Annotated in this window: 54 protein-coding genes (1 of these 54 cut by a window edge); 39 read left to right on the forward strand and 15 right to left on the reverse strand. The window is 68.3% G+C overall.

Features of this window, described 5'->3' with window-relative positions; all coding sequences use genetic code 11:
- The 11 genes from VBO01S_RS33050 to VBO01S_RS11520 form a co-directional block, all read left to right on the forward strand.
- On the forward strand, nucleotides 1–4,178 hold a 4,178-nt coding region (locus tag VBO01S_RS33050), incomplete at its 5' end, for a filamentous hemagglutinin family protein (RefSeq protein WP_255221100.1).
- A gap of 258 nt (nucleotides 4,179–4,436) precedes the next feature.
- Complete coding sequence (locus VBO01S_RS11475) at nucleotides 4,437–6,095, forward strand: ShlB/FhaC/HecB family hemolysin secretion/activation protein (RefSeq protein ID WP_306301669.1); 1,659 nt, start codon at nucleotides 4,437–4,439, stop codon at nucleotides 6,093–6,095.
- Between the two features lie 79 nt (nucleotides 6,096–6,174).
- Nucleotides 6,175–7,983: a DUF2341 domain-containing protein gene (locus VBO01S_RS11480; protein ID WP_062474098.1), complete on the forward strand. Its 1,809-nt coding sequence runs from the start codon at nucleotides 6,175–6,177 to the stop codon at nucleotides 7,981–7,983.
- A 12-nt stretch (nucleotides 7,984–7,995) separates the two neighbouring features.
- Nucleotides 7,996–8,409: an ExbD/TolR family protein gene (locus tag VBO01S_RS11485; protein WP_062474100.1), complete on the forward strand. Its 414-nt coding sequence runs from the start codon at nucleotides 7,996–7,998 to the stop codon at nucleotides 8,407–8,409.
- 10 nt (nucleotides 8,410–8,419) lie between these two features.
- Nucleotides 8,420–9,163: an energy transducer TonB gene (locus VBO01S_RS11490; protein ID WP_255221101.1), complete on the forward strand. Its 744-nt coding sequence runs from the start codon at nucleotides 8,420–8,422 to the stop codon at nucleotides 9,161–9,163.
- Entirely contained in the window at nucleotides 9,160–11,019 is a 1,860-nt protein-coding gene (locus tag VBO01S_RS11495) for a putative porin (protein WP_255221102.1), read from the forward strand. Before VBO01S_RS11490 ends, VBO01S_RS11495 begins: the two co-directional genes overlap by 4 nt.
- A 13-nt stretch (nucleotides 11,020–11,032) precedes the next feature.
- Complete coding sequence (locus VBO01S_RS11500) at nucleotides 11,033–11,758, forward strand: hypothetical protein (protein ID WP_253252343.1); 726 nt, start codon at nucleotides 11,033–11,035, stop codon at nucleotides 11,756–11,758.
- Nucleotides 11,755–12,702, forward strand: coding sequence for a peptidylprolyl isomerase (locus VBO01S_RS11505; RefSeq protein WP_062474104.1), 948 nt, complete (start codon nucleotides 11,755–11,757; stop codon nucleotides 12,700–12,702). The genes VBO01S_RS11500 and VBO01S_RS11505 overlap by 4 nt, the downstream gene beginning before the upstream one ends.
- Nucleotides 12,703–12,737: 35 nt before the next feature.
- The gene (locus VBO01S_RS11510; protein ID WP_082818097.1) at nucleotides 12,738–13,286 is read left to right on the forward strand and encodes a YbjN domain-containing protein; all 549 of its coding nucleotides are present in this window, start codon (nucleotides 12,738–12,740) and stop codon (nucleotides 13,284–13,286) included.
- 11 nt (nucleotides 13,287–13,297) lie between these two features.
- On the forward strand, nucleotides 13,298–13,582 hold the full coding sequence (locus VBO01S_RS11515) for a hypothetical protein (RefSeq protein ID WP_062474106.1): 285 nt from the start codon (nucleotides 13,298–13,300) through the stop codon (nucleotides 13,580–13,582).
- 67 nt (nucleotides 13,583–13,649) lie between these two features.
- The gene (locus VBO01S_RS11520) at nucleotides 13,650–14,666 is read left to right on the forward strand and encodes a phosphotransferase enzyme family protein (RefSeq protein WP_062474108.1); all 1,017 of its coding nucleotides are present in this window, start codon (nucleotides 13,650–13,652) and stop codon (nucleotides 14,664–14,666) included.
- Between the two features lie 9 nt (nucleotides 14,667–14,675).
- Here the strand turns inward: VBO01S_RS11520 and VBO01S_RS11525 are convergent, their stop codons facing one another.
- Nucleotides 14,676–15,359 (reverse strand): class I SAM-dependent methyltransferase, encoded by a 684-nt coding sequence (locus VBO01S_RS11525; RefSeq protein WP_062474109.1) that lies wholly within the window; start codon nucleotides 15,357–15,359, stop codon nucleotides 14,676–14,678.
- Between the two features lie 75 nt (nucleotides 15,360–15,434).
- Complete coding sequence (locus VBO01S_RS11530; protein WP_062474110.1) at nucleotides 15,435–16,634, reverse strand: MFS transporter; 1,200 nt, start codon at nucleotides 16,632–16,634, stop codon at nucleotides 15,435–15,437.
- A gap of 410 nt (nucleotides 16,635–17,044) precedes the next feature.
- On the opposite strand from VBO01S_RS11530, the gene VBO01S_RS11535 reads away from it, so the two are divergent.
- Complete coding sequence (locus tag VBO01S_RS11535) at nucleotides 17,045–18,454, forward strand: DUF2130 domain-containing protein (protein WP_062474111.1); 1,410 nt, start codon at nucleotides 17,045–17,047, stop codon at nucleotides 18,452–18,454.
- A 25-nt stretch (nucleotides 18,455–18,479) separates the two neighbouring features.
- Entirely contained in the window at nucleotides 18,480–18,887 is a 408-nt protein-coding gene (locus tag VBO01S_RS11540) for a GNAT family N-acetyltransferase (protein ID WP_062474113.1), read from the forward strand.
- An 18-nt stretch (nucleotides 18,888–18,905) separates the two neighbouring features.
- Here VBO01S_RS11540 and VBO01S_RS11545 read toward each other — a convergent pair whose 3' ends face one another.
- Nucleotides 18,906–19,430 carry an Lrp/AsnC family transcriptional regulator gene (locus tag VBO01S_RS11545; protein ID WP_062474115.1) on the reverse strand — a complete coding sequence of 175 codons (525 nt, stop codon included), beginning with the start codon at nucleotides 19,428–19,430 and terminating at the stop codon, nucleotides 18,906–18,908.
- A gap of 92 nt (nucleotides 19,431–19,522) precedes the next feature.
- On the opposite strand from VBO01S_RS11545, the gene VBO01S_RS11550 reads away from it, so the two are divergent.
- Together VBO01S_RS11550 and VBO01S_RS11555 are read left to right on the forward strand one after the other, a co-directional pair.
- Nucleotides 19,523–23,131 (forward strand): indolepyruvate ferredoxin oxidoreductase family protein, encoded by a 3,609-nt coding sequence (locus tag VBO01S_RS11550; protein WP_062474117.1) that lies wholly within the window; start codon nucleotides 19,523–19,525, stop codon nucleotides 23,129–23,131.
- An 86-nt stretch (nucleotides 23,132–23,217) separates the two neighbouring features.
- Nucleotides 23,218–23,574 carry a hypothetical protein gene (locus VBO01S_RS11555; protein WP_062474119.1) on the forward strand — a complete coding sequence of 119 codons (357 nt, stop codon included), beginning with the start codon at nucleotides 23,218–23,220 and terminating at the stop codon, nucleotides 23,572–23,574.
- A 337-nt stretch (nucleotides 23,575–23,911) separates the two neighbouring features.
- Here VBO01S_RS11555 and VBO01S_RS11560 read toward each other — a convergent pair whose 3' ends face one another.
- The 3 genes from VBO01S_RS11560 to VBO01S_RS11570 all read right to left on the reverse strand — a co-directional run bounded on the left by VBO01S_RS11560 (nucleotide 23,912) and on the right by VBO01S_RS11570 (nucleotide 25,884).
- Nucleotides 23,912–24,331, reverse strand: coding sequence for a DUF2846 domain-containing protein (locus VBO01S_RS11560; RefSeq protein ID WP_062474121.1), 420 nt, complete (start codon nucleotides 24,329–24,331; stop codon nucleotides 23,912–23,914).
- A gap of 103 nt (nucleotides 24,332–24,434) precedes the next feature.
- Nucleotides 24,435–24,980, reverse strand: coding sequence for a hypothetical protein (locus VBO01S_RS11565; protein ID WP_062474123.1), 546 nt, complete (start codon nucleotides 24,978–24,980; stop codon nucleotides 24,435–24,437).
- A gap of 85 nt (nucleotides 24,981–25,065) precedes the next feature.
- Entirely contained in the window at nucleotides 25,066–25,884 is an 819-nt protein-coding gene (locus VBO01S_RS11570) for a pilin (protein ID WP_062474128.1), read from the reverse strand.
- 751 nt (nucleotides 25,885–26,635) lie between these two features.
- On the opposite strand from VBO01S_RS11570, the gene VBO01S_RS11575 reads away from it, so the two are divergent.
- Nucleotides 26,636–27,688: a DUF1566 domain-containing protein gene (locus VBO01S_RS11575; RefSeq protein ID WP_062474130.1), complete on the forward strand. Its 1,053-nt coding sequence runs from the start codon at nucleotides 26,636–26,638 to the stop codon at nucleotides 27,686–27,688.
- Nucleotides 27,689–27,913: 225 nt separating this feature from the next.
- A complete protein-coding gene (locus tag VBO01S_RS11580; RefSeq protein WP_062474132.1) occupies nucleotides 27,914–28,474 on the forward strand; it encodes a dihydrofolate reductase family protein in 561 nt (186 codons plus the stop codon).
- Between the two features lie 218 nt (nucleotides 28,475–28,692).
- Here the strand turns inward: VBO01S_RS11580 and VBO01S_RS11590 are convergent, their stop codons facing one another.
- The gene (locus tag VBO01S_RS11590; protein ID WP_235944061.1) at nucleotides 28,693–29,490 is read right to left on the reverse strand and encodes an IclR family transcriptional regulator; all 798 of its coding nucleotides are present in this window, start codon (nucleotides 29,488–29,490) and stop codon (nucleotides 28,693–28,695) included.
- Nucleotides 29,491–29,599: 109 nt separating this feature from the next.
- Between VBO01S_RS11590 and VBO01S_RS11595 the strand changes: the two genes are divergently transcribed.
- The 18 genes from VBO01S_RS11595 to VBO01S_RS11675 all read left to right on the forward strand — a co-directional run bounded on the left by VBO01S_RS11595 (nucleotide 29,600) and on the right by VBO01S_RS11675 (nucleotide 45,133).
- Nucleotides 29,600–30,757 (forward strand): acyl-CoA dehydrogenase family protein, encoded by a 1,158-nt coding sequence (locus VBO01S_RS11595; RefSeq protein ID WP_062474138.1) that lies wholly within the window; start codon nucleotides 29,600–29,602, stop codon nucleotides 30,755–30,757.
- The gene (locus VBO01S_RS11600; protein ID WP_062474140.1) at nucleotides 30,754–31,893 is read left to right on the forward strand and encodes an acyl-CoA dehydrogenase family protein; all 1,140 of its coding nucleotides are present in this window, start codon (nucleotides 30,754–30,756) and stop codon (nucleotides 31,891–31,893) included. Before VBO01S_RS11595 ends, VBO01S_RS11600 begins: the two co-directional genes overlap by 4 nt.
- A 34-nt stretch (nucleotides 31,894–31,927) precedes the next feature.
- Nucleotides 31,928–32,896 (forward strand): Bug family tripartite tricarboxylate transporter substrate binding protein, encoded by a 969-nt coding sequence (locus VBO01S_RS11605; protein WP_062474142.1) that lies wholly within the window; start codon nucleotides 31,928–31,930, stop codon nucleotides 32,894–32,896.
- Nucleotides 32,896–34,113: a CaiB/BaiF CoA transferase family protein gene (locus tag VBO01S_RS11610; protein ID WP_062474144.1), complete on the forward strand. Its 1,218-nt coding sequence runs from the start codon at nucleotides 32,896–32,898 to the stop codon at nucleotides 34,111–34,113. The genes VBO01S_RS11605 and VBO01S_RS11610 overlap by 1 nt, the downstream gene beginning before the upstream one ends.
- 210 nt (nucleotides 34,114–34,323) lie before the next feature.
- Nucleotides 34,324–34,470 carry a hypothetical protein gene (locus VBO01S_RS32650; RefSeq protein ID WP_167395048.1) on the forward strand — a complete coding sequence of 49 codons (147 nt, stop codon included), beginning with the start codon at nucleotides 34,324–34,326 and terminating at the stop codon, nucleotides 34,468–34,470.
- A gap of 16 nt (nucleotides 34,471–34,486) precedes the next feature.
- Nucleotides 34,487–35,071 carry an A24 family peptidase gene (locus VBO01S_RS11615; protein ID WP_062474146.1) on the forward strand — a complete coding sequence of 195 codons (585 nt, stop codon included), beginning with the start codon at nucleotides 34,487–34,489 and terminating at the stop codon, nucleotides 35,069–35,071.
- Between the two features lie 33 nt (nucleotides 35,072–35,104).
- Nucleotides 35,105–35,944, forward strand: a complete 840-nt coding sequence (cpaB, locus tag VBO01S_RS11620; RefSeq protein ID WP_062474148.1) for a Flp pilus assembly protein CpaB — start codon at nucleotides 35,105–35,107, stop codon at nucleotides 35,942–35,944.
- Between the two features lie 89 nt (nucleotides 35,945–36,033).
- A complete protein-coding gene (locus tag VBO01S_RS11625; RefSeq protein WP_370680859.1) occupies nucleotides 36,034–37,503 on the forward strand; it encodes a type II and III secretion system protein family protein in 1,470 nt (489 codons plus the stop codon).
- An 11-nt stretch (nucleotides 37,504–37,514) separates the two neighbouring features.
- Nucleotides 37,515–37,811, forward strand: coding sequence for a hypothetical protein (locus VBO01S_RS11630; RefSeq protein ID WP_062474152.1), 297 nt, complete (start codon nucleotides 37,515–37,517; stop codon nucleotides 37,809–37,811).
- A 124-nt stretch (nucleotides 37,812–37,935) separates the two neighbouring features.
- Nucleotides 37,936–38,151, forward strand: coding sequence for a Flp family type IVb pilin (locus VBO01S_RS11635; protein WP_062474154.1), 216 nt, complete (start codon nucleotides 37,936–37,938; stop codon nucleotides 38,149–38,151).
- Nucleotides 38,152–38,248: 97 nt separating this feature from the next.
- A complete protein-coding gene (locus VBO01S_RS11640) occupies nucleotides 38,249–38,425 on the forward strand; it encodes a Flp family type IVb pilin (protein ID WP_062474156.1) in 177 nt (58 codons plus the stop codon).
- A gap of 46 nt (nucleotides 38,426–38,471) precedes the next feature.
- Nucleotides 38,472–39,701: a pilus assembly protein TadG-related protein gene (locus tag VBO01S_RS11645; RefSeq protein ID WP_062474157.1), complete on the forward strand. Its 1,230-nt coding sequence runs from the start codon at nucleotides 38,472–38,474 to the stop codon at nucleotides 39,699–39,701.
- Nucleotides 39,702–39,709: 8 nt separating this feature from the next.
- A complete protein-coding gene (locus VBO01S_RS11650) occupies nucleotides 39,710–40,168 on the forward strand; it encodes a TadE/TadG family type IV pilus assembly protein (protein WP_062474159.1) in 459 nt (152 codons plus the stop codon).
- Nucleotides 40,165–40,614, forward strand: a complete 450-nt coding sequence (locus tag VBO01S_RS11655) for a TadE/TadG family type IV pilus assembly protein (RefSeq protein ID WP_062474161.1) — start codon at nucleotides 40,165–40,167, stop codon at nucleotides 40,612–40,614. Before VBO01S_RS11650 ends, VBO01S_RS11655 begins: the two co-directional genes overlap by 4 nt.
- 19 nt (nucleotides 40,615–40,633) lie before the next feature.
- Nucleotides 40,634–41,791, forward strand: a complete 1,158-nt coding sequence (locus VBO01S_RS11660) for a CpaE/TadZ family protein (protein WP_255221103.1) — start codon at nucleotides 40,634–40,636, stop codon at nucleotides 41,789–41,791.
- 45 nt (nucleotides 41,792–41,836) lie between these two features.
- Nucleotides 41,837–43,207 carry a TadA family conjugal transfer-associated ATPase gene (locus tag VBO01S_RS11665; RefSeq protein ID WP_062474163.1) on the forward strand — a complete coding sequence of 457 codons (1,371 nt, stop codon included), beginning with the start codon at nucleotides 41,837–41,839 and terminating at the stop codon, nucleotides 43,205–43,207.
- Between the two features lie 9 nt (nucleotides 43,208–43,216).
- On the forward strand, nucleotides 43,217–44,206 hold the full coding sequence (locus VBO01S_RS11670; protein WP_062474165.1) for a type II secretion system F family protein: 990 nt from the start codon (nucleotides 43,217–43,219) through the stop codon (nucleotides 44,204–44,206).
- Nucleotides 44,207–44,218: 12 nt separating this feature from the next.
- Nucleotides 44,219–45,133, forward strand: coding sequence for a type II secretion system F family protein (locus VBO01S_RS11675; protein WP_062474167.1), 915 nt, complete (start codon nucleotides 44,219–44,221; stop codon nucleotides 45,131–45,133).
- Nucleotides 45,134–45,175: 42 nt separating this feature from the next.
- Here the strand turns inward: VBO01S_RS11675 and VBO01S_RS11680 are convergent, their stop codons facing one another.
- The 6 genes from VBO01S_RS11680 to VBO01S_RS32385 all read right to left on the reverse strand — a co-directional run bounded on the left by VBO01S_RS11680 (nucleotide 45,176) and on the right by VBO01S_RS32385 (nucleotide 49,772).
- A complete protein-coding gene (locus VBO01S_RS11680; RefSeq protein ID WP_062474169.1) occupies nucleotides 45,176–45,871 on the reverse strand; it encodes a response regulator in 696 nt (231 codons plus the stop codon).
- 32 nt (nucleotides 45,872–45,903) lie between these two features.
- On the reverse strand, nucleotides 45,904–47,592 hold the full coding sequence (locus VBO01S_RS11685) for a sensor histidine kinase (protein WP_062474171.1): 1,689 nt from the start codon (nucleotides 47,590–47,592) through the stop codon (nucleotides 45,904–45,906).
- Nucleotides 47,593–47,939: 347 nt separating this feature from the next.
- Nucleotides 47,940–49,091, reverse strand: a complete 1,152-nt coding sequence (locus VBO01S_RS11690) for a calcium:cation antiporter (RefSeq protein WP_062474173.1) — start codon at nucleotides 49,089–49,091, stop codon at nucleotides 47,940–47,942.
- 7 nt (nucleotides 49,092–49,098) lie between these two features.
- Complete coding sequence (locus VBO01S_RS11695; RefSeq protein WP_157627348.1) at nucleotides 49,099–49,281, reverse strand: hypothetical protein; 183 nt, start codon at nucleotides 49,279–49,281, stop codon at nucleotides 49,099–49,101.
- Nucleotides 49,278–49,481 (reverse strand): hypothetical protein, encoded by a 204-nt coding sequence (locus VBO01S_RS32380; RefSeq protein WP_157627349.1) that lies wholly within the window; start codon nucleotides 49,479–49,481, stop codon nucleotides 49,278–49,280. The genes VBO01S_RS11695 and VBO01S_RS32380 overlap by 4 nt, the downstream gene beginning before the upstream one ends.
- A gap of 135 nt (nucleotides 49,482–49,616) precedes the next feature.
- On the reverse strand, nucleotides 49,617–49,772 hold the full coding sequence (locus VBO01S_RS32385) for a hypothetical protein (RefSeq protein ID WP_157627350.1): 156 nt from the start codon (nucleotides 49,770–49,772) through the stop codon (nucleotides 49,617–49,619).
- 305 nt (nucleotides 49,773–50,077) lie between these two features.
- On the opposite strand from VBO01S_RS32385, the gene VBO01S_RS11700 reads away from it, so the two are divergent.
- From VBO01S_RS11700 to VBO01S_RS11715, 4 genes are read left to right on the forward strand one after another with little or no spacing between them, the layout of a single operon-like run.
- Nucleotides 50,078–50,782, forward strand: coding sequence for a DUF3348 domain-containing protein (locus VBO01S_RS11700; protein ID WP_062474177.1), 705 nt, complete (start codon nucleotides 50,078–50,080; stop codon nucleotides 50,780–50,782).
- Nucleotides 50,783–50,813: 31 nt separating this feature from the next.
- Nucleotides 50,814–53,636, forward strand: coding sequence for a DUF802 domain-containing protein (locus VBO01S_RS11705; RefSeq protein WP_062474179.1), 2,823 nt, complete (start codon nucleotides 50,814–50,816; stop codon nucleotides 53,634–53,636).
- A 1-nt stretch (nucleotide 53,637) separates the two neighbouring features.
- On the forward strand, nucleotides 53,638–54,300 hold the full coding sequence (locus VBO01S_RS11710) for an OmpA family protein (RefSeq protein ID WP_062474181.1): 663 nt from the start codon (nucleotides 53,638–53,640) through the stop codon (nucleotides 54,298–54,300).
- The gene (locus VBO01S_RS11715) at nucleotides 54,293–54,949 is read left to right on the forward strand and encodes a DUF2894 domain-containing protein (protein WP_255221104.1); all 657 of its coding nucleotides are present in this window, start codon (nucleotides 54,293–54,295) and stop codon (nucleotides 54,947–54,949) included. The genes VBO01S_RS11710 and VBO01S_RS11715 overlap by 8 nt, the downstream gene beginning before the upstream one ends.
- Nucleotides 54,950–54,953: 4 nt before the next feature.
- Here VBO01S_RS11715 and VBO01S_RS11720 read toward each other — a convergent pair whose 3' ends face one another.
- Both VBO01S_RS11720 and VBO01S_RS11725 read right to left on the reverse strand, forming a co-directional pair.
- On the reverse strand, nucleotides 54,954–55,349 hold the full coding sequence (locus VBO01S_RS11720; protein ID WP_062474184.1) for a VOC family protein: 396 nt from the start codon (nucleotides 55,347–55,349) through the stop codon (nucleotides 54,954–54,956).
- A gap of 42 nt (nucleotides 55,350–55,391) precedes the next feature.
- A protein-coding gene (locus VBO01S_RS11725; protein ID WP_062474186.1) for a YkvA family protein crosses the window boundary here: on the reverse strand, nucleotides 55,392–55,702 show its 3' portion. The gene runs 67 nt beyond the window's last position; 311 of the gene's 378 nt are visible here — the last part of the coding sequence; the start codon falls outside the window, past its right edge — the gene reads right to left on this strand; the stop codon is at nucleotides 55,392–55,394.

The raw sequence follows: 55,702 nt of genomic DNA on the forward strand, positions 1-55,702 counted from the left end.
TGCTGCCCGGCGGCGCGGCGTCGGTGCGGCTGCGCCTGGCCGACGGCGACGGCAACCAGGGCCGCAACTTCGCCATCGCGCCGATGCTGGCCGAGGGCTCGCAGTCGTGGTCGATGCGCCTGGTGGCCGGCGCCGACACGCAGGCCGCCGACAGCCGCGCGCTGCAGCCGCGCGGGCCGCAGCGCGACCTGCTGCTGGCCGACACGCACTACGGCAACGCCTTCACGAAGCAGCTGGTCTCCGGCGGCAAGGTGTGGTCCTGGAACCAGCAGGCGGCCGACGAAGGCTGGGGCAGCTTGGGCAGCATCCTCACGCCGGAGGAGGTGTCCTGGGGCATGTGCGACATCGGCTACTGCGACCTGGTCTCCGAGACCCCCGAGGTCTGGGACTTCAAGTCCTACCCCGTGCGCCAGCCGCTGTTCAGCGTGGTGCGCACCGGCACCGGCGACCTGGACCTGCTGGCCGGCAACGACTTCACGCAGCGCTCGCCCTACGGCATCTACACCGCCGGCACGCGCGCCGCGGCGCGCGCCGACGACGCCGACTTCCACCTGCCGCGCGCCAAGGGCCCGCAAGGCACGGTGCTCAACGGCGGCTACGACATCTTCGAGCAGTTCGTCGACAGCCAGAGCCTGTACCGCGCCTGGTACCCCGACCACGGCGGCAACCTGCGCATGCGCGTGCAGGGCGATGCGCGCGGCGACACCATCGGCGTGCGCGGCAACATGCGCCGCACCACCGACGAACTGGGCATCTTCCGCAAGCAGATGCCCAGCGCCATGCTCGGCAACTGGCTGTGGCGCCAGGGCACCGGCAGCGTGGTGCCGGGCGCCGAGGGCGTGCCCACCGCGTGGTGGATCAACTTCGGCAGCTACGTCGCGGGCCACGAAGGCACGACCTACGACCTCGGCGGCCTCTGGCCCTACCTGGTCGGCTTCACCGGCATCGGCACGCTGGGCGGCGGCAACCTGGTGTTCGAGACCGGCGGCAACGCCGGGATGATGGAGCAGATGGGCGACCACAGCGCCACCTACGTGGCGCGCAGCCAGGGCCTGCATCTCGCCGTGGGCAGCACCGGCCGCGTGACGCGCGCGGGCGAGCTGCTGCTGACCGGCGGCGGCGACCTGGACGTGCGCATCGGCGGCACGCTGAACCCGGCGCCCGAGGTGCGCGCGGTGCCCGCCAGCACCACCTGGCAGGCCGGCAGCCTCCAGCGCTACGACCGCATGCGGCTGGACCTGAACGGGGTCTTCGCCAACCTGCGCGGCGCGCTGCGGCTGGAAAGCGGCGCGGTGGGCGGCATCGCGCTGGACTTCGGCACGCCCGGCCCGAAGGACTCGCGCGCGCTCAGCCCCTACGTCGCGGGCTCGTCGATCGCCTCGGGCGGCCCGGTGCTGATCCCCGGCGATGCCGGCGTGCGGCTCGACGCGCGCGGCGACCTGGTGCTGGGCGGCGTGGCCGATCCGGGGCGCGTGCCCACGCTCACGCACGGCACGCCCTTCAGCGCCAACGGCACCGCGCACCCGGGCGAGGGCTGGACCTGGTTCTCGCTGTGGACGCCGTCGACCGCGATCGACCTGTTCAGCGCCGGTGGCAACCTCACGCCGACGCTGGGCTGGACCGACCTGGGCGATCGCACCAACCACCAGGCGACCGACGGCCGCTTCGTCTACCCGGCGGTGCTGCGCGCGCTGGCGGCCAGCGGCAGCCTGTACTACGGCAGCGCGAGCTCGGGCGTGCGCGACGAATCGAGCAACGGGCCGGTGCTGTCGCCCTGGAGCCTCACGCTGGCGCCGTCGCCGGTCGGCCCGCAGTACGCGGTGAAGCGCACCGCGCAGCTGGAGCTGCTGGCGCGCGACTCCATTCACGCGGCGGGCTACACCATCACGCCCTCGGGCGCCGATCCGTCGCGGCTGGTGGACCCGTTCCAGCCGGGCTTCGCCGCGCTGGGCGGCGAACTCTGGTACGGCCGCGAGTTGATCCACAACACGGCCGCCGACGCGCTGCTGCCCTCCATTGCACTGGACGGCCAGAATTCGTGGCTGCGCTTTCCGCTGTTCACGCTCACCTCGCCCAGCGTGGCCGACGTGGCGCCGGCGGGCCAGCCGCCGTCGCGCTTCTATGCGCTGGAGGGCGACATCGTGGGCCTGCGCACCGGCTCGATCGTCTACCGCGGCTCCAACACCGGCGTGGCGACGCCGAACGGGCTCTGGTACGAAGGGGCGGGCCCGGTGGCGATCCGCGCCGGGCGCGACATCGTCGGCGCCGGCACCGCGCTGGGCGAGGTCGATCTCGTGCCGTCGGAGGGCGCGGGCTGGCGCGGGCGCGACTTCCCCGGCCGGCCGGAACTGCCGCCGCAGCCGCAGACGCTGAACGCCGCCTCGGCGCGCGGCAACCTGATCGTGCACCGCCACGCCGACGACGTGTCGGTGGTGGAGGCCGGGCGCGACATCCGCAACAGCAGCTTCCACATCGCCGGCCCCGGCGAGCTGGTACTGAGCGCCGGGCGCGAGCTGTACATGGCCGACAAGGGCGAGCTCAAGAGCCTGGGCGCCATCGTCAACGTGAAGCCGGGCGACCGCAGCAGCGGCGCCGGCATTTCGGTGGCGGTGGGCGTGGGCCGCGACGGGCCGGACTGGGCCGGCTTCGCCGCGCGCTACCTCGACCCCAAGCGCCGCGCCGCCAGCGGCCAGCCCTTCGCCGACCAGCCCGGCACCGCGCTGTACAGCTACGGCGGCGAGCTCACGCTGGCCGGCTGGCTGTCGCAGCAGTTCGGCTACGGCGGCGACGAGGCCGGTGCCGACGCCTACCTGAAGCGCAAGCAGGCCGAGATCGACGGCCAGCGCAGCGAAGGCGGCGGCAGCACGCGCCGCGACCTGGTGCGCGAGTTCGGCCTGGCCGAAGGCCTGCACCTGGTGAACTGGCTGCGCGAGCGCTTCGGCGGGCGCAACAGCCAGGGCCGCCACTTCGACGCCGCCACCATGGACGCGCAGGCCTTCTTCGCCGCGCTGCCGCCCGAGCAGCAGCAGGTGTACCTGCGCAACGTGTACTTCGCCGAGCTGCGCGCCGGCGGGCGCGAGTACAACGAAGAGGGCGGTCCGCGCCGGGGCAGCTACCTGCGCGGGCGCGAGGCCATCGCCACGCTGTTCCCCGCGCAGGGCGCCGACGGCAGCGCGCGCCGCTACCAGGGCGACCTGACCATGTTCAGCAGCGCCAACTACTACGCGAGCAGCTCGGACCCGTTCACCAAGCGCCCGCAGGCCGGCAAGAGCTACCTGCGGCGCGACGCCTGGACGGCCGCCGGGCGGCCCAGCGACATCGGCGTGTACGACGCGCTCGACGCCGGCATCCACACCAACTTCGGCGGCAACGTGAACATCCTCGTGCCGGGCGGGCGCACGTTGGTGGGGGTGGACGGCGGCTTCGTGCCGGGCGAGGGCTCGGGCGTGCTGACGCAGGGCGCGGGCGAGGTGCAGATCTATTCGCTGGACAGCATCCTGCTGGGCCAGAGCCGCATCTTCACCACCTTCGGCGGCGGCATCCTGGCCTGGTCGGCGCAGGGCGACATCAACGCCGGGCGCGGTTCGAAGTCGACCGTGGTCTACACGCCGCAGCGGCGCCTGTACGACGACGCCGGCAACGTCAGCCTGTCGCCGACCACGCCCAACACCGGCGCCGGCATCGCCACGCTGAACCCGATCCCCGAGGTGCCGCCGGGCGACATCGACCTGATCGCGCCGCTGGGCACCATCGACGCGGGCGAGGCGGGCATCCGCGTGTCGGGCAACGTGAACCTGGCGGCGCTGCGCGTGGCCAACGCCGAGAACATCCAGGTGCAGGGCAAGTCCACCGGCGTCCCGGTGGTGGCAGCGGTGAACGTGGGCGCGCTCACCAACGCCAGCGCCGCCGCCTCGCAGGCCGCCACCGCGGCGCAGGATGCCGTGCAGCGCGACCGCGCGGCGCAGCGCCAGGCGCTGCCCTCGGTGTTCACCGTGCGCGTGCTCGGCTTCGGCAACGAGCCCGCGGGCGGCGAGGGCGGTGGCAACGGTGCCGGCCGCGAGCGCAGCGGCGCGGCCTACGACCCCAAGGGCGTGGTGCAGGTGCTCGGCGCGGGCGCGCTCACCACCGCTCAGATGCAGTCGCTCACGCCGGGCGAGCAGCGAGGGCTGAAACGCTGAGCGGCTGAACCTTTGCGCTACCCGCGCAGGCGGAAAAAACACAAGGGCCTCCCATGCGGAGGCCCTTCTTCTTATGTGCGCGAAACCCGCCGCGCCGGACCTCGTGCCGATTTCTTGATGAAGTTTTCGTGACAAACGACAGTCGCCGCGCACGCCGTGCGTCTAGGTATCGGTACGCAGCAGCGACATGAAGGCTCTCCACCATGAGCCGCTGCCACGCGAGCTTCATCCTTGAGAACCGAGCTGTAAATGCATGACATGAAGAAGAACGCCCCACCGACCTGCTGGAGAGCGGTGTGGCTGGCGGTGATGGCGATCGGTGCCCCGGTGGGCGCCTTCGCACAAGCACCTGCCGCTGTCTCCACGCCGGCGCCGACCTCGGCGCCCACACCGGCTGCGGGTGCGCCCGCAGCCACCGAACCGGCCCGCAAGGTCGACATCGCCGAATACATCGTGCGCGGCAACACCGTGCTCGACGCCCGCGCCATCGAGAAGGCGGTCACGCCCTTCCTCGGCCCCGAGCGCACGCTCAAGGACGTGGAGGGCGCGCGCGACGCGCTGCTCGCGGCCTACCAGGCGGCGGGCTACCAGTCGGTGTACGTCGACCTGCCCGAACAGCAGGTCACGCAGGGCGTGGTGTTCCTGCAGGTCAACGAGACCCGCGTGGGCCGCGTGCGCGTGGTGGGCGCCGAGTACAACTCGCCGCTCGACGTGCGCGACCAGGTGCCGGCGCTGAAGGAGGGCGGCGTGCCCGACTTCAACAAGGCCCAGGCCGAGCTCACCGCGCTCAACCGCAGCCCCAAGCGCCAGGTGATGCCGCTGGTGCGCCCCGGCACCATGCCGGGCACGATGGACGTCGACCTGAAGGTCGAGGACCAGAGCCCGTGGCGTGCCAGCGTGGGCCTGAACAACGACTACAGCGCCGACACGCGCAAGCTGCGCGCCAGCGCCTCGCTGGGCCACGACAACCTCTGGCAGATGGGCCACAGCGCCTCCATCAGCTTCTTCGGCGCGCCGCAGGACCTGAACCAGACGCAGGTGTTCTCGGCCTCGTACAACGCGCCGCTCAAGGGCACGAACTGGAGCCTCGAGGCCAACGCCTTCGTCTCCGACAGCAACGTCGCCACCGTCGGCGGCACCACCGTGCTGGGCAAGGGCCACTCGATCGGCCTGAAGGCCACCTACACCGTGCCCAACACCGGCAACTGGTGGCATGCCTTCAGCGTGGGCGTCGACTTCAAGAACAACAAGGAAGCGCTGACGCTCAAGGGCAGCGGCGACACCGTGCCGCTCAAGTACGCGCCGATCACGCTGTCGTACTCGGGCTTCCGCCAGACCGACAAGAGCCAGTACGGCGTGGGCGTGTCGCTGGTGGCGGGCACCAGCAGCTCGTTCAAGTACGGCAGCGACTGGGCGGCCTTCGACTACAAGCGCTACAAGGCCTCGCCCAGCTTCATGGTGCTGAAGACCGACCTCAACGGCGCGCACAGCTTCGAGGGCGGCACGCAGGTGGCCTTCCGCGTCAACGCGCAGATGACCGATTCGCCGCTCGTCTCGAGCGAGCAGATCGCCGCGGGCGGCATGAACTCGGTGCGCGGCTACCTCTCGGCGGAGGCCACCGGCGACTACGGCGTGGTCGGCTCGGTGGAGCTGCGCAGCAAGCCGCTCGCCTTCCTGGGCAGCACCGTCGAGAACTGGCGCGTGTACGCCTTCGCCGATGCCGCGCGGCTGCGCCTGAAGAGCCCGCTGCCCGAGCAGGCCGACCGCTTCTCGCTGTATTCGGTGGGCGTGGGCACGACCTTCAAGGTGGGCACGTATTTCTCGGGCCGCGTCGACATCGGCTATCCGCTGGTCGACGGGCCGCGCACCAAGAAGCACGACACGCAGGTGAATTTCAGCATCACCGCGAGCTACTGACCGACCGAACGACGGCGACGTCCTTTCTTCCTTCTTTCGATTTTTTTCTCATTCCACGAGCTTTCCGGAGAACCCTGTCATGCGACGACTTCTTTTCATCGCGCTCACGCTGCTGAGCACGCTCCTGCCGGGCCTGGCCCATGCCTGGTGGCAGGCCGAATGGGCCTACCGCAAACCCGTCACCATCGACGGCGGCCCGCAGGCCGGCGCCATCGGCAGCGATGCCGGCCGCGTGCCGGTGCTGGTGCGCCTGCACACGGGCAACTTCAAGTTCGAGGGCGTGAGCGAGACCGGCGCCGACCTGCGCTTTGTCGCGGGCGACGACAAGACCGTGCTCAACCACCAGATCGAGCAGTTCGATCCGCTGCTGGGTATCGCGCTGATCTGGGTCGACGTGCCCAACGTCTCGGCCGGCACGCCGCAAAAGCTCTGGATGTACTACGGCAACCCCAAGGCCCCGGCCTCGGGCAACGGCCAGCGCAGCTTCGACCCCGACTACACGCTGGTCTACCACTTCGCCGAAGGCGCGGTGCCGCCGCGCGACACCACCGCCTACGGCAACAACGGCCAGACCGCCGCGGTGCCCGTCGAAGGCACGGTCATCGGCAAGGGCGCGCAGCTCGGCAACGGCGCGTTGATGCTGCCCGCCACGCCCTCGCTGGCCGTGACGGCCGGCGGCACGCTGACCTTCTCGGCCTGGATCAAGCCCGATTCGCTCGGTGCACGCCAGGCGATCTATGCGCGCCGCGACGGCGCCGGCGAACTCGTGGTCGGCATCGACCAGGGCGTGCCCTTCGTGCAGGTCAACGGCCAGCGCAGCACGCCGGGCCAGCCGGTGCAGGCCGGCCAGTGGGCGCACCTCGCGGTGAAGGCCGAGGGTGACAGCGTCGCGCTGTATGTGGGCGGCCGTCCGGCCGTGTCGCTGGCGGCGAAGCTGCCCGCGCTGAACACCGCTGCCGCGCTCGGCGCGGATGCACCGGCTGCCGCACCCGCTGCACCGGGTGCAGCACCCGTCGCCGGCTTTGCCCCGTTCACCGGCGCGATCGACGAAGTGCGCCTGTCGAAGGTCGCACGCCCCGACGCGCTGCTGCTGGCCGATGCCGTGTCGCAAGGCGCCGAGTCGCGCCTGGCCGCTTTCGGTCCCGACGAGCAGCAGGCTGGCAAGAGCCACTTCGGCTTCATCCTGGCCGCGATGCCGCTGGACGCGTGGATCGTGGTCGGCCTGCTGGGCCTGATGATGGCGCTGTCGTGGGCCATCATGATCGGCAAGGGCCGCAACTTCGGCGCCACCTCGCGCGCCAACGCCACCTTCATCGAGCACTTCCGCGAAGCCGCCGGTGCGCCGCTGGACCGCCTGGCCACCAACAACACGGTGCCGCAGGAAGTGCGTGCCGATTCCTCGCTGTGGCGCCTGTACGAAGTGGCCATCGAGGAAATGCGCCGCCGCCATGACCGCGGCTACGACCTGAACGCCGTGTCGGCCTCCACCATCGGCGCCATCCGCGCCGCGATGGACGGCGTGATGGTGCGCGAGACCGAGCGCATGTCCAAGCGCATGAACTGGCTGTCGACCACCATCGAAGGCGCGCCGTACGTGGGCCTCTTTGGCACCGTGATCGGCATCATGCTGGTGTTCGTGGTGGCGGCCATGGCCGGCGCCGTGGACATCAACTCGGTGGCGCCCGGCATGGCCGCCGCGTTGCTGTGTACCGCCGCCGGCCTGGGCGTCGCGATCCCCGCGCTCTTTGGCTACAACTGGCTGGCCTCGCGCTCGGACGCCATCGGCGCCGACATGGCCGTGTTCGTCGACGAGTTCGTCACGCGCCTGGCCGAAGAGCAGGGCGAGGGCCGCTCGCTGCCGGTGGCCGTGCAGGCGCGCCGCGCCTGAGGACCGCGCACCATGGCAAACACAGCCGCGAAGTTCGCCGTGCGCAAGCGCACGGGCGGCATCAACATCACGCCCTTCGTCGACGTGCTGCTGGTGGTGCTGGTGATCTTCATCCTCACCAGCAACGCCAGCATCCCGGGCATCAAGGTCGACCTGCCCAAGGCCAGCGCCTCGGTGGCGCTGGAAAAGCCCAAGACCAAGGCCATCACGATCGACAACGCGGGCAACGTGTTCCTGGACGCCTACCCGGTCACGCTGCCCGAGCTCGAGGAGCGCCTGCGCACCGAGAAGGCGCTGTCGCCCGACTTTCCCGTGATCGTGCGCGGCGATGCCAGCGTGCAGTACGCGAAGGTGGTCGACGTGCTCGACCTGCTGCGCCGCATCGAGCTGAACCAGATCGGCCTCGTGACCGGCAAGCAGAAGTGAGGACCGGAGCGTGAACCCTCGCGACCCGATTTCTTCTGCCTCGCCCGCGCCGCGCTCCAGCGGCACGGGTGGAACGGCCGCGCTGTGGCGCCGTTGGGGCGGGGTGGTCATCGGCCTGGCGATCGTCGTGGCGCTGGCGCTGCTCGTGTGGCGGCTGCTGTCCGACACCGCGAGCCAGAAGCGTGTGGTGGCCGACGCGCCCACGCTGATGCTGCCGCCGCCCCCGCCACCGCCGCCCGAACCCGAGAAGCTGCCCGAGCCCGAGCCGGAAAAGATCAAGCCCGAAGTGGTCGAGCCCGAGCCCAAGCCGGTCGAGCCGCTGGAAGTGCCCAAGGACGACGCGCCGCCCAGCCCGTCGAAAGACCTGGGCGACCCGGTGACCATGGACAGCGCCGGCCAGGCCGGCAACGACGCCTTCGGCATCCAGGCCGGCAGCGGCGGCGGCATGAGCGGCACCGGCGCCGGCGGCGGCCTGGGCAGCGGCTCGTATGCGCGCTACGTGTCGAGCATGCTGCAGCAGGCGCTGTCGCGCGACCCGCGCACGCGCCAGCTGGTGTTCGACGACATCCAGATCGACCTGTGGCTCGGCGCCGACGGCAAGACCACGCGCGCCCAGCTGGTGCGCGGCACCGGCACCGAGGACATCGACGAGGCCGTGCTCGCGCTGGTGCGCGGGCTCGATCGCGTCGACGAACGTCCGCCGGCCTCGATGCGCTTTCCGATGCGCGTGTCGATGAAAGGCCGCCGGCCATGACTTTCCATTCCTGTACGGCCGACGCCCGGCCCGACTCCTTTCCTCCAGTGAACGAAGCGATGAACACCCTGCACAACACCCTCCCGCGCCGGGGCGCGATGCCGGCCCTGCGCCAGTGCGCGCTCGCGGCGGCCGTGGCCTCCGCCTTCGTGCTGTCGGCCGGCACCGCCATGGCCCAGACCGCCGCCGCGCCGGCGGGCGAATCCGCCATGGTCAAGCTGATCCGCGGCCTCATTCAAAGTGGCACGCTCGCCAAGGACGTGGGCGAAGCGCTGCTGGCCCAGGCCCAGACCGAAGCCATCGCCGCGCAGCAGGCGCAGCGCCAGGCGACGGCCTCGGCCACCGCCGCATCGGCCACCGTCGCGGGCGGCATGCGCCTCGAAGCGGGTGACGTGCGCGTGCCCTACATCTCGCAGACCGTGCGCGACCAGATCCGCGACGAGGTCAAGGCACAGGTCATGGCCCAGGCCAAGGACGAAGGCTGGGCCGCGCCCAACGAGACGCCCGAGTGGAGCAAGCGCATCCGCTTCGAAGGCGACGTGCGCGTGCGCAACGAATCGCGCAGCTACGCCGGCAACAACAGCGACATCGAGATCAACTGGCCCTCGCTCAACCAGGGCAGCGGCTACGACGTCAACCCGAACACCAACCTGTCGTTGCCGTCGATCCTGAACACGCGCCAGGACCGCCGCAACCTGTTCCGCGCCCGCGCACGCGTGGGCCTGCTGGCCGACCTGTCGGAGAACACCAAGGCCGGCGTGCGCCTGGCCTCGGGCAGCGACGAGAGCCCCGTCTCGACCACCACCACGCTGGGCGGCGGCCTGGGCAAGAAGAGCGTGTGGCTCGACCAGATGTGGATTTCGCACAAGCCGACCGACTGGCTCACCGTGACCGGCGGGCGCTTCGGCAACCCCTTCATGTCGACCGACCTGCTGTATTCGAGCGACCTGAACTTCGACGGCATTGCCGCGCAGTTCGACAAGAAGCTCGCATCGAACCGCGACCTGTCGCTGTTCGGCACGCTGGGCCTCATTCCGCTCGAGTACTCGGCGGACGGCTCGCCCACGCGCAGCCAGCGCAAGATGAAGAGCGAGAACAAGTGGCTGCTCGGCGCGCAGGTGGGCGCCGACTGGAAGATCAACGAAGACAACCGCGTGCGCGGCGCGCTGGCGTACTACAACTTCCGCAACGTCAGCGGCCAGGTCTCCGAGCCTTGCGCGCTGTATGCGGGCGCCGACGGCTGCAGCACCGACTGGTCGCGACCGGCCTTCATGCAGAAGGGCAACACGCTCATGCTGCTGCGCGACATCTCGCTCGACCCGCTCAACCCGGCCGGCACGCCGCAGCCGCAGTACGTGGGTCTGGCCTCGAAGTTCCGCCTGATCGACCTGAACCTGCGCTGGGACACCCAGGTGGCCGGCAACAACCTGCGCCTGGACGCCAACTTCGTGCGCAACACCGCCTACGACGCCAACGACATCTGGAAGCGCGGCGGCATCCGCGGCGCCATCGTGAACAACTTCGGCCCGACCGGCGGCACCACCCAGTCCGACTTCAAGAGCGGCGGCAACGCCTACATGCTGCAGGCCACCTACGGCAAGCCGGCACCGGCCGCGCGCGGCGACTGGAACGTGCTCGCGGGCTACAAGCGCATCGAGCCCGACGCCATGCCCGACGGCTACAACGATTCGAGCTTCCACGGCGGCGGCACCAATGCGCGCGGCTACTTCCTGGGCGGCTCGTACGCGATCGACAAGAACATGTGGTTCACCGGCCGCTGGATCTCGACCAAGGAGGTCTACGGCCCGCCGCTGTCGATCGACACCCTGCAGCTCGAATTCAATGCGCGTTTCTAAGAAGGAGTCCGCCGTGTCCCGAACGATCTTCCCGGCGCTGGCCCTGGCCGCGCTGGCCGCCACGGCCGGCGTCGCGCAGGCCCAGCAGCCGCAGGGCCAGAGCATGGAGGAGCGGCTGCGCGCGCAGCTGCGCACCACCACCACCCAGCTGCAGCAGGCGCAGAACGAGCTGGCCGCGCTCAAGGCCGGCCAGCCTGCGGGCAAGGCGCCCGCGGCACCCGGCGCGCCGCCGCCCGCGTCCGAGCTCGAGACGCTGAAGAAGGAACTGGCCGCCAGCCAGGCCCAGCTTGCGTCCGAGCGCCACGCGCGCGGCCAGGCCAGCGCCGGCAACGCGCAGCTGCGCGAGCAGGCCCAGGCCGCGAGCGAGAAGGCGGGTGCGCAGATCGCGCAGTTCCGCGGTGCCTACGACGAGCTGCTGAAGATGGCGCGCGCCTCCGAGGCGGAGCGCCAGCGCCTGGCCGGCGAGGCCGCGCTGCAGCGCACCGCGCTCACGCAGTGCGAGGCCAAGAACACGCAGCTCTATGCCGTCGGGCAGGAAGTGCTGCGCGCCTACGAAACCATGGACGTGGGCAGCGTGCTCGCCTCGCGCCAACCCTTCGCGGCGCAAAGCCGCGTCAAGTACGAACAGATCGCGCAGCAGTACGGCGACAAGCTCTACGAGAGCCGCTTCGACGTGCGCGCCGTGAGCGCGCCGGCGCCTGCGGCCGCTGCATCCGCCACGGAAGGAAAGCCCCAATGAACCCCGCACAAGCCACTCCCGCAGCCGGACTCGGCCGCCGCCTGCGCGCGGCGGCCGGCGTGCTGCTCGTCTCGTCGGTCGGCGTGGCCGCCGCGCAGCAGCCCGCTGCACCCGGCCCCGCCGTCGTCGCACGCATCGGCGAAGTGACCATCGGCCAGGACGAGATCGAGAAGCTGCTGCAGACCCTGCCCGAGACCGAACGCGCCGCCGTCAAGGCCGACCGCGCGAGCCTCGACGGCTGGCTGCGCCAGCGCCTCGTGAGCGAAGCGCTGCTGCGCGACGCCCGCGCCAAGGGCTGGGCCGAACGGCCCGACGTGAAGGCGAAGATCGACGCCGCCACGCGCGAGATCACCGCGCGCATCGTCGCCACCAGCTACCTCGAATCCGTGAGCCAGGTGCCCGCGGGCTTCCCGTCGGACGCCGAGGTGAAGGCCGCCTACGACCAGGGCAAGACCGGCTTCAACCTGCCGGCCGCCTACCGCGTGGCGCAGATCTACCTGGCCACGCCCGAGCGCGACCCGGCCGCCATCGCCAAGGTGCGCGACGAAGCCAACCGCCTCGCCAAGCAGGCCCGCAGCGGCGACTTCGCCGCCGTGGCGCGCACCAGCTCGCAGGACCGCCGCAGTGCCGAACGCGGCGGCGAGGTCGACACGCTGCCGCTCGCGCGCATCCTGCCCGAGCTGCGCGACACCGTGGCCAGGCTCAAGCAGGGCCAGGTCAGTGAACCGGTGCAGGCCGAGGCCGGCTTCCACATCGTCAAGCTGCTCGACACCCAGCCTGCGCGCACCGCCACCCTCGAGGAGATGAAGCCGCAACTGCAGGCCGCGCTGCGCCAGCAGCGGCAGCAGCAACTCGTGCAGGCCTACATGGCCCAGCTGGCGCCGCCGGCGCAACTGAGCATCGACAGCGCCGCGCTCGACGCCGCGCTCAAGAAGACCAACTGAACCCATTCCCCCTTTTCAGAAAGAAGAAGCACACCATGAACACCACCGCCACGACCCCGCAAGCCGACGACCAGGCCGCCACGCCTGTGCCTTTCGACATGCTCGACGCCGTCACGCCCGACCAGGTGTCGGACGCCATCAAGGCCGCCGGCGGCGCCGTCACCGCCATCGAACAGGATGGCGTGGTGCGCCTGCACAGCGCCAGCCACGGCATCGGCTTCCAGGTGCTGTGGGGCAACGCCGTCACCACCACCCAGTACACCGACTTCACCCTGAGCTGCCCGCTGCGCGTGCAGGGTGGCACGCTGCCCGAGGCCGTGCTCGCCGCCTGGCACCGCAGCAAGCGCTTTGCGCGCGTGGCGCAGCACGGCGACTTCGTCGTGCTCGAGATGGACGTGGTCGTGGCCGGCGGCGTGAGCCCCGCCTACCTGGCGTTTGCCGTGCGGCTGTGGATGCAGATGATGGGCGAGTTCTTCCTGCACCTGCGCAACTACGGCCCCGCCGCCGAGACGCGCGGCGACGCGGCGAATGCCGACGCTGCTGCTGCCACCGCCGCCGTCCAGGGTGTGCCCGCCGCCGCGTGATGCCACTGCCCATGCGCGCTGCATCCGGCCTGTCCGTGGACGACCACCACCATCCCTCGCACGACTCGCCCACGGGCCGCGCCATCCAGGCCGCGGCGCGCCAGGCCCAACGCGCGCGCCGCGCCGAGACCGTGCGGCTGCGCCAGCGCGCCGCGCTGCTCGAGCTGCTGGTGCAGACCATGGCGGAGCTGCACATCTCGATGGCCGAGCTCAATGCGGCGCGCAAGGCGCTGGCGCCGGCGTGGCGGCAGGTGGGGGACGGAGGCACCTCGCTCGATCACGATCTGGAGCGTTGACGCAAGGCGGCGAGGCTGCGGAGGGTAGGGCAGAATCGCCCGCCCCACGCTCCCGAAAGGCCACCCCGTGACGACGCCCGCCCGCTCTGCCCGGATCGCCCAGACCACGCCCACGGGCGCCGCCATCGCAGAGAAGGTGGCGCAGGCCTACGACTTCGGCGAGGTCCGGTCGTGCGAGCTGCTGCGGCGCAGCTTCAACCATGTCTACGGCCTGCAGTTTGCCGACGGCCGCCAAGCCGTCGCGCGCCTGAGCGCCGACCGCCCGCGCGGCGCCCCCAACATCGGCTACGAAACGGCGCTGCTCGTGCACCTGAAGGCCAGGGGCGTGCCGGTGGCCGGCGCGCTGGCGGCACGCGATGGCGCACATGCTGTCGCGATGGACCTGCCCGAGGGCGAGCGTCCGTTGATCCTGTTCGAGCATCTCGACGGCGACGTGCCCGGCGACGTGCTGCCCGACGTCGAAGCCACCGGCCGCGGCCTGGCGCTGTTGCACGAAGCCGCGCAGGACTACCACGGCCCCGCGAGCCGCTACGCCCTGGAACTGCCCGACCTGCTGCACGCGTCGCTGGAGCGCCTGCACGCCGCGCCCACCATGACCGACGCGCTGCGCCCGGAGTTCAGCGCCATCGCGCGCGCGCTCGAAGCCCGCATCGCCGCGATGCCGACCCTGACTCGTGTTCACGGGCACGGCGATTGCCACGGCATGAACAACTTCGTGACGACTGGTCTTGAGGGCGCGCGCGTCGCCTCGTTCTTCGACTTCGACGATGCAGGCCCCGGCTGGCTGGCCTACGACCTGTGTGTGTACCTCTGGGCGATGCACCCGCGCACGGTGGGCGGATCGCTCGACGCGACGTCGCTGGCGCGTTGGCGCAGCTACCTGGCGGGCTACCGCAGCGCGCGTCCGTTGCCTTCGGCGGATGTCGAGGCCATCGCTGCCTTCATGGCCGTGCGGCAGTTCTGGCTCATGGGCGAACACGCGGGCCGCATCGCGGTGTGGGGCACGCAGTCGATGCCGACGAGCTGGCTGCGCACGCAGGTGAAGATGTTGACGGCGTGGGCGGAGTTGCGAACGCCCGAGTGAGGATTCGGCTCAGGCTTGTGCGACCCAGCCTCTGAAGGCCATGCCTGCATAGAACAGGCGGACGTTGGTGAAACCCGTCTCTTCGAGCAACGCCTCTTCCTGTTCCGGGCTGAGCAGTGTCAGCGTCGAACCGATCGCGGAGGCCGCCTTGCGCGCGTTGTCCGGATCGACGCCGGAAGCCGCCGCGAAAGCGACGTAGCGTGAGAGCCACAGCTCTCGCTCCCCATGTGCCTGGGGAAAGCTGAGATGCGCCATGACGAACGGCGCACCGGGCTTCAGGCGGTGACGAATTTCCATCAGCGTCGACCTGCGTTCATCGAGCGTCAGGAAGTGCATCGTCAGCAGGCAGGTCGCCGCATCGAACGGGCCTTCGGGTGCCGTGTCGGTGTAGCCGTGGTGCAGCGTGACCCGGTCGGCGAGCGGGCCGAGCGTTTCCGCGGCGAGGTCGAGCATGGGTTGCGACGGATCGACGCCGACGAAATGCCATCGGGGATGCGCCTGCGCGAGCACCTTCAACTCCATGCCACCACCGGCGCCGATGACCAGCACGTGGGCCGCATCCGGCGCGCGTTCGGCGACGAGCAGGGCTGCCATCGTCTGCAGGTCGTGCAGGCCTGGCACCAGGCGTGCGGTCTTCTCGGGGTAGTTGTTGGTGGTGGACGACGTGCTGAAGGCGGCGGTGGGCTGGGACATTTCCACAGTCTATGTGGGCGTCGCGCGCTTCGCAGGCGCAGGGCTGCGGGAGAGCCCAGCCAGCCTGCGACCGCCTCAGGCCCGCGTCGAAGCGCGCCCGGCCTGCGACCCCTTCGCGAGCCGCCACGTCATCCCGATCCCCACAACTGTCGCGATCAGCCCCACCAGGAACACACTGTCGTGACCGTAGTGGTCAGCAATCAGCCCCGCCATCGGGCCTGTGACGCCGTACGCCAGATCCTGGAACGCCGCGAAGCCGCCGATGGCCGTTCCGCGCAGGTGGGCGGGCACGCGCTTGACGGCCTCCAGTCCCATGGCAGGGAAGACCATCGAGCATCCCATGCCGGTCAGCAGTGCGCCCACCATCGCTACGACGGGATGGGGCGCGAGCCACAGCAGCGCTTGACCCACGGCCTCGATCGCCAGGGAGACCAGCGCCACTTTGATTCCGCCGATGCGGTCGGGCAAGCGACCTGCCAGCAGGCGCACCAGGACAAAACCCAGGCCGAAGCATGTCAGTCCGTAGCCGGCACCCTGCCAGCCATGGGCCAGGAAGTACAAGGGGAAGAACGCGCCCAAGGCGGCGAAGCCGACGCCTTGTAGGCCCACGACTGCGCCTTGCTTCCAGATGAGCCCCAGCACATCGGAGAAGGGCGCGCGGCGCCCCTGTGCCGACATGGCGGGCGCGATGGACCACAGCATCGCGCCGCTGACCAGCGGCAGGGCGATGCTGCCCGCCATCAGGCCGGCGAAGCCGAGCCTTTCCAGCAGCCAGAGGCCCAGGGGCCCGCCCACTGCAAATGCGCCATACATGCCGGTGCCGACGAGCGCCATGACCTGCCCGGACCGCGCGGGGCCCATGGCCGCCATCGCCCAGCCCAGCATGCCGACGAGCGCGAAGCTTTCGCCGAGGCCCAGCACGAGACGCCCCACCAGAAGAACCAGGTACGCGCCGACGCCATGGCCCAGCACGGGCAGCGAGGAGGCCCAGCACAGGAGCGATGCCGCCGCATAGAGGACAAGGCCCCGGAACATGGCGAACTTGCCGCCGCGTTCGTCAGCCAGACGGCCCGCCCAGCCGCGACTCAGGATGGTGGACAAAAAGGCAATGCCGACACCCAGGCCAGACGCGACATTGCCCAGGCCCAGCGTCTGTGACACGTGGAGCGTCACAGCCGGCATCGACATGGCGACAGACAGGTAGGCGAGAAATAGCGCGAGGGTCATCCAGACCAACGTGCGCAGGGAAGAAGAGTTTGTTTGGACGTTCGTCATCGAGCGCCGCTCCTTGAGTTTTCAAAGGCGGCACCAGCCGGTCGAATGGGCGGGACGATGAGCACCGAAGCGACCCACGCACACCGCCAGTCGGCATGCGGGTGCCACTGGTGATGCGTTGGTTGACGTAAACGCTTACGGCGGGATGGAGCTCTGAACAGGTCAGAGTCGATTTTTGCAGCGGCGATTCTAGCAACGTGATCGAGAACGCATCACTCGCTCGCAGATGTCGGCACGGTCTTCACGCGCCTGCCGCTCGCCGGCGCTTCCTGTCCGGCTACAGTCGGATGGCTCCATGTCCCTGACCCTATGAACAGCATCACTCCCTGCGATTCCGCCCGAACGGCGCGGCGCTTCGCTGCACTCCCTCTCTTGCCGACGCCCACCCTGACGATGGAGCGCACATAGCCATGCACGAAATCATCTGCCCCCATTGCAGCAAGGCATTCAAGATCGACGAAGCCGGCTACGCGGACATCCTGAAGCAGGTGCGCGACGGCGATTTCGAGAAGCAGTTGCACGAGCGGCTGGAACTGGCCGAGCGGGACAAACGCGCCGCCGTCGAACTTGCCCAGACCCGGGCCGCCGGCGAACTGCAGAAGGCCGCCGCCGCCAAGGACGGCGAGATCCAGGAACTCAAGGCGAAGCTCGAGGCCGGCGATGTCGCGCGAAAGCTGGCCGTGAGCGAAGCCCTGGGCGCCGTGGAACGGGAGCGCGACGCGCTCGCCAACGAGCTTGAAAAGGCCAAGCAGGACAAGCTGGCCGCCACCGCGCTCGCCGAGGCACGGCATGTGGGCGAACTGCAGAAGAGCGCCGCTGCGAAGGACGTGGAAATCCAGGAACTGAAGGCCCGGCTCGACGCCATCGAGGTGGCGAAAAAGCTCGCGATCAGCGAGGCCGTCAGTGTGGTCGAGAAGGAGCGGGATCAGTGGAAGAGCGGCCTCGAGCGGGCGGAGCTCGAGAAGCAACTCGCCGAGAAATCGCTCAAGGACAAGTACGAGACGCAGATCAAGGATCGCGAAGGAGAGATCGAGCGGCTGCGCGACATGAAGGCGCGCCTGTCGACCAAGATGGTCGGCGAGACCCTGGAGCTGCACTGCGAGACCGAGTTCAATCGCATCCGGTCGATGGCGTTTCCCCGCGCCTATTTCGAGAAGGACAACGACGCGCGCACGGGCAGCAAGGGCGACTACATCTTCCGCGACGCGGACGAGGCCGGCACCGAGATCGTCTCGATCATGTTCGAGATGAAGAACGAGAACGACCGCACCGCCACGAAGAACAGGAACGAAGACTTCCTGAAGGAACTCGACAAGGACCGCACCGAGAAGGGCTGCGAGTACGCGGTGCTGGTGTCGCTGCTCGAGCCCGACAACGAGCTGTACAACACCGGGATCGTCGATGTGTTCCATCGCTACCCGAAGATGTATGTCGTGCGCCCGCAGTTCTTCCTGCCCATCATCACGCTGCTGCGCAATGCGGCGATGAACTCGCTCAAGTACAAGTCGGAGCTGGCGCTGGTCAAGGCGCAGAACATCGACATCACGAAGTTCGAGACCGAGCTGGAGACCTTCAAGGCCGCCTTCGGCAGGAACTACGACCTGGCCCACGGCCACTTCCAGAAGGCGATCGCGGAGATCGACAAGTCGATCGACCACCTGCAGAAGACGAAGGAGGCGCTGCTCGGCACCGACCGCAACCTGCGCCTTGCGAACGACAAGGCGCAGGACGTGACGATCAAGAAGTTGACGCGCGGCAACCCGACGATGGCGGCCAAGTTCGCCGAACTCAAGAAGCTCGGGTCTTCCGAGACGGAATGAGCCTGGGAGCTACGCAAAGAAATTCATGAACAACATCACCATCGACTACCGCCAGGACGTGCCCCTGGACCCGGCCGACGTCGCCCGCGTCTTCGACCGCTCCGGCATCAAGCGCCCCACGAACGATCTCGCCCGGATCGCGCGGATGTTCGCCGCGCCCAGCCTTTTGCTGTCGGCCTGGGTCGACAACGAACTGGTGGGGCTGTCGCGGTCGCTGACCGACCATGCGTACTGCTGCTACCTGTCGGACCTGGCGGTGGACAAGAAGTACCAGGGCCATGGCATCGGCCGGGAGCTCGTGCAGCGCACGCAGGCGATCATCGGCGAGGAGGTGTCGTTGATCCTGCTCTCGGCACCCGACGCGATGTCTTACTACCCGACGCTCGGCTTCGAGCTGGCGCAGAACGCGTACGTCATCCGGCGCAAGCGCTAGAGGCCACTGCGCCACGCCTCACGGCGACCGCCGTGACCCCGCCAGCCCGGCCTTCGCATCCAGCAGGTGTCCGAGCGGCAGCGCCGTCTCCGACTTGATCTCGCGCAGCACGATGCTCGAGCGCACGTGCGTCACGCCGGGCAGGCTGAACAGCACCTCGTGCAGGAAGCGCTCGTAGTGCTTCATGTCGGGCACGGTCACGTTGAGGATGTAGTCCGCGGGCCCGGTGGCCGACACGCAGCGGATGATCTGTGGGCTCGCGGCCACGGCTTCTTCGAAGCGCTGCACCATCGCCTCGCTGTGGCGGTCGAGGTTCACCTCGGCCACGGCCGACACGTGCAGGCCCACGTGCTCGGGATCGACGAGCGCGGTGTAGCCGCGGATGACGCCGGCTGCCTCCATGTCCTTGATGCGCTTCCAGCAGGGCGTGGGCGACAGGCCGACGGCCTCGGAAATCTGCTGCACGGTCTGCCGGCCGTCATGCTGCAGTGCAGAAAGAATCTTGAGGCAATGCTCGTCAAGAGAAACAGAACCGACGTTCATCTTGGTTTTTGAGTGAATTCTTCTTCAAACAAGGGTCTGCGCCAGTGTATTGAAGAAACACTTACTTGGGGGGGCGCAGAACAATTCCGGGCATGAACGCCCCACTTGAAGCGACCGCACTCCGACGGCCCGACTACCAACTTTCCGACAACCTCTGGGCCGATGCCGGCTCGGTCTTCCTCACCGGCACGCAGGCGCTGATCCGCATCCTGGCGATGCAGGGCCAGCGCGACGCGGCGCGCGGCCTGCACACGCAGGGCTTCGTCAGCGGCTACCGCGGCTCGCCGCTGGGCATGGTCGACCAGGCCATCTGGAAGGCCGGCGAGCGCTTCAAGAAGACCGGCATCCGCTTCGTTCCTGCCGTGAACGAGGAACTCGCGGCCACGCAGGTGCTGGGCACGCAGCGTGTCGAATCCGACCCCGAGCGCACCGTCGATGGCGTGTACGCCATGTGGTACGGCAAGGGCCCGGGCGTGGACCGCGCGGGCGATGCGCTCAAGCACGGCAATGCCTACGGCTCGTCGCCGCACGGCGGCGTGCTGGTGGTGGCGGGCGACGACCACGGCTGCGTGTCGTCGTCGATGCCGCACCAGAGCGACCACGCCTTCATGGCCTGGCGCATGCCCGTGATGCAGCCCGCGAGCGTGGCCGAGTACCTGGAGTTCGGCCTGTACGGCTACGAGCTGTCGCGCTACTCGGGCGCGTGGGTGGGCATGGCGGCGCTGTCCGAAATCGTCGAGAGCGCGGGCACGGTGGACCTCGATGCGGTGAATGCGCGCGTCGCCGCCTGGGAAGACGCCGATGCCGTGCGCGCCGCCACCGGCCATGCCGCGCCGCCCGACGGCCTGCACTACCGCTGGCCCGACCTGCCGTCGCTGCGCATCGAGTCGCGGCTGGAAGACAAGCTCGCGGCCGTGGCCGCCTTCACGCAACGCAACAGCATCGACCGCCACGTCATCGTGAGCCCGCATGCCAAGGTGGGCATCGTCACCTGCGGCAAGGCGCACCACGACCTGATGGAGGTGCTGCGCCGGCTCGAACTCTCGCCCGATCAGCTCGCGCGCGCCGGTGTGCGGCTGTACAAGATCGGCCTGAGCTTTCCGGTCGAACAGACGCGCCTCAAGGAATTCGCGCGCGGGCTCGGCGAGATCCTCATCGTGGAAGAGAAGGGCGCGGTGGTCGAGACGCAGTTGCGCGACATCTTCTACAACGCGCCGCCCGAGGCGCGCCCCGTGCTCGTGGGCAAGCACGACCACGCGGGCCAGCCGCTGGTGTCGGCGCTCGGCGAGCTGCGGCCCTCGCGCCTCATCGAGCTGGTCGCGCACTGGCTGGCTGCGCACTTTCCGGAGAACCACGACCTGGGCGATCACCTGCAGCACGTGCGCGACTTCACGCCGCCCGAGCTGCTGGCCAACGCGAGCGATGCGGTCAAGCGCCTGCCGTACTTCTGCGCCGGCTGCCCGCACAACACCAGCACCAAGGTTCCCGAGGGCTCGACGGCGCGCGCGGGCATCGGCTGCCATTTCATGGCCAACTGGATGGACCGCAGCACGGCGGGCCTGATCCAGATGGGCGGCGAGGGCGTCGACTGGATCTCGCACGCCATGTTCACGAAGACGCCGCACGTGTTCCAGAACCTGGGCGACGGCACCTACTACCACTCGGGCTACCTCGCGATCCGCCAGGCCGTGGCGGCCAAGGCCACGCTCACCTACAAGATCCTGTTCAACGACGCGGTTGCGATGACGGGCGGCCAGCCGGTCGACGGCGTCATCAGCGTGGACGCCATTGCGCGGCAGGTGGAGTCGGAAGGCGTCACCAAGGTGGTGGTGGTGAGCGATGCCATCCATCACTACGACGCCATCAAGAACAAGTTTCCGGCGGGCACCGAGTTCCACGACCGCGCCGCGCTCGACGAGGTGCAGCGCCGCCTGCGCGAGATGCCCGGCGTGACCGTGCTCATCTACGAGCAGACCTGCGCGGCCGAGAAGCGCCGTCGCCGCAAGAAGGGCGAGCTGGCCGATCCGCCCAAGCGCCTGTTCATCAACGAGGCCGTGTGCGAAGGCTGCGGCGACTGCACCGTGCAGAGCAACTGCGTGGCCGTGCTGCCGCACGAAACACCGATGGGCCGCAAGCGCAAGATCGACCAGACCAGCTGCAACAAGGACTACTCCTGCGCCAAGGGCTTCTGCCCCAGCTTCGTGGGTGTCACCGGCGGCAAGCTGCGCCGCAAGAGCGGGGCGCTCGCGGCCGGGCGCGATGCCTTCCTGCACCGCGTGGGCGCGCTCGCGCATCCCGCGCCGCATGCATGGACCGGTCCGTACGACCTGCTCGTGACCGGCGTGGGCGGCACGGGCGTGGTGACGGTGGGCGCGGTCATCGCGATGGCCGCGCACCTCGAGGCCAAGTCGGCCAGCGTGCTCGACTTCATGGGCTTCGCGCAGAAGGGCGGTTCGGTGCTGAGCTTCGTGCGACTGGCCGACACGCCCGAGCGGCTGAACCAGGTGCGCATCGACACGCAGCAGGCCGACGCCATCCTCGCGTGCGACGTGGTGGTGGGCGCCTCGGCCGACGCGCTGCAGACCGTGCGGCACGGGCGCACGCGCGTGCTCGCGAACATCCACGAGATCCCGGTGGCCGAGTCGCTGCGCAACCCCGATGCCGACCTGCATGTCGACCTGCTGCTGGAGAAGATGCGCTTCGTCGCGGGCGAAGAGCAGGTCGAGACCTTCGATGCGCAGAGCCTGGCCGAGGAGTTTCTGGGCGACACGCTGGCCGCGAACATCGTGGCCACCGGCTATGCGTGGCAGCGCGGCCTCGTGCCGCTGAGCCTCGAGGCGCTCATGCACGCGATCGAACTCAACGGCGTGGCCGTGGCGGCGAACCAGTCGGCGTTCTCGCTGGGGCGGCTCGCGGCGGGCGACCCGGCGGCGCTCGACCAGCTGCGCGCGGCACCGGTTGAGGCGGCGGCGCACCAGGTCGACGACCGCCCGCTGGAAACGCTGCTCGCCGATGCGCGCCGCCATCTCACCGGCTACCAGAACGCCGCGTGGGCCGCGCGCTTCGACCAGCGCATTCGCGCACTGCAGGCGGTCGAGTCCGCAATGCCGGGTGGCGATGCGAGCCTGCCCTTCACGCGCAACGCGGCGCGCAGCCTCTTGAAACTCATGAGCTACAAGGACGAGTACGAGGTCGCGCGCCTGTACACCGATGGTGCGTTCCTGCAGAAGCTGAAGGACCAGTTCGAAGGCGATCTGAAGCTCGAGTTCCACATGGCGCCGCCACTGCTCTCGCGCCCCGCGCACGGACAGGCACCCGCCAAGGTGCGCCTCGGTGGATGGATGCTGCCGGCCATGAAGTGGCTGGCCCACGGCAAGCGCCTGCGCGGCACGCCCTTCGACCTGTTCGGCCACACGGCGGAGCGCCGCACCGAGCGCGCGTTGATCGAGCACTTCGACCGCCTGCTGCAGGAGATGGCCACCGCGCTGACGCCCGACAACCAGCCGACCGCCGCACGCATCGCGGCGCTGCCGCTGTCGGTGCGCGGCTTCGGCCATGTGAAGCTGGCGAACCTGGACGCGGCGCGTCTGCGCGAGGCCGTGTTGCTGCACCGCTTTGCGCCGTCGCGCTACGCGAAGCCGGTGGACGCACCCAGCGCCGGGCAGATTCGGGGTATCGCTATCGTGGCAAGCGCGCGGTAGTGGGCGCGGGAGGCGAGCGTAAGTTGCTCGGCTACGATCCTTGCCGAAGCACTCACCCCCGCCACACCCCGACGATCACAGGACCCATGCGCGCCTTCCTCTACTACGCCCTGATGCTCCTGCTCGGATTCGCCTGGTACAGGTACGGACAGAACCTGCTGCGCAAGGGCTATCGCGATGAGAAGGGCGAACTCACCCAGGGGCTCGTAGGGCCCGTCGGATTCCTGCTGACCGCTGGCGTGACCTGCTACCTCTTCTTCGCCATGCTGCGCGCCCTGGTCCGGGGCGAGGTGCCCTGCGTCGGAAAGGGCTGCGTGGGGCAGGTCTACACACTGGCGGCGCATGCAGGTGAGTACTGGGCCAACATGTTTTTCATCGCATGGTGTGTCCTGGGCTTGGGCTACGCGATGTACGTGACGCTCAGGATCTGGTTCCGGGCTTAGCGCGCAGCGCTGGAACAACAACGGTCTGAGGCCGGTGTTGAGTGCCACTGATTGGATGCCTCCTGTGGGGGCCGAGGGCTACTTCCCGGTAGCTCCCGAAGGGCCTTCGATGCACATGGATGGACTCCGCATGCCAACCAATCGCCACCCCATTTGAGGCGACCACGGCGAACGTCGTGAACTCGCGGTCGGCGATGCGGATGTGAGTTCATCGTCGTCATTTTCGATTCGTTGAGTCAGTAGCTGTCTGTTTGCAGCGCGTTGCCCATCGCCGATTCCGCGGAGTCACGACCGGGCCGGCAATTCCGCTGCTCTGGTGTCGGAGCAAGCCGCCTCGTTACTTCGAATCTTTGGTCAGCGCGATCTCGGGGCTCGCAAGCGCCTCTGGCAATCGCGTCAGGCGAAACGACCGGGTGCCCACCGCCCCCGATTCGACGTACGACGAATCCAATCGCAGGTAGATCGATTCGCCGCGCTGGGCCTGGAGCGGAACGCCAGCGAAACCTCGGTACTCCTTGAGGTCGAGTCGGACCAGGTGTTGTCCTTGCGTGACTGGAATCGCGAGGTAGCCGGAGTTCGCCAGCTTGCCCACGAGATTTTCGTCGACCAGCACTGGGACAGACATTGCGGAATTCTTGAACTGGTCGTTGCGGTAGACGTAGACCACAGCGCCTTCGTCAAGGCCAAGCGACACCGGCTTGAACTGAGGACCTGTTGCCGAACACCCCACAAGTACCAGGCCGGCAAGCGCGGTCATGACCCATCGACGTGTTCGTACTGAGACTGCTTTCATCTGGCATTCCAATTCGGTCGCATTCGTCCTGGCATTCCGTGCCCTTGAAGCGAGAGCTTGTGAAAGCTCAAGTGGGTGTTTTTTCTTGCACTTCCGATGGTCGATCTTCTCGGTCTACCAACCCGTTCGCTGCAAGGATGAAAGAGCTGAGGGCTCGCGCCTTGAAGACCAGCAGACATCCCACGGCCAACTGCAGCACGCCCACCAAGCCGTCAACGTGGCGCCAGTCATCCATGGTCGTCAGCGGCTGCCCGCTTGCAATCCAGAGGGCGCACAGCGACAAGTAGCTCGCGACAGGCATCAGCCCACGAAACGCGATGACCACGAGACCGAGAGCGATGCAAGCCACGGGAACGACCTGAAGGATGGGCAGTGTCATTCGCTCCTGGCCCGCAGTGCGCGGAAGAATCCGCTGGGCGATTGACATTGGCAGGAACCAGCTCACCAAGGCTGCCAGCAGGTACACGCCTGCGATCAGGTAGGGCACCCATGTCGGCGCTCCGGGCCCGCTTGACTTCAATGCCTGCGCGATGGCGTATGCCTGGAACGCCGAAACGGCCAGCCAGATCGAGAAAAGACGGCAAGCCAAACCTACAACTTGTTGTGGTGTCATTTTCAAGGGGGGGAATCAAGGGATGAAAGATCGCCAGCCATTCAGTGGCCCAGCGAGCAGGCCAGCTGTAAACGAGTCGTCCGCACTAGCGGCACTCCCGAGGCAGCAGATGCACGGGGATGTCCTCTGACCTGCAGGTCCAAGTGACGACGCCATCGGCAGTGGTCCTTGGAATGAGGAGGAAGGAGCGCCCCGCAACTACGCTGGTGTTCATCACGACGGTGATGACGCCGCTGCGGGTGTCCACTCGCATCTCTCGCATGTGGGGCGTTGGCGATGCCGAAAAACCCGCTTCTGCGAAGTCGATGGGGATGCGGCGATTGCGGGTGTGGAAACGCTCCACCGCCGCGCTGGCGGTCTTGGCTTGCACGAGGGCTTCGTGAAGCCTGGTACGTACCGTGTAGTCCTGATATGCGGGCAATGCTATCGCCGCCAGCATGCCTATGAGCGCGGGGACGAAGAGAACATAGAACAGCACCACAATCACCTTGCTGGTACCGCCCGCTTTGTTCAGGTAGGCGAGTTGCGCGCGCGCATCCGAGGATTCAGTGCGTGCCTGCTCGATGAGCTGGCGGCAACGCCGGTAGTAGATCCCATCCCCGAGCAGCGCGGGGACGACGAAGAGCAAGGCGAGAAATCCCAGACCCACCATTGCCGCCCAATCCGCCCCCACCATCGGTACCAGCATCGCAGCCATGGCCAGGAGTACATACGGCGCGGCGAAGTACCCCAGGGCATGCCACCAGAGCTTGCGATAGAGCAGCCAATAGACAGTCAGGAAAAAGGCGGGCCAGTGCCAGCCAAGATACGGACCGCTTGTCCGGTCGAAGGCCCTGAACTTGGCAACGTAGTGCGCTTGGTTGTGAGGGCCGACGGCCGCCGCGTACAGCGATGCCTGATCCATTGCGGCATTGACAGCGGTGGAGCTTGGCGCCAATGCTTGCCAATCGCTGGAGCTACCCAGTGTCGGCTCTATACGCACAGCAAGCTCCCCCATGCATCGGGACTGCGGACAGTCCGTGCATCCCGCAGTGCCTCCCTCCATGCCTCATCCATCTTGAGAACCTCCAGCCCGGAACCGGCTCTTGCTCGGTGATTTTGTGTTGATGCCAGTTCGGAATTGAATGTTACTAAATATGTTCCTGGACGGGCATGGCGCGTTCGGCGGGGAGCGAAAAGCTTCGAACATCGCTCGTGGATTCGCACTTTCTGTGGTGCGCCATTGGAGCGCTCGCCCCATGGCCACGATGCTGCGCCACTGGCCGGGATCTGTTACGGGCGGTGCAAGGTCGGGTGGCCGGCACTCGAAGAACCCGTGCGATGGGTACCATCAGCCACGACCGGCCGTTCGCCGGGGACGGTTGGGCCGACGATGTTGAAGACGCTCGCAGCAGCTGAGGGACGTTTGCTTGGGTAGCACGCGAATCCGTTTCCACACCACCACGATCTGCACGTCCGCAGCAGCGGTTCGCGCGGCAGCCGCAGCGGTCGTCCTGCTGGGGCTGGCCGCCGCGCCCGCCGCTGCGCAGCCGCCACCGGCCACTACCGGACCGACCACAGTGAAGGTGCCACCCACCGGCGCGCGCACGTGCCTGGGCTTGCAGCAAGACGGCAGATCCGCCCCTCGGTCCTGCACGGACGCGGGACCGCTGGCCTTGATCCCCAAGCAGGACGGCATGTTGCGCGCGGGCCCACCCGACTACGAGGCGGTGGCCGGCCAACCCTTGACCTCGTGCGTGCGCGACCGGGTGTCCGGGCTGGTCTGGGAGGGCAAGCCCGACAGCGGCAAGCTGGCGTGGATGAGGACACAGGCCGGTCCGCCGGGCACCGGCAGGCTGATCGACACCTATGGCCCGCACAACGAGCCAGCGCCCGGCAGCCGGGCCAACACCGACGCCTATTCCTACTACGGCGACGGGCGGCCGGGCGATGCCATGGCCTATGTGGCGCGAGTGAATGCGATGCGCCTGTGCGGCTTCACCGATTGGCGCCTGCCCACGGTGGCCGAGCTGCACGGCCTGATCGATCTGGGGGAGCTGATCAACGAACGGACGGGGCGATGGCCCGCCGAGCAGGCCGCCGTCGATGCGCGATGGCTGCCCAACACCGTGCCGGGCAACTACCTGAGCTCCGAGCCGGACGACGAGACCCGCATCTGGTGCGTGAGCTTCAAGCTCGGGTTCGTCTACAGCTGCAACCGCAGGATGGAGAGAAAACCGCAGCCGTTGTTCATTCGCCTGGTGCGCGGCCCCGAAGTGCCGGAGACGGGACGCTGGCGCGAAGTGTCCGACGAGCGCGGCGTGCCCGGCGGCGTGGTCGAAGACAGCCACACCGGTCTGGCGTGGCGCCGCTGCGACGAGCCGCAGGTATGGAACGGCCAGCGCTGCACCGGAACGGCCGGACGCTACCGCTATGTGCAAGCCCTGCAGCACGCCAGCACACAACCGGGTTGGCGCCTGCCCACCATCAAGGAGGTGAACAGCCTCGCAGAGCGCTGGTTCAAGAAGCTCGACATCCCCGCCGCCGATTTCCCGGCGTCCGGCACGCAGCCGCTGCGCGAAGGGTATCGGTCCTCCACCGTCTGCACCGCCGGCCCCGCGACGCGGGAGGCCCGTGCATGGATCGGAGGATGGGTGCTGGGAGGTGGGGGCGATATCTCTTGCGAGGCGCAGCCCATGCCCCTCGGGGTCCGGCTCGTGCGCGAGTGATGTGCGATGCGCATCTGTCTCGACGCCATGCTGTGAAGCTGTGGCGCCGGGTCAAGGACGACAAGCTCGCGCCTTGCCGCCCGTCGTCCCTGGCGTTTCTGTGCTTCCTCTTTGGCGAGGCATCGGCTACCGTCTGACGCGGCCTGCATGCGGCCACGAACGGTCATTCACGGTGCCGCCCCGCGCACCGAAAGCAGCAGGCCGCCCCACCCGGAGGAGACTCGCATGGGACTTCTGACCTTCAGCCTCAACGTCACCCTGGACGGCTGCGTCGACCACCAGGAGGGCATCGCCGACGACGAGACGCACGCCTTCTTCACCCGCCTCATGGACGAGGGTGGGGCGATGCTGTGGGGCCGCACCACCTACGAGATGATGGAGAGCTACTGGCCGGCGGTCGCCCGTGGCGATGTGGAGGCGCCGCCGGCGGTGCGCGAATGGGCGGCCAAGCTGGAGATCAAGCCGAAGTACGTCGTGTCGTCGACGCGAACGGACTTTCCGTGGAGCCACAGCCACCACCTCGCCGGCGACTTGCGCTCGGGCGTGCAGAAGCTCAAGGACGCGACCCCGGCCGGCGTGCTCCTCGGTAGCGGCAAGCTCGCGACCGCACTGGACCGGCTGGATCTGATCGACGAGTACAGGTTCCTCGTTCACCCCAGGATCGCCGGCCACGGCCCGACCCTGTACGAGGGCGGGCTGCCTCACACGCGACGGCTGGAGCTGGTCTCGGCGAACCCGCTTGGCAACGGCGCGGTCGCCATGCATTACCGGCGCGCGCGCGGCTGACAGTCAGCCACGCCCCCGGGCCAACGGAAACCGCACGGTCGTCACCGAGCAGTGCTCCAGCGCGAGGATCACCCACACATTACGGACCGCGCCCAGCGCAAAGAAGGTGGTCTGCTCGCGAAATGGCTGGGTGTAGGCCGCGCAAAAGGTCAGGGCGAAGCGAGGGGTGGGGAAGAAGTTCTCGGGTACTTTCGCACGGTCCCGCAATCCACGCCCCCTCACCGCAACCCCGACTGCCGATCCGCCGCCTCCACCAGCTGCATCAACCCTGGCCCGATGGTGTCCAGCAGCTGCGCCTTCTTCCAGCGGAACCCCGGCACCGCGCAGTTGAACAGCAGACGGCGCGGCCCGTAGCGGATGCGCGCCGCGGCGCCCGCGGCAAGCACGCCGAAGCCTGAATCGCCCAGGTTGATGGCGAAGCCGCGCTTGCCGTAGTGCGCCACGCTCTCGCGCACGCCTTCGAGGCAACGCGCGTGCTCGTCGGGCCGCTCGTGCTTCACGCGGGCCAGGAACTCCTGGCGCTCACCCGCAGGCAGCTGCGCGAGCCATGCACGCCCCATGGCGGTCTCGACGATGCCGCGCACGGCGCCCACGCCGGGGCGCTTGAGGGTGCCGCCCTCGTGGGCGCAGGTTTCCAGGTAGACCACGTCGAGGTCGCTGGTCACGCCGACCGACACCGCGCCTTCGATGCGGTCGGCCAGCTGCTGCATGGCCGGGCGCAGCAGGGCCAGCATCGGCGTGTTGATGACGTAGGGGTAGCACAGCGCCACGGCGGCGGGGCCGATGAAGTAGCGGTCCAGGCGTTCGTCGTGGTCCAGGAAGCCCATGGTCAGCAGGGTGCGGCACAGGCGCGAGACGGTGGGGCGCGACAGGCCCAGCTTGGCGGCGAACTCGCTGTTGGCGTGCGCGCGCGGGTCGCCCACGAAGGTCTGCAGGATGAGCAGGCCCTTGGCCAGGGTGCCGGCGATGTACGGGTCTTCGTCCCGCACCCGGCGCAGGTCGTCGGAATGCTTCATGGGCTGGCGGCGATTCTGGACAGGGCGGGGCATGGATGTGAATCGCAGTTTCAATGATTGAAATTCGGTGCCAGCAATTGTGGACCTGCTTCCTACAGTCGCGGCCACCATGATCCGAGACATCCCCCACTTCGAGGCCCTGCGGGCCGACATCCGCGCCTTCGTTCGCGAACGCTGGCATCCGCTGGAAGACCAGGTCAGCCGCGACAACGACATCCCGCCCGACGTGGTCGACGAGCTGCGGCGCAAGGGCTACTTCGGCTGGAGCATTCCCGAGGCGTACGGCGGCCTGGGCCTCACGACCGAGGAACTGGTGTTGTGCGCGATGGAGCTGTCGCAGTCGTCGGTGGCGCTGCGCGCCCGCGTGGGCACCAACACGGGCATCGGCTCCGAAGCGCTGGTGGCCGACGGCACCGAGGCGCAGAAGCAGCGCTGGCTGCCGCGCATGGCGACGGGCGAGCTCACGGGCTGCCTCGCGCTCACCGAGCCCGAAGCGGGCTCGGAGGCGAGCAACGTGCAGACCACCGCGCGCCGCGAGGGCGACCACTACGTGCTCAACGGCAGCAAGCGCTTCATCACCAACGCGCCGGTGGCCGATGTGTTCACCGTCATCGCCCGCACCGAAGACGGCTCGAAGGGCAGCAAGGGGGTGTCCGCGTTCCTGGTCGAGCGCGGGCCGGGCCTGACGACGGGCGCGCCCTACCGCATGATGGGCCAGGCCGGCTCGTTCGTGTCGGACGTGCATTTCGACGAATGCCGCGTGCATGCCGACCAGCTCATCGGCGGGCGCGAGGGCATGGGCTTCCAGACGGTGATGAAGGTGCTCAACAAGCAGCGCCTGCACCTGGCGGCGCTGTGCACGGGGCCGGCCATCCGCATGCTGGACCTGGCCATGGCGCACACGAGCAGCCGCCATCAGTTCGGCCAGGCGGTGGCCGACTTCCAGCTGGTGCAGGCCATGATCGCCGACAGCCGCACCGAGATCTACGCGGCGCGCGCGATGATCCTCGAGGCGGCGCGTGCGCGCGATCGCGGCGAGGACGTGGCCATGTCGGCCTCGATGTGCAAGTACTTCGCGTCGGAGATGTGTGGCCGCGTGGCCGACCGCGCGGTGCAGATGTTCGGTGGCTCGGGCTACGTGGCCGACTTCAGCCCCATCGAGCGCTACTACCGCGACGTGCGCCTGTTCCGCCTGTACGAGGGCACGAGCCAGATCCACCAGCTCAACATCGCCAAGCTGGCGCTGCGCGAGGCGGGCATGCGATGAACGTGCGCACGGACCTCGCGGCACGGGTGCGCGACTTCGTCGAGCGGCATTGCATCCCGCTCGAATCGAATGCCCATGTGCACGACCCGCGGGCGATGGACGCGGCGCTGTCGCAGCTGCGCCCGGTCGCGCGCGAGATCGGCCTGTACCTGCCGCAGATGCCGGTGGAGGAGGGCGGGCTGGGCCTGTCGTGGGTCGAGCGCGCGGCGGTGTTCGAGGAGGCCGGTCGCAGCTACCTGGGCCCGGCCGCGCTCAACTGCGCCGCGCCCGACCAGCCCAACATGATCAGCCTGCTGCGCCAGGGCACGCCCGCGCAACAGCAGCGCTACCTGCGGCCCTTGGCCGAAGGCCGCATCCGCTCGTGCTTCGCAATGACCGAGCCGGCGCCCGGCGCAGGCTCCGACCCGTCGATGCTGCGCACCACTGCGCGGCGCGAGGGTGATGGCTGGGTCATCGACGGCCACAAGTGGTTCATCACCGGGGCGGTGGGCGCGGCCTTCTGCATCGTGCTGGCGCAGACGGAAGAGGGGCCCACGCAGTTCATCGTGGACATGGAACACCCGGGCCTTTCGCTGGTGCGCGCCATCAAGGCCATCGACCCCTTCGCCGTCGGCGGCCACGGCGAGCTGTGCTTCACCGCCTGCCGCGTGGGCGCCGACGCGGTGCTGGGCGAGGTGGGCTCGGGCTTCGTGGCGGCGCAGCAGCGGCTGGAGCCCGCGCGCCTGTCGCACTGCCTGCGGCTCATGGGCCGCGCGCGGCGCGGGCTCGAGATCGCGCAGGCCTACGTGGGCGAGCGCACATCGTTCGGCGAGCGGTTGGCCGACCTGCAGCAGGTCCAGGCGATGGTGGCCGACTGTCACATCGACCTGCATGCCAGCCGGCTCATGAGCCTGGACTGCGCGCGCCGCATGGACGAGGGGCTGTCGGTGAAGACCGAGTCGGCGATGACGAAGGTCTTCGTGTCCGAGGCCCTGAACCGCGTGGCCGACCGCGCGGCGCAGATGTGCGGTGCGCTGGGCATGTCGGAAGACGCGCCCATCGCTCTCATCGTGCGCGAGCTGCGGCCGTTTCGCATCTACGACGGCGCCTCCGAGCTGCACCGCGCCACGCTCGGGCGCCGCTTCCTCACGCACTGACACGTTGAACACACAGAGAAACTGGAGACTGACGATGACATCCTTGATCAAGAAAATTTCGCACGTGGCCGCAGGCTTCGTACTCAGCCTGGCCGGCTCGCTGGCAATGGCTGCTTTCCCCGATCGCCCCGTGAAGCTGGTCGTGCCTTTCCCCGCCGGCGGCAGCACCGACCTGGTGGCGCGCGAGGTGGCGCTGGCGCTGGGCCATGCGCTGGGCCAGCCGGTCATCGTGGAGAACAAGCCCGGCGCCGGCAGCCTCATCGGCTCCGAGCTCGTAGCCAAGTCCGCGCCCGACGGCTACACGCTGCTCATGGCGGGCCTGACCAACATCTTCCTGCCCTACGTGCACAAGGGCCTCACCTGGAACCCGGTGGACGACTTCGTGCCCGTGGGCCTGGTGGCCGATCTGCCGAACGTGATCGCGGTCAACGCGAAGACGCCGTACCAGAAGCTGCCCGAGCTCATCGCCGCCGACAAGGCCAAGCCGGGCCAGCTCGCCTTCGGCTCCGCGGGCCCGAGCACGCCGTCGCATCTGGTGTGCGAAATGATCAACCACCAGGCCGGCATCAAGATGCAGCACGTGCCCTACAAGGGGAACGCGCCGGCGGTGAACGACCTGATCGCCGGCCACATCCCGGTGATGTGCAACAACCTCGGCGGCACGCTGCCCTACATGAGCAGCGGGCAGATCCGCATCCTGGCGCAGACCGGCCGCACGCGCTCGCCCTCGGCGCCCGACGTGCCCACCTTCGCCGAACTGGGCCTGCAGGGCTTCGACAGCGGCCTGTGGGTGGGCATCGTCGCGCCCAAGGGCACGCCCGATGCCGTGATGCGCCCATTGCGCGCGGCACTGGCCAAGGCCTTGCCCGCGGTGAAGGACAAGCTGGCCAAGCTGGGCGCGGCCGCGCTCGATCCGTCGCTGCCCGCCTACGGCCAGCGCATCGCCGCCGACCGCAAGCTGTGGGACCCCGTGCTCAAGCGCGTCGACCTGAAGGGCAACTGATGGGCCAGCCTGCCGACCACGCACCCCTGCACGGGGTGCGCATTCTCGACATGGCGACCGTGCTCGCCGCGCCGTTCTCGGCCACGCTGTGCGGCGACATGGGCGCCGACGTCGTCAAGCTCGAGCTGCCGGGCGGCGGCGATCCGCTGCGCGGGCTCACGCCGGTGCACGAGGGCCATCCGCTGTTCTGGAAGACCGCGAACCGCGGCAAGAAGGGCATCTCGCTGGACGTGCGCAAGCCCGAGGGCCGCGCGCTGTTCTTGCGGCTCATCGCCGGCTTCGACGTGCTGGTGGAGAACTTCCGCACCGGCACGCTCGATGCGTGGGGTCTGGACATCGCCACGCTGCACGCGGCCAACCCGCGCCTCATCGTGCTGCGCCTCACGGGCTTCGGCCAGACCGGCCCGTATGCGCGCCGACCGGGCTTTGCCCGCATCTTCGAAGCGATGAGCGGCTTCACGCACCTGACCGGCGAGCCCGATGGTCCGCCGCAGCACATGAACTATCCGCTGGGCGACGTGGTGGCCGGGTTGTTCGGCGCCTTCGCCATCAGCACCGCGTTGGCCGAGCGCAATGCATTGCCGCGCGCGCAGCAGCGGGGCGCCGAGATCGACCTTTCGGCCACCGAGGCGATGTCGCGCCTGCTCGATCCGCTGGCGGCCGAGCACCGCATCGGAGGCGTGGTGCGCGAAAGAACCGGCTCGCGCGCTACCTACACCGCGCCGTCCAACGTGTTCCGCGCGCTCGACGGCGTGTGGTTCACGCTGGTGGGCACGGGCGGGCCGATCTTCGCGCGCATCTGCCGCGCGATCGACCGAGAAGACCTGCTCGCCGACGCACGCTTTGCCGACAACGCCGCGCGCATCCGCCACCTCGAGGCGCTGGACCGCATCCTGGCCGACTGGTGCGCCAGCCTGCCATTCGCGGACCTGGCCGCGCGGCTGGACCGCGAAGACGTGCCCTACAGCAAGGTGTATTCGATCGCCGACCTGCGCGCCGACCCCCACATGCAGGCACGCGGCGCCTTCATCGACGTGCCCGACGAACAGTTCGGCACCGTGCCGGCACCGGCGGCGGTGCCGCGCTTCGTGGGGCGCGAAGGCGTGCGGCCGGCCGCCACGGGGCCGCGCACGGGGCAGCACAACGCCGAGGTGTATGGCGGGCTGGGCCTGGGCGAGGCGCAGCTCGCGGCGCTGCGCGACGCGCAGGTGATCTGAAGCGCGCCTGCGCTTTCGCCTGCCCTGCGGGGTAGGCGTTTTGTCATGCCTGTCCCCGTGCCGTCGCGGGACACCTGACTCCCCCAGAAAAGGGCGCTCCGCTCATGTGCGAAGGCGGTGCGATTCCTACAGTCATCCCCATGCCGAACGCTTCTTCCCACACCGGGAAGGCCAGCGGTTTCGGCCGGCCACGACCACCGGGGACACCGCATGGAACCGCTCGAAGTTCTGCCGAGAACCGCCCTGAGCCTGCTGCGCGAAGACGCCGGCATGTCGTTCATGGAGGTTGCGCTGATCGGTGCGCTGGTGATGGTCGTGGCCATTTTGCTGGTGCTCGCCCTGCGGCGCAGTGCCTGAACACGGGGAGCCCGCCATGCAGGAATTCAACGCTGTTCTCGAACTGCTCGCGATGCTGGCCACCGACATCCGCATGCTGGCGCTCTTCGCGCTGCTCGGCGTGGCGGCTGTCAGCGACTGGCGCTCTTATCGCATTCCCAACTGGCTGACCTTCGGCGGCGCGTGCTTCGCCCTTATCTACGGAACGATGGCGGCACGCACGCCGGCGTCGGGCGCGGCGAGTGCATTCGGTGGCCTGGCCGTGGGCTTCGCCGCGATGCTGCCGTTCTATGCGCTCGGGATCATGGGCGCCGGCGACGTCAAGCTGATGGCGATGACCGGGGCCTTCCTGGGGCCCCAGCAGACGCTGATGGCCTTGCTCTTCACTTTCATCGCGGGCGGCGTCGCGGCGCTGGCCTTCGCGATCCATCGCCGCCGCCTGGTCCACATGCTTGGCAACGTCAAGGCCACAGCGCAGGGCATGGTCATTTCCACCATCGCAGGCATGCGGCCCGACGGGCGCCTGCAGGCGAGCCAGTCCGTTGGCAAGTTGCCCTACGGCGTCTGCATCGCGGCGGGCACGGTGGTCCAAGTGCTGGCGCACCAGCTGGGCTTTGTCTAGCTCCTACATGTTTCACCCCTGGCGGAGGTTCGTATGAAGAACATCAAGGCGATCGGGCTGATCTTTCTGGCCCTGCTGTTCGGGCTGGCGGCTGCGGTCTACGCGACCGGCTGGATCTCCCGACAAAGTGGCATCGCGTCCAACAAGGTCGTGGTGGCCGCCGTCGACATCGACCTGGGCAGCCGCGTCAACGCGCAGATGCTGTCCACGGTCGACTGGCCCAGCGGCTCGGTGCCGAACGGCTCCTTCAGCGACATCAAGGCGCTGAACGACCGCGTGGTGAAGGTCGGCGTGCTGCGCGGCGAAGCGCTCATGGAGGGCAAGCTGGCGCCGGTGGGCACGCAGGGCGGGCTGTCGGCAGTGATCGCCAGCGGCAAGCGGGCCATGACGGTGCGCGTCAACGACGTCGTCGGCGTGGCGGGCTTCGCGCTGCCGGGCAACTACGTCGACGTGATGGTCAACGCCCAGCAGGACAAAGGGCGTGGCGAAGACGCGCTGCAGATCAGCAAGACCGTGCTCGAGAAGGTGCTGGTGCTGGCGGTGGCCCAGGAGGCCAACCGCGACGACACCAAGCCGAAGGTCGTGAGCGCGGTGACGCTCGAGCTTTCGCTCGAAGACTCCGAGAAGCTCGACCTGGCACGCAGCGTGGGCACCCTGTCCCTCGTGCTGCGCAACCAGATGGACAAGACCACGGTCGCCACCCTGGGCATCACCAAGGGGCAGCTGTTCGGCGAGAAGAAGGACATCGTGCCGGTCTCCACCGCGGCGGCTCCGGCCCACCCGCGGGTGCGGCTGGCAGGTCCCGCCACGCCGCGAGCCACCGAATGCGTGGAGGTGATCCAGAGCGCCGCCCGTTCGGTCACCTGTTTCTGATCGTCCATCAGGAGGAACACCAAGTGCGCCCACTCACAACAACCATCGCCCGTCTGCTGGCGACCCTCGCGACAGTGGCGACCCCCGCCATGGCCGCGGAGGTCGTGGCAGCCGCCCCGGCCACGGCCGTCGCCATGCCTGCGCCTGCTGCAACCGCTGCAGCAGCAACTGTTGCGGCAGCACCCGCAGCCCCGGCCAGCCGGCGCTGCACCGCCATCATTCCGGACTCCGAGCCGACCTATGCCGTGCTCGGCAAGTCGGTGGTCATTCCGTTGAAGGCGCGCGTGGTGCGCATCGTGTTCGGCGGACAGCCGCAGGGCCGGGCGGCTGCGCCAGCAGCGCCGGCGCAGCCCGGGGCAGCGATGCCAGCGCCCAATGCGAACGTGGGCGACGGCGTAGCTGACATCGAGGTCACGCTGCTGAGTCCGACCGACCTGTTCTTCCGCGGCCGCCAGGCCGGCTCGATGAACGTGGTGCTGCAAAGTGCCGACGGCACCTGCTACATCAAGGATGTGGTCGTTACCGTCGACCCCGGGGCGCTGCAGTCCAAGCTGGCGGAGCTGATGCCGGAAGAGAGCCGCATCCGGGTGCGCAGCGCAGAAAAATCCATCGTGCTCACCGGCGAGATCAGCGACGCGCTCAAGCTCGATGACGTGATGAGTCTGGCCTCGGCCTACGGCGCCGACGGCAAGAAGGTGGTGAACCTGCTGCGTGTCACTGCGCCACAGCAGGTCATGCTCGAAGTGAAGATCGCCGAGATCAGCAAGAACTTGCTGGACCGCCTTGGCGCACGCGTCGGGCTGGCCCGCTCCGGCAACGGTGGTCTCAACAGCTATTCGCTGATCTCCAATTTCCTGAGCGGCGGTGGCGGCCTGATCGAGGCGTTGAGGATCGGTCGCACGTCGATCTCCATCGACGGCCAGAAGGACGACGGCCTGGTGCGCATCCTGGCGGAGCCCAACATCATGGCCATCAGCGGCCAGCAGGCGAGCTTCCTGTCGGGCGGCAAGATCTTCATTCCGGTGGCGCAGAGCTCCTCCAGCGGCAATGGCACGAACATCACGCTGGAAGAAAAGGAGTTCGGTATCGGGGTCAAGTTCACCCCGACCGTGCTCAACGGCGGCCGCGTCAACCTCAAGATGGTCTCGGAGGTGTCGGACCTGTCGCAAACCGGCTCGCCTTTCACCACCATCGGCGGCGTGACCGCCGTGCTGCCATCGCTCACGGTGCGCCGTGCCGACACCACCGTGCAACTCAACGACGGGCAGAGCTTCGTCATCGCGGGGCTCATCAAGAGCAACGTCACGGAGTCCATCAAGCGCTATCCCGGATTGGGCGAAGTGCCGGTGATGGGGGCGTTGTTCCGCAGCACGGAGTTCCAGAACGACCAGACCGAGCTGATGTTCGTGATCACGCCCCGCCTGGTCCGGCCGCTGGCCGAGTCGCCTCGCCTGCCGACCGACAACCACGTCGTTCCCAGCCGTGCGGAGGTTTATCTGAACGGCAGCCTCGAAAGCGCCACCCCGGCACCGGCCGCACCGGCCACCAATACCCAGTGAGGAGCATCACCATGTTCATCAAGTCGACGACTCTCGCATTGACGCTGCTCCTGGGCACCGGATGCTCCCACGTCACTCCCAACTACGACGCGCGCTTCGGCGACGCGGTGCGCGACGCGAAAAGGAAGATGACGATCAATCCCGATGCCGGCAAGGACGGCAATCCGGTGGCGGGCATGGACGGCCGGGCGGCGCGGGAGTCGATGGTGCAGTACCAGAAGTCCTACAAGGCGCCGCCGCCGGCGGTGAACGTCATCAACATCGGTGGCGGGATTGGTGGTGGAGATAACGGCGGAGGGGGTCGTTAGGCGGCCCTCGAACGATTCTTGAATTCGATCAGAAAGGAGTTGCCACGCAAAGATAGAAGTCACTCAACCCAAGAACCAATGCAAGATTTTTCTGTTTTCTTACTGCAATTCAAAGGTGAAAAAAATGAACCAACTTTTTGTCCGTGCCGGCAACTTCATGTCCTCGTTCGTCAAGGAAGAGGATGGTGCTCAAGTGATCGAGTACGCGCTCATCATCGCAGTCGTGTCGATCGCCCTGGTCATTGCACTGCAGGGCCTGACCACCGGAGGTTATTTCACAACCTTCATTAACCGCGTGGCCGCTTGCCTCCAGGGCAACATGGGCGTCTGCAACCCTTAAGCCCGGCAATCGCATCTATTGGAACGATGGCTATGGCGGTGGCGGGGCCGGCTTGTCCGTTGCCCGCCGCCGCCCAGTACAAAGCGAGGTACTCATCATGTTCAAGTCATTCTTGCGGGATGAGAGCGGCGCCCAAGTGATGGAGTACGCGCTGGTCATTGCCGTGATCTCGATCCTGCTGGCCATCGAGTTGCGGCCATTGGTGACGGACACCAACCTCAGCAATGTTGTCGATCTCGTCCGCACCTGCCTTGGCGGCGTGACATGTGGCTGAAGCACAGAGCTTTTTCGAACCGCCACCCACACACAGGAAGCCGATCATGAAAGTCCACACTTCCGGCCACAGCCAAGGCGGCGCGGTAATCGTCACCGTCGCTCTGGTCCTGCTGTTCCTCCTCGGGTTCATGGGCATCGCACTGGACTTCGGTCGCCTCTTCATCGTGAAAACGGAGTTGCAGACCGCCATGGACAGTTGTGCCCTGTCTGCCGCGCAGGAGCTCGACGGCGCCAGCGATGCGTTGACGCGTGCCACCAGCGCAGGAAAGACCGCGGCCGATCTCAACAAGATCAATTTTCAGGGTGGGGCGACCGGCATCGCCCAGACCGATATCGTGTTCAGCGACTCGCTGATCGGCACCTACAGCCATACCTTTACGCCCATAGCGAATGCCAGGTACGCCAAGTGCCTGCATACGAAGTCGGGCATCGCGCCTTGGATTCTCAATGCCCTGGGCGCGTTCAGCGGAAGTGCTACTTATGGGGCATCGCACAGCGTGGCCGCAGTCGCCGTTGCCACCAGGGCTCCGTCCCAGTCCAATTGCCTCATTCCCGTCGGTATCTGCCAAAAATCCACCGCCCCCGGCTGGGGGTTCACGCGAGGGGAATGGGTCGAGGGCGTGACCAATGACAACGACGATGTGGAGTCCGGTCAGTTCCACTGGGTGGATTTCACCGGCAGCGGCGGTGGGGCGCGCGAGATCAAGGATCTCCTGACCAGCAGTGGGCAATGCGGTCTTCCCGGTATGGGTACAAACGTCGGCAAGGCAGGCAAGACCAATGGAGCGGTTGCCGCGTGGAATACCCGCTTCGGCATCTATCAGGGCAGCCTCAACGCCGCGACTGCCATTCCCGATCAGACCGGGTACGCCTGGTATGCCGACAGCGCTGCCGCCGTGAAGCCAGGCAGGTATGACGACGCCGGCTCGAACGGATTTACTGCCAAGCGCAATTCATTTGCGCCTTACGAAGGGGACAACAAGAACCCCGACACCAAGAACCTCAAGACTCAGGGAAATTTCAATGCCACCGACTACACCAAGGGTGCCAATCGACGTGTGGTCACGACTGCGGTGGTCGACTGCCCGTCGATCACGCTCAAGGGTTTCAGCTGCATGCTGATGCTGCATCCGCTGGAAAAGAATGCAAGCGGAAAGAAGTCGAAGATGTGGCTCGAGTTCATTGGCGATGCGACGCTCGACGGCAGTCCTTGCGCCACCGCGGGTTTGGCCGGCGGCACAAACGGGCCCCGGGTCCCGACGCTCGTTCAGTAGGAGCTGGCATGAAAAAGAAGCAGAACGGCGTGGCACTGGTCGAATTCGCCCTGATTCTTCCCTTGCTGCTCATCCTGACGTTCATCACGACCGAATTCGGGCGGGCGCTGTACCAGTACAACACCATCGCGAAATCGCTGCGCGACGCCTCTCGCTATCTGTCCACCCAGGACCCGTCGATCGCAACCACGGATCCCTCCAAGATCACGACGGCCAGGAACCTGGTGGTCTATGGCAACCCGGGAGGTAGCGGCTCGCCATTGGTCCTGGGCCTCACCACTTCTCACGTCCCCGCCCCGACCTGGCAATTCAAGGGCAGCGGCCCGGCCATCAATACCGTGACCATCAAGGTCACGGGATACAAGTTCCGCCCGCTGCTCACCGGCGCGTTCGGGCTTGGTTTTGGTGATGCGAACGGAGAAATTCCCTTCGGGGATATCAGCGCCACCATGCGAGGTCAATCATGAATCGAACAAGACAGATGGGTGCGACCGCGGTGGAGTTCGCGCTGGTCCTGATGTTCTTCCTGACCTTCCTGCTGGGCATCATGGATTTCGTGCGTATGTTGTGGACGTGGAACGCAGCCGCCGAAGCGACGCGCTGGGGTGCGCGTGCGGCCGTCGTGTGCGACCGAAACGCCACGGTCGTGCTTTCCAACATGCAGAAATTCCTGCCCCAATTGACGGCAGCCAATGTCAGTGTCGACTGGTACGACGCGGCAGGCAGCATCAGCGCGACCTGTACTTCCGCCAATTGCAGCGGCGTGAACGTCCGCATCGTCGATCTCGACTACCAATGGATTTCGCCCATCGGATTCGGAACTCGTTCTCCGATCCCGATGCCGGGTTTTTCCACCTATCTGCCGCGCGAAATCATGGGGCAGGACCCGAACAGCAACGCCGTCTGCTCCTAGCAACACACCGGACACGACCATGACCATGAAGATCGCCATCGTTTCCCCCAATCCGAACCACCTGCAGGACATGCGCAAGGTGCTGGAGCCGCGCGGCCATGCCGTCTCGCTTTTCGAAGGCGGCAAGAGCCGGATGCAGGCGGTCGTCGACAAGGTCGCACCCGACCTGCTGCTGGTCGACGGCATGTGCTGCGACCCGCAGGAGCTCTCGCTGGTGGAGGCCCTGACCTTGCGGCATCCGGCGGTGGCGGTGGTGCTGCTGTGCGCGATGCAGACGCCCGAGTTCCTGATCCACGCGATGCGCGCCGGCGTGCGCGAGGTGCTGCCGTCGCCCGCCGACACTGCCGCGCTCGAGGCCGCGGTGGATCGCATCGCGATCAAGATGGCCGGTTCGCAGGCGCGCAGCCCCGGGCGGGTGGTGGCGTTCATGCCCTGCAAGGGCGGCAGCGGCGCGACCTTTCTTGCGACCAACGTCGCGCACCAGCTGTCGCGCGAGCGCTCGGTGCTGCTGATCGACCTGAACCTGCAGTTCGGCGATGCGCTGTCGTACGTGAGCGACCTGCGCCCGACCGCGACGATGGCCGACGTGGCGCGCGACATCGGGCGCCTCGACGCCTCGCTGCTGGCGGCGAGCGTGGTGCGCGTGTCGCCCAGCTACAGCATCCTGCCCGCGCCCGAGGACCTGGCGCGCGCGATGGACGTCAAGGCCGAGCACATCGACGCCATCCTGCAGGTGGCGCTCGCACAGTACGACTTCGTGATCTTCGACCTCGGCCCGCGCATCGACACGCTCACGCTGCGCGTGCTCGACCGCGCGGAGCGCATCTTTCCCGTGATGCAGACCAGCCTGCCGCACATCCGCAACGTGACGCGCCTGATGCAGGTGTTCAAGTCGCTCGGCTACGCCGCCGGCAAGGTCGAGCTGCTGGTGAACCGCAGCACCGGCGGCGGCGAGATCGGGCTGTCGGACATGCGCCGGTCGCTGCCCGGCGCGACGTTCACGACGGTGCCGGACGGCGGCAAGGACGTCGATGCGTCGATCAACCGCGGCGTGCCGCTGGCGGAGATGTCGCGCGGCAGCGCGCTCGCCAAGCGCCTCGACGATATCGCCCACACCCTCAGCCCGCGGCCGGAGGCAACGCCCGGCTTCATGGGGCGGCTGTTCCGCCGTGCCTGAGACGACAGGGCGGATTCCCATCAATACCCAGGCGGAGGTGCCAACATGTCATTCAGGGAACAACTCAATGCGATCGACAGCGATGCCAGCGCGCGGCCGGCGGGGCCGGTCGTCGAGCTGACCGCGTCGCCTTTCGCCTCGGACACCTACAAGCTGCTGAAGGAGCGCATGCACCTGAAGCTGCTGGACCGCTTCGACCTGGCGGCGCTCGAAACCCTCCAGCCCGATGCCCTGCGGCAGGAAATCTCGACCATGGTCGGGCGGCTGCTGCAGGAAGAGCCCGAGGCGCTCAACGACATCGAGCGGCGCACGCTGATCCGCGACATCCAGCACGAGATGCTGGGCTTCGGCCCGATCGAGCTGCTGATGGCCGACCCGACCGTGTCGGACATCCTGGTCAACTCGCCCACCAGCATCTACGTGGAGCGGCGGGGCCGGCTGGAGCTGACCAACGTCAGCTTCACCGACGAGAAACACCTGCTGCGCATCATCGACAAGATCGTCTCGCTGGTCGGGCGCCGCATCGACGAGTCCAGCCCCATGGTCGATGCGCGGCTGCCCGACGGTTCGCGGGTCAACGCCGTCATTGCGCCGGTGGCGCTGGACGGGCCGATGATGTCGATCCGCCGTTTCGCGAAGATCCCGCTGCGCATGAACAACCTCGTGAACGATCTCAAGTCGCTCACGCCGCCGATGGCACAGATGCTCGAAGGCCTGGCCCAGGCCAAGGTCAACATGCTGATCTCGGGCGGCACCGGGGCAGGGAAGACCACGCTGCTGAACATTCTCTCGGGCTTCATTCCGGAGTCCGAGCGCATCATCACCATCGAGGATGCGGCCGAGCTCCAGTTGCAGCAGCCGCATGTCGCGCGCATGGAGACGCGGCCGACGAACATCGAAGGCAAGGGCGAGATCACGCAGCGCGCGCTGGTGCGCAATGCGCTGCGCATGCGGCCCGACCGCATCGTGATCGGCGAGGTGCGCGGCGCCGAGGCGGTCGACATGCTGCAGGCGATGAACACCGGCCACGAAGGCTCGCTCACGACCATCCACGCCAACACGCCGCGCGATGCGCTGGCCCGGCTGGAAAACATGATCGGCATGGCCAACCTGAACCTGCCCCACCGCACGGTGCGCCAGCAGATCGCCTCGGCGATCACGGTGGTCGTCCAGGTGCTGCGGCTGATCGACGGGCGGCGCAAGGTCACGAGCATCCAGGAGATCACCGGCATGGAGGGCGAGATCGTCACCATGCAGGAGATCTTCACCTTCCATCAGACGGGCATGAGCCCCGACGGCCAGGTGCGCGGCCATTTCCATGCGACCGGCGTGCGGCCGAAGTTCATGGAGCGGCTGCACGCGTACGGCGTGGAGCTGCCCGACAGCATCTTCGATCCCGAAAAGCACTACGAATAGGAGCGCGCCATGTTCGACAACCTGGGGGGTGACACGCTGGTCACGGTCACGGTGCTGGTCTTCGTGACCGCGCTGCTCATGATCGAGGGGTTCTACCTGCTGTGGCGGTCCTACAAGGGGCCCGGCGCGCGCAAGATCGAGAAGCGGCTGCAGGCGATGTCCGCCGCGGTCGACCGCACGCCGCAGGCCCATCTCGCCAAGGAACGCATGCTCAGCGACATGCCGTGGATGCAGCGCCAGTTGCTGGCGCTGCCGCGGGCGCACCGGCTGGACCGCTTCATCCTGCAGGCGGGGCTGGACTGGACGGTGTCGAGTTTTCTGCTGGCCTGCGGTGCACTCGGTGCGTTCGCGTTCTTCGCCGTGTGGCTGGCGCACCAGCCCGTGTGGCTGGCGCTGCTGGCCGGGGCCGCGGCGGCGGTGCTTCCCATCCTGTACCTGCAGCATCAGCGCAGCCGCCGTCTGGATCGCCTCGAAAAGCAGCTGCCGGACGCGCTGGACCTCGTGACGCGCGCCCTGCGCGCGGGCCATTCCTTTGCCAGCGGCGTGCAGATGATCGGCGAGGAAATGCCCGACCCGATCGCGAGCGAGTTCCGCTTGGTGGCCGACGAGGTGAATTTCGGCGTCTCGCTGCAGCAGGCGCTGACCAACCTCAGCGAGCGCGTGCCGCTCACCGACCTGCGCTACTTCGTGGTGTCGGTGCTGATCCAGCGCGATTCGGGCGGCAACCTGACCGAGGTGCTGGGCAACCTGAGCCAGCTCATCCGCGCGCGCTTCAAGCTGCTCGCGCGGGTGCGGGTGCTGTCGTCGGAAGGGCGGCTGTCGGCCTGGATCCTGGGCATCATGCCGTTCGCCCTGGCGGCACTCATGAACATCTTCAATCCCGAGTTCATGTCGCCGCTGTGGACCGACCCGATCGGCCAGACGGTGCTGCGCTACATGCTGGTGCTGATGCTCGTGGGCATCGTGCTGCTGCGCAAGATCGTGAAGATTCACGTCTGAAGGAGAAGCGTCATGGCCATGTTGTTCCCCATCCTGGTTTTTCTGTCCGTGTCGCTGACGGTCATCGGCCTGGCGGTGTGGTTCTCCCCGTCGCGCACCGCGCAGCGGCTGCAGGCGGTGGCGATGCCGTCCGGCAAGTCGGCCTGGACCGAGACCGCCGTCAAGCTCGTCGGGCCGTTCGCGCAGCTGTCGTCGCCGACCGGCGACGCCGACCTGTCGCCGATGCGCGTGCGCTTTCTCAATGCCGGCATCCGCCACCCGGATGCGTACCTCATCTACTTCGGCCTGAAGACGCTGCTGCCGCTGGGCTTCGCGGCCGTCGCGTTCCTCATGCTGCGCGCGGCGGGTTCGGCGGGCGGCATGACGATGCTGCTGTGGCTGGCGCTGGCGGCGCTGGCCGGCTGCTACCTGCCCAACGCGCTGCTGTACCTTCGCATCCGCACGCGGCGCCGCGAGATCTTCGAGAACTTTCCCGATGCCGCCGACCTCATGCTGGTGTGCGTGGAGGCGGGGCTCGGGCTGGACGCCGGGCTGGCCAAGGTCACGGAAGAAATCCAGATCAAGAGCCGGGCGCTCGCACAGGAACTGCACTGGACCAACCTGGAAATGCGCGCCGGCGGCACACGCGAGAAGTCGCTGCGCAACCTGGCGCTGCGCACGGGCGTGGAAGAAATAGGCACCTTCGCCACCATGCTGACCCAGGCGGACCGCTTCGGCACCAGCATCGGGGAGTCGCTGCGCGTGTTCTCGGACGACCTGCGCCACAAGCGCCAGGTGCGCGCCGAGGAGCTGGCGGCGAAGGTGCCGACCAAGATGCTGCTGCCACTGGTGCTGTGCATCTTCCCGTGCATCTCGCTCGTGATCCTGACGCCGGCGGCGATCCGCGTGATCCGGATGATCGGGCCGATGCTGACCGGGCATCAGTAAGGGGCGGCGCACGCGGCGCGCAGCAGGCGCCGCCGCAGCGCTTCAGGAGGCCAGCGTGTCGAGCTGGTGCTTGATCGCGTAGATGTACAGCTCGAGCCGGTTCGTGACGCCCAGCTTCTGGTAGATCGCGCACAGGTGGTTGCGCAGCGTGTGTTCGGTGACGAAGGCACGCTCGGCCAGCGCCTTGTTGGAGGCGCCGCAGCCCGTCGCGACGATCCGGATGATCTCGCGCTCCTTGTGCGTCAGCGTGGCTTGGCGCGCCGTGTCGGGGTCGGCCTTCGGCGGCTTCCTGGCCGACGTGAGTTCGGAGAAGACACGGCCCATGGTCTGCGCGTCGACGCACAGCTCGCCACGGAACACGCGCTCGATGGCGTCGAGCAGCTGCTGCGCCGACGCGTCCTTGCCCACCACGCCGCGCGCGCCGCGCAGTATGGCCAGGTCGAGCGTGCGTTGTTCTTTCTCGGCCGTCAGCACCATCACGCGCGACACCTCGTTGGTCAGCAGCCGGGGCAGGATGTCCAGCGCGCTGTGGCCGTCCAGGTCGAGGTCGAGCACGATGACATCGGGCGCGAGGCTTTGCGCCGTGGCCACCGCTTCGTCGCAACAGCTGGCCGTGCCGACCACCTTCATGCGCGGTTGCTCGCCGTCGATCAGCTTCGACAGGCCCCACAGCATGGTCTTGTGGTCGTCCACGAGCAGCACGGCAATGGGATGGTCGGGATGGTCGAGGGTTTGCATGACGGACTCCTTCCTGTGTCTGCGGCGGGCGGTCAGATCGGGATTTCGATCCGCACCGCCGTGCCGCCATTCGCGCATCGGTCGACATGCGCCTGGCCGCCCAGGGCCGCGGCGCGCTCGGTGAGGGAGCGGGGGTGGAAGGCGGTGAAGCTTTCCTGGCAGGCGTCGTTCTCGATGCACAACGCCAGCTGGCCGTTCTTGCAATCGATGCGCACGCTGCCGTGGCGCGCATGGGTGTGCTTGCAGATGTTGTTCAGCCCTTCGCTCACCATCTGCAGCAGCTCCGCGGTCACGCGGTCGTCCAGGTGCAGCGGACCGTCGACGGCCATCACGATGTCGATGTCGATGCCGTACAGGCCCTTGATCCGCGCGGCCTGGCGCTCCAGGTGGGGTCGCACGAGCCCGCCGGGATCGTCGTTCGCACCGTGCCTGACTTCGCCGGCGTAGCGGCGCAGGTCGGCGATCACGCCGTCGGCCACGTCCGCGAGTTTGTCCAGGTCTTCGCGCAGCGGGTTGTCGGCGGCGGCCCGCTTGCGCAGCGCGCACAGGCCCATGCGCAGGCCGATGTAGGGCTGGATGGCGGTGTCGTGCAGGTCGAGCGCGATCTTCAGGCGCTCCGTCGACGCAGCTTCGGAGGCCATGCGGTCGAGCACCTCGATGGTCTCGATGACCGGGAAGATCTGTTCCATGAGGTGGGCGAGGAACAGCGCGTCGGACTTGCCCAGCCGCCCGTCGCGCGACGAGATGAACACCCGGCCTTCGCCCAGGCGCATCGGCAGCGGCGCGCTGATGAAGGCCCGCGCCTCCAGCAGGGCGGCGATGGTGGTGCAGTGCGCAGCGCCGGCTTCGTCGGCGCTGCGCCACGCGGTAGTGCCCGCTTCGAAGACACGGTGCTGCGCGCGCAGGTGGTTCAGCGGCCAGGGCAGGCGGTTGCTGAGCACGACGCTGTCGGGCGCCAGGGCCATGAGCGGCGATTCCGCGAGGCGGCCGATGGTCTCGATGCTCACCTGCTCGCAGGTGTCGTCCTCGCGCAGCGTGCGCAACAGCCAGGTGCCGGTGGCGAGGTCGCGCGTCAGCAGGATGCAATGGCTGGCCCGGAAGAAGGCCAGTGTGCGCTCCATCGTGCGGGCGATGGTGCGCCCGGCGCCGAAGCGCGGGTTCGACAGCTGGCTCACGTCGCCCAGCAGCGCCAGGCGCCGTTGCAGCGCCAGCTTGGAGCCGCCCCAGTACACGATCATGTGCCCGAGCGCCAGCAGGAAGGCGGTGCGCATCAGCAGCTGCGACGTGTCGCCCGTGCACGTGGCCAGCCCGCAGGCGGTGAATGAGGCGACCGAGGCGATCGTCACGCGGGCGCCTTCCTCGAAGCCCCAGCGGAACGAGGAGGTGAGGATGGCGAAGAAGTAGAAAAGGAAGAACAGGCTGTGGGTGCCGTCGGTCACCGCCACGATCAGCGTGAACCACAGCACGTCGGACCAGTGGATGGTCCGGCCCTGGAAGTAAGGGCGGCCCACCGCCGTGCAGACGTGGATCAGCAGGCTGTGAAGGATGTAACCGAGGAAGGCCAGCCAGACCGTGGCGGGAACCTGGTTGTGGCTATCGGCGGCGTCGACCGTGATCGCCAGCAGGGCCGAGATCGACAGCACGAGGCGCATGCGTCCCACCATGAGCGCATCCGCCGCCAGGCTGGCGTCGATGCTGGGGGCGGAGCCGCGCACTCGCATGGGGATGCATCCTGTGCATGGACCATGTCAGGCACCGCGACAGATCGCGGTACGGACGGGAGCGCTTGGCAGTGACAGTTTGGAATACATTTTTCTTGCCAGAGACCACAACGTGTGACGAGTTCACATTACTACTTTGGTGTTCAGATGCAATTGAAATCTTGTTCCATTAACATTTGGTAACTATATTTGCATTAGATTTCATGCGGATAAATGGGCCACTGCACGAGGGTGGCGAGAGGTCATGGCGCCGGCAGGGGAGGCCCCGGAGAGGGTGAGGTACCTCAACGGGGCGTCCGCCCGCCTTGGCAGAGGCGCAGGCCGCGGTGTAACCCGGTTGCGCGGCCTCAGGGCAGGAACAGCAGCATCCCGTACACCGCAAACAGCATCAGGTGCATGAGCCCCTGGATCGGCGAGGTGCGCTGCCCGTTGAAGCTCAGCAGGCTCAGCACCGCCGTCACCGCGAACAGCAGGGTTTCGGCGCCCGAGATGCCCATGAGCACCTGTTTGCCCGTGACCAGCCCGATGACCAGCACGGCCGGCACCGTGAGCCCGACGGTGGAGACGAAGGCGCCCAGGCACAGGTTGATGGCGCGCTGCATCTCGTTGTTCATCGCGGCGCGCACGGCGGTGATCGACTCGGGCGTGAACACGATGATGGCGATGAGCACGCCGCCCACCGCCGCGGGCGCGCCGGCCGCGGCAATGCCGTAGTCGGTGACCACCGCGAGGTAGTGCGCGAGCAGCACGATGGGCAGGATCATCGCGAGCAACAGCAGCGAGCGAACGACCACGGCGCGTTTGTCCAGGCGGGCGTGATCGGCCTGCGCGGCAGGCGAGGGTGCGGTCGCCCGCACTGACATCCGCCCCGGAGCCGGCTGGATGAAGAAGCGCTGGTGGCTGCGCATCTGCATCCAGAGAAAGGCGCCATACAGCACGGCCGTGAGCACCGACATGCCGATCGCCTGCACCGGCGTGAACTCGCCCGCGCCCGAGCTGTGGTTGGGCAGCACCAGCGCCGTGCCGGTCAGCAGCACGATCATCGACAGGTAGGCGCCGGCGCCCTGCGCGTTGTATTCCTGGTCGCCGTGGCGGGCCGCACCCGCGATCAGGCAGATGCCGATGACGAGGTTCAGGATGATCATCATCACGGCGAAGATCGAGTCGCGCCCGATGGTCGGAAACTCGCCCGGGCCCAGCAGCACCGAGGCGATGAGGATCACCTCGATCGACACGATCGAGAGCGTCAGGATCAGCGTGCCATACGGCTCGCCCAGCTGGTGCGCCAGGTGGTCCGCCTCGCGCACCACGCCGAACGAGGCGGCCAGGATGGTGACGAACAGCGCCAGGAAGACGCAGCCGGCCACCACGGGGCTGATCGGCGCGGCCAGCCAGCGGTCGCCGAAGGCGACGAAGAGCCCGACCACGAGCCAGGCGGCGGCGATCAGGGCCCAGGTGGCGGGCGGCACGAGGCGGGCGGGGGAGGATGTTGTTGTCATGGGCGTGTCACTCCGACATCAAGAGGGAAGCCAGGGCCAGCAGGCCGCTGCCAGCGAGGCTCAGCCCGCTGGCGGTCCACAGGGCTTTCACGTCGCGCGGTTCGCAGCCTTCGCGGCGCGCATGCCAGGCGGCGTAGGCCAGGGCCACCGCCATGGTCAGCGCGGGCCAGTGCAGATCAAGATCGTTCATCGCGCGGCCCCCGATGCGGCGCGTGCGCGCGGGCATTCGGCGCGGTAGGACAGCCGGGTCGGGCCCGTGCGCACGTGCAGGCGCACGGCGCCGAGCGTCAGCCGGAAGGCATCCGGCACGGTGGCGCGAGCGGGAGGACGGCGGAAACGGGAGAAGAAGCGTTGCGCGGCGAGGCGCCAGGAAGGGAGCAGTGCGGCCATGTCGAAACTTCGCGAGAAGTCAGGAAAGGGCCGTCCCTTGCAAGGTGAAGGTGCAAGACCGAGGTCGTCCTCGGCCCGGTTCGCGCAGGGCGCGCGAACGAAAAAATGATAGCAGGGAAATCGGAACCGACGCCCTCAGCCCCCGCGTGCGCGCACCTGGGCCGCATGCAGGAGGCGGGCGCTGTCCACCTTCTGCTTGGACAGGAGCCGCATCTTGCTGCAACTCGAGCAGCGGTACAGGCGCAGCCAGGGCAGCAGGCGCATCCACCCTCTGCGCGGCTGGCGGTCCATGTCCTGAAGGTGGCAGGGGCAGGCGGAAACCGAATGAGTCGACGACATTTGTCAGAGTGACCATGCTGTCCAGATCCCACCCTGACCAAGCTCTGCGGCTCTTCGGCTACTGGGAATTGAAAGTATTCATTCTTACGACAAATGTAAACAAGCACACTCACCTGATTTAGGTATTCGCGCCCCGATTTCCTCGGTTTCGGTCACACCCCGTTTCACTTCTCCCGCGCTTCCTGTGCACCAGTTCACAGAGGGAAAGCCGCCAGTTGACCGGTGTAAACTGCCCGGTTTTCTCCCTCTCTCGCGGTATGGTGCAAGTGTCACGGCGCACAGGCTTCACCGGCTCGGCGCTCACTCGCTTGCTCGCTCAATTGAGTGACATCGACGTTCCCGAATCCAGGCAAGCCCTCGCGGATCGTTTGAGTCAGTGGTTCAGTTGGACCGACGCCATCTCCTTGTCTGCAGCTTTGGATTCCGATCTGGGCGTCGCCGTGTCCGGCGCCCGGGCGTCCGAGGGCGCCGAGGAGGCGCAGGAGTGCGCGCGCCTGAAGGCCGCGCTGGCCAAGGGCAATGCCGACGGCGGCGTGGCCTCGGTGCTGCCGGGCGCGAACGACGACTTTCCGCCGTACCGCCGCCGCTACTTCGCGCGGCAGCAGGCCATGGAAACGGCCATCGAACCGCTGCGCGCGCGCCTGCGGGCCCGGCTCGCCACCCGCTCGCCCGAGCTGGCCCGGCTGGCCGCGGTGGACGCCATCCTGGAACAGGTGGTGGGCGCCCGCGAACGCAGCCTGCTGGCGAGCGTGCCGACGCTGCTGGAGAAACACTTCAAGCGCCTGCGTGAGGCCAACCAGGCCGCGCAGGACGCCAATCCCGACACCCCCCAGCCGCCACCGACTGCCGCCGGCGGCTGGCTGAACGTGTTCGGCCGCGACATGCAAAGCGTGCTGCTGGCCGAGCTGGACATTCGCATGCAACCGGTCGAAGGCCTGCTCGAAGCCCTTCGCGACCGCTAGCCTGCCGCCCTACAAGAGACAACAAGCTTCCATGAACAGATTTTTCCATTACGCCGTCTTCCTCGTGGGCCTGGCCGTCGTGTGCTGGGTCGGTGCCAGCTATGTCGGCCACAACCCGCTGGCCCTGGTGATCACGGCGCTGATCGGCGCGTTCTACCTGATGGGCGCGCTGGAGTTGCACCGCTTCCACCAGGCCACCGGCACGCTCTCGCATGCGGTGGACGACCTGTCGGCGCCGCCGGCGAGCCTCGGCGACTGGCTCGCCGGCCTGCATCCCTCGCTGCGCAACGCGGTGCGCCTGCGCATCGAAGGCGAGCGCGTCGGCCTGCCGGGCCCCGCGCTCACGCCGTACCTCGCGGGCCTGCTGGTGCTGCTGGGCATGCTGGGCACCTTCCTGGGCATGGTGGTCACGCTCAACGGCACGGGGCTGGCGCTCGAAAGCGCGACCGACGTGCAGGCCATCCGCAACTCGCTGTCGGCGCCCGTGCGCGGCCTGGGCTTGGCCTTCGGCACCTCGGTGGCGGGCGTGGCCGCATCGGCCATGTTGGGCCTGGCCTCGGCGCTGTGCCGGCGCGAACGCCTGCTGGCCGGGCAGTCGCTCGACACGCTCATCGCCACGTCGCTGCGCGGCCATTCGCTGGCGCACCGCCGCGAAGAGTCGTTCAAGCTGATGCAGCAACAGGCCCGCGCGATGCCCGCGCTGGTCGACCAGCTGCAGGCCATGGTGGCCGCGATGGACCGCCAGAGCCAGTCGATCAACGAACGCCTCGTCGCCAGCCAGGACCAGTTCCACCAGAAGACCGAAGCCGCCTACACGGGGCTCGCCGCCTCGGTCGACCGCTCGCTCAAAGACAGCCTGGCCGACAGCGCCCGCATCGCCGGCGAAACCATCCAGCCCGTGGCGAAGGTGATGCCCGAACTGGTCGGCCAGCTGCAGACCATGATGGCCGCGATGGAGCGCCAGACCCAGGCGCAGAACGACCGCCTCGTGGCCAGCCAGGACAGCTTCCACCAGAAGGCCGAAGCCGCGTACACGGGGCTGGCCGCCTCGGTCGATCGCTCGCTGAAGGACAGCCTGGCCGACAGCGCCCGCATTGCCGGTGAAACCATCCAGCCGGTGGCGAAGGTCATGCCCGAGCTGGTCGGCCAGCTGCAGACCATGATGGCCGCGCTGGAACGGCAGGGCCAGGCGCAGAACGAGCGCCTCGTCGCCAGCCAGGACAGCTTCCACCAGAAGGCCGAAGCCGCGTACAGCGGGCTGGCCGCCTCCGTCGATCGCTCGCTGAAGGACAGCCTCACCGACACCGCCCGCATCGCCGGCGCAACGATCCAGCCCGTGGTCGAGGCGGCCATGCTCGGCATCGCGCGTGAAGCCGCTTCGCTGCAGGGCGGCATGGCGCAGGCCGTCGAACGGCAGCTCGAAGGCCTCACGGGCCGCTTCGAGGCCTCGACCGCCGGCGTGGCCGACACCTGGAAGGCCGCGCTTGCCGAACACGAGCGCGCGAGCGGGGCGCTGTCGAGCGACCTGCGCGGCACGCTCGAACGCTTTGCCGAAACCTTCGAGCAGCGCTCGGCCGCGCTGGTCGACGGCGTGTCGGCCCGCCTCGAAAGCACCGTGGGCAGCGTGTCCGACACCTGGGGCAGCGCGCTCGCGCAGCACCAGCGCGTCAGCGAAAAACTGTCGGGCGATTCGCACCAGGCGCTCGCCGCCGCTGCCGCCACCTTCGAACAGCATTCGGTGTCGCTGCTGCGCACCGTGGGCGAGGCGCACACCAGCCTGCAGACCGAACTGGCGGCGCGCGATGCGCAGCGCCTGTCGGCCTGGAGCCAGTCGCTCGAAGCCATGGCTGCGTCGTTGCAGAAGGAATGGCAACAGGCCGGCGCGCACACGCTGAGCCAGCAACAGCAACTGAGCGACACGCTGGCGCAGGCCGCGCGCGACGTGTCGGCGCAGGCCGAGGCGCATGCCAAGCAGACCGTCGCCGAAGTCGCGCAGCTGCTGCAGGCCGCATCGGACGCTCCCCGCGCCGCCGCCTCGCTGCTCGACACCGTGCGCGAGGCGCACGCCAACCTGCAGACCGAACTCGCCACGCGCGACGCGCAGCGCCTCGCGGCCTGGAGCGGCTCGCTCGAGACCATGGCCGCCTCGCTGCAGAAGGAATGGCAGCAAGCCGGCGCGCACAGCCTGAGCCAGCAGCAGCAGATGAGCGAGACGCTGGCGCAGACCGTGCGTGACATGTCGGCGCAGGCCGAGGCCAACGCCAAGCAGACCGTGGCCGAAGTCGCGCAGCTGCTGCAGGTGGCCGCCGAAGCACCGAAGGCCGCGGCCGACGTGATCGCCGAGCTGCGCCAGAAACTGTCGGACGGCATGGCGCGCGACAACGACATGCTCGAAGAGCGCAGCCGCATCCTTGGCACGCTCGAAACCTTGCTGGGCGCGGTGAACCACGCCTCGACCGAACAGCGCAGCGCCATCGACGCGCTCGTCACGGCCTCGGCCGACATGATGGAACGCGTGGGCAGCCGCTTCACCGAGAAGGTCGAGAGCGAGACCGAGAAGATGGCCGGCATCGCGGCGCAGATCACCGGCGGCGCGGTCGAGGTGGCGAGCTTGGGCGAGGCCTTCGGCTTTGCCGTGCAGCGCTTCGGCGAATCGAACGACAAGCTGGTGGCGCACCTGCAGCGCATCGAAGGTGCGCTGGGCAAGTCGCTGGCGCGCAGCGACGAGCAGCTGGCCTACTACGTGGCGCAGGCGCGCGAGGTGATCGACCTGAGCATCATGTCGCAAAAGCAGATCGTCGAAGACCTGCAGCAGTTCGCCAGCCGCCAGACCGCCGTGACCAGCGAGGCCTGAGATGGTGCGCGACGAGATCGACCTCGACGCCGGCCTGGAGCCGACCGTCCCCGTGTGGGCGGTGTTCGGCGACCTGATGGCGGGCATGCTGGGTGCGTTCGTGCTGATCCTGGTGTGCGTGCTCGGCATGCAGCTGGACCTGGCGAGCCGCCTCGAGACCGAGGTGCAGCAGCGCCGCGCCGAATCGCAGCGCCGCGAGGCACTCGAACAGGCGCTGGCCGGCCCGCTCGCCGCGGGCCGCGTGACGCTCAACAACGGCCGCATCGGCATCAGCGGCAGCGTGCTGTTCGCCTTCAACTCCGCCGACCTGCAACCCGGTGGCCGCCAACTCCTGAAAAGCCTGGCCGGCCCGCTGGGCGCCTACCTGAAGGCGCGCGACGAGATCCTGATGGTGAGCGGCTTCACCGACGACCGGCAGATGCGCGACGGCGCGCGCCTGTTCGCCGACAACTGGGAGCTGTCGGCCCAGCGCGCGCTCACCGTGACGCGCGCACTGATCGAAGAGGGCGTGCCTTCGTCGTCGGTGTTCGCCGCCGCCTTCGGCGCCGAACAGGCCGTGGCCTCGAACAGCGATGCCGAAGGCCGCGCGAAGAACCGGCGCGTGGAGATGGCGCCGACGCCCCGGCCCAAGAACGCCCCCGACACTGCGAAGCCCCGTGAGTAACGACGCCGCACCGGACGATCAGGTCGACCCCGTCGCGGCGCTCGACGCCTGGCGCGCGCGCGGCGATGACTGCTTCGACCCGGTGCGCTTCCGTTTCATCGCGGCGATGGCACAGCGCGCGGCGGCGCACGAGGGCGAGGCACGGCGCCTGCTCGATGCGCGGCTGGCCAGCCTCATGGCGACCTACCGCGCCGATCTGGAGAAGGTCGCACCCGAGGCCGAAGCGCCGGCCGATGCGCCGCTGCACACCGCGCTCGCCGAGCTGATGAACCACATCGCCCAGCTCGCGCCGCTGCCGCCGCCGCCCGACGCGGAGGCGACCGACGGCGACACCGTGCCCAGCCTGTCCACGGCGCCCGAGCTCAAGACGCTGAGCTACTTCCGCGGCACCTGGTCCAAGCTCGCCGCCGACCAGCGCGTGACGCAGTCGCTCGCCAAGGTGCCGAAGAACGCCGGCCCGCTCAACACGCACCACCTGGTGCAGCGCGCACTCACGCTGATGCGGGACCTGTCGCCGCAGTACCTGCAGCGCTTCATGGCGCATGTCGACGCGCTGCTGTGGATCGAGCAGGTGAACGCCGCCGCCGAGGCCGCGCGCGTGGCGCGCACCGAGAGCCCGCGCAAGAGTTCGCGCAGCCGCGCGAGCTAGAAGCTCAGCCCGCCGCGTCGTGGCACACGACGCACAGCTTGTTGCCGTCCGGGTCGCGGAAGTACGCGCCGTAGTAGTCGGGGTGGTAGTGCGTGCGCAGCCCCGGCGGGCCTTCGCAGGTGCCGCCGTGCGCGAGTGCGATGCGGTGCACCGCATCGACCATCGCCCGCGTGCCGGCGGTGAACGCCGCCATCTGGCCGTTGCCCGCGTCGTGCGGCCGGCCGTCGTGGGGTTGGCAGATCACGAAGAAGGGCCGTGCGCGCCCCGCGCTGTGCCAGCCCGCCCAGGGCTTCGCCGGCTCGCAGAAGCGGCGCTCCAGGCCGAGGCCGTCCATCACCGCGTCGTAGAAGGCCAGCGCGCGGTCGAAATCGGAGACGCTGAAGAAGACATGGGAAAACACGTCGGCTCCTTGTGAAGAGGATGAATGTCCAGCGGATTGTCGTCAGCGCGGCCAGAGCCACCAGGCCAGCCCGGCCGCCACCAGCACCCAGATGCCGATGACCAGGGCCATGCCGGCCTTGCTCTTCGGCTTGCTGCCCGTGCGCGCCATCCATTCCTCGGCCCGCGCGCGGCTGCGCACGATGACCTCGGGCGGCAGCAGGCGCACCGCGAGCCAGATCAGCACGGGCAGCAGCAGCACGTCGTCGAGGTAGCCGAGCACGGGAATGAAGTCGGGAATCAGGTCGATGGGGCTCAGCGCATAGGCCACGGTGAACCAGCACAGCGCCTTCGGAAGCCATGGCGTGGCGGGGT

The sequence above is a fragment of the Variovorax boronicumulans NBRC 103145 genome, from assembly GCF_001591345.1.
In the GTDB taxonomy this organism is placed as follows: Bacteria; Pseudomonadota; Gammaproteobacteria; order Burkholderiales; family Burkholderiaceae_C; genus Variovorax; species Variovorax boronicumulans.

Bases quoted from the DNA above. Each gene is read 5' to 3' on its own strand.
- VBO01S_RS11475 (WP_306301669.1), top strand. From the start codon at position 4,437: ATGAAGAAGAACGCCCCACCGACCTGCTGGAGAGCGGTGTGGCTGGCG.
- VBO01S_RS11480 (WP_062474098.1), top strand. From the start codon at position 6,175: ATGCGACGACTTCTTTTCATCGCGCTCACGCTGCTGAGCACGCTCCTG.
- VBO01S_RS11485 (WP_062474100.1), top strand. From the start codon at position 7,996: ATGGCAAACACAGCCGCGAAGTTCGCCGTGCGCAAGCGCACGGGCGGC.
- VBO01S_RS11495 (WP_255221102.1), top strand. From the start codon at position 9,160: ATGACTTTCCATTCCTGTACGGCCGACGCCCGGCCCGACTCCTTTCCT.
- VBO01S_RS11505 (WP_062474104.1), top strand. From the start codon at position 11,755: ATGAACCCCGCACAAGCCACTCCCGCAGCCGGACTCGGCCGCCGCCTG.
- VBO01S_RS11510 (WP_082818097.1), top strand. From the start codon at position 12,738: ATGAACACCACCGCCACGACCCCGCAAGCCGACGACCAGGCCGCCACG.
- VBO01S_RS11515 (WP_062474106.1), top strand. From the start codon at position 13,298: ATGCGCGCTGCATCCGGCCTGTCCGTGGACGACCACCACCATCCCTCG.
- VBO01S_RS11525 (WP_062474109.1), bottom strand. From the start codon at position 15,359: ATGTCCCAGCCCACCGCCGCCTTCAGCACGTCGTCCACCACCAACAAC.
- VBO01S_RS11530 (WP_062474110.1), bottom strand. From the start codon at position 16,634: ATGACGAACGTCCAAACAAACTCTTCTTCCCTGCGCACGTTGGTCTGG.
- VBO01S_RS11535 (WP_062474111.1), top strand. From the start codon at position 17,045: ATGCACGAAATCATCTGCCCCCATTGCAGCAAGGCATTCAAGATCGAC.
- VBO01S_RS11540 (WP_062474113.1), top strand. From the start codon at position 18,480: ATGAACAACATCACCATCGACTACCGCCAGGACGTGCCCCTGGACCCG.
- VBO01S_RS11545 (WP_062474115.1), bottom strand. From the start codon at position 19,430: ATGAACGTCGGTTCTGTTTCTCTTGACGAGCATTGCCTCAAGATTCTT.
- VBO01S_RS11550 (WP_062474117.1), top strand. From the start codon at position 19,523: ATGAACGCCCCACTTGAAGCGACCGCACTCCGACGGCCCGACTACCAA.
- VBO01S_RS11555 (WP_062474119.1), top strand. From the start codon at position 23,218: ATGCGCGCCTTCCTCTACTACGCCCTGATGCTCCTGCTCGGATTCGCC.
- VBO01S_RS11560 (WP_062474121.1), bottom strand. From the start codon at position 24,331: ATGACCGCGCTTGCCGGCCTGGTACTTGTGGGGTGTTCGGCAACAGGT.
- VBO01S_RS11565 (WP_062474123.1), bottom strand. From the start codon at position 24,980: ATGACACCACAACAAGTTGTAGGTTTGGCTTGCCGTCTTTTCTCGATC.
- VBO01S_RS11570 (WP_062474128.1), bottom strand. From the start codon at position 25,884: ATGGATCAGGCATCGCTGTACGCGGCGGCCGTCGGCCCTCACAACCAA.
- VBO01S_RS11580 (WP_062474132.1), top strand. From the start codon at position 27,914: ATGGGACTTCTGACCTTCAGCCTCAACGTCACCCTGGACGGCTGCGTC.
- VBO01S_RS11590 (WP_235944061.1), bottom strand. From the start codon at position 29,490: ATGAAGCATTCCGACGACCTGCGCCGGGTGCGGGACGAAGACCCGTAC.
- VBO01S_RS11595 (WP_062474138.1), top strand. From the start codon at position 29,600: ATGATCCGAGACATCCCCCACTTCGAGGCCCTGCGGGCCGACATCCGC.
- VBO01S_RS11600 (WP_062474140.1), top strand. From the start codon at position 30,754: ATGAACGTGCGCACGGACCTCGCGGCACGGGTGCGCGACTTCGTCGAG.
- VBO01S_RS11605 (WP_062474142.1), top strand. From the start codon at position 31,928: ATGACATCCTTGATCAAGAAAATTTCGCACGTGGCCGCAGGCTTCGTA.
- VBO01S_RS11610 (WP_062474144.1), top strand. From the start codon at position 32,896: ATGGGCCAGCCTGCCGACCACGCACCCCTGCACGGGGTGCGCATTCTC.
- VBO01S_RS32650 (WP_167395048.1), top strand. From the start codon at position 34,324: ATGGAACCGCTCGAAGTTCTGCCGAGAACCGCCCTGAGCCTGCTGCGC.
- VBO01S_RS11615 (WP_062474146.1), top strand. From the start codon at position 34,487: ATGCAGGAATTCAACGCTGTTCTCGAACTGCTCGCGATGCTGGCCACC.
- cpaB (WP_062474148.1), top strand. From the start codon at position 35,105: ATGAAGAACATCAAGGCGATCGGGCTGATCTTTCTGGCCCTGCTGTTC.
- VBO01S_RS11625 (WP_370680859.1), top strand. From the start codon at position 36,034: ATGGCCGCGGAGGTCGTGGCAGCCGCCCCGGCCACGGCCGTCGCCATG.
- VBO01S_RS11630 (WP_062474152.1), top strand. From the start codon at position 37,515: ATGTTCATCAAGTCGACGACTCTCGCATTGACGCTGCTCCTGGGCACC.
- VBO01S_RS11635 (WP_062474154.1), top strand. From the start codon at position 37,936: ATGAACCAACTTTTTGTCCGTGCCGGCAACTTCATGTCCTCGTTCGTC.
- VBO01S_RS11640 (WP_062474156.1), top strand. From the start codon at position 38,249: ATGTTCAAGTCATTCTTGCGGGATGAGAGCGGCGCCCAAGTGATGGAG.
- VBO01S_RS11645 (WP_062474157.1), top strand. From the start codon at position 38,472: ATGAAAGTCCACACTTCCGGCCACAGCCAAGGCGGCGCGGTAATCGTC.
- VBO01S_RS11650 (WP_062474159.1), top strand. From the start codon at position 39,710: ATGAAAAAGAAGCAGAACGGCGTGGCACTGGTCGAATTCGCCCTGATT.
- VBO01S_RS11655 (WP_062474161.1), top strand. From the start codon at position 40,165: ATGAATCGAACAAGACAGATGGGTGCGACCGCGGTGGAGTTCGCGCTG.
- VBO01S_RS11660 (WP_255221103.1), top strand. From the start codon at position 40,634: ATGACCATGAAGATCGCCATCGTTTCCCCCAATCCGAACCACCTGCAG.
- VBO01S_RS11665 (WP_062474163.1), top strand. From the start codon at position 41,837: ATGTCATTCAGGGAACAACTCAATGCGATCGACAGCGATGCCAGCGCG.
- VBO01S_RS11670 (WP_062474165.1), top strand. From the start codon at position 43,217: ATGTTCGACAACCTGGGGGGTGACACGCTGGTCACGGTCACGGTGCTG.
- VBO01S_RS11675 (WP_062474167.1), top strand. From the start codon at position 44,219: ATGGCCATGTTGTTCCCCATCCTGGTTTTTCTGTCCGTGTCGCTGACG.
- VBO01S_RS11680 (WP_062474169.1), bottom strand. From the start codon at position 45,871: ATGCAAACCCTCGACCATCCCGACCATCCCATTGCCGTGCTGCTCGTG.
- VBO01S_RS11685 (WP_062474171.1), bottom strand. From the start codon at position 47,592: ATGCGAGTGCGCGGCTCCGCCCCCAGCATCGACGCCAGCCTGGCGGCG.
- VBO01S_RS11690 (WP_062474173.1), bottom strand. From the start codon at position 49,091: ATGACAACAACATCCTCCCCCGCCCGCCTCGTGCCGCCCGCCACCTGG.
- VBO01S_RS11695 (WP_157627348.1), bottom strand. From the start codon at position 49,281: ATGAACGATCTTGATCTGCACTGGCCCGCGCTGACCATGGCGGTGGCC.
- VBO01S_RS32380 (WP_157627349.1), bottom strand. From the start codon at position 49,481: ATGGCCGCACTGCTCCCTTCCTGGCGCCTCGCCGCGCAACGCTTCTTC.
- VBO01S_RS32385 (WP_157627350.1), bottom strand. From the start codon at position 49,772: ATGGACCGCCAGCCGCGCAGAGGGTGGATGCGCCTGCTGCCCTGGCTG.
- VBO01S_RS11700 (WP_062474177.1), top strand. From the start codon at position 50,078: ATGGTGCAAGTGTCACGGCGCACAGGCTTCACCGGCTCGGCGCTCACT.
- VBO01S_RS11705 (WP_062474179.1), top strand. From the start codon at position 50,814: ATGAACAGATTTTTCCATTACGCCGTCTTCCTCGTGGGCCTGGCCGTC.
- VBO01S_RS11710 (WP_062474181.1), top strand. From the start codon at position 53,638: ATGGTGCGCGACGAGATCGACCTCGACGCCGGCCTGGAGCCGACCGTC.